The sequence below is a fragment of the Curtobacterium sp. NPDC088465 genome (genome assembly GCF_044753165.1).
Taxonomy (GTDB): Bacteria; Actinomycetota; Actinomycetes; order Actinomycetales; family Microbacteriaceae; genus Curtobacterium.
Genome location: NZ_JBIVMR010000001.1, coordinates 518,352 through 574,418, shown reverse-complemented (window position 1 = coordinate 574,418; position 56,067 = coordinate 518,352). Strand labels below are relative to the sequence as shown.

The 56,067-nt window shown below is 71.0% G+C and carries 57 protein-coding genes, 1 tRNA gene and 1 pseudogene (2 of these 59 running past the window's edge); 42 read left to right on the top strand and 17 right to left on the bottom strand.

The window, feature by feature from the left end; all coding sequences use genetic code 11:
- From ACIP6W_RS02595 to ACIP6W_RS02585, 3 genes are all read left to right on the top strand, one after another.
- Positions 1–758: the 3' portion of a biotin/lipoate A/B protein ligase family protein gene (locus ACIP6W_RS02595; RefSeq protein ID WP_066652234.1), read on the top strand. The gene continues 292 nt to the left of window position 1, outside the view; 758 of the gene's 1,050 nt are visible here — the last part of the coding sequence; the start codon falls outside the window, past its left edge; it ends in the stop codon at positions 756–758.
- A gap of 43 nt (positions 759–801) precedes the next feature.
- The gene (locus ACIP6W_RS02590) at positions 802–1,323 is read left to right on the top strand and encodes a hypothetical protein (protein ID WP_400428093.1); all 522 of its coding nucleotides are present in this window, start codon (positions 802–804) and stop codon (positions 1,321–1,323) included.
- A gap of 119 nt (positions 1,324–1,442) precedes the next feature.
- Positions 1,443–1,772 carry a hypothetical protein gene (locus ACIP6W_RS02585; RefSeq protein WP_066652239.1) on the top strand — a complete coding sequence of 110 codons (330 nt, stop codon included), beginning with the start codon at positions 1,443–1,445 and terminating at the stop codon, positions 1,770–1,772.
- 18 nt (positions 1,773–1,790) lie between these two features.
- Here the strand turns inward: ACIP6W_RS02585 and ACIP6W_RS02580 are convergent, their stop codons facing one another.
- Positions 1,791–2,075: a GNAT family N-acetyltransferase gene (locus ACIP6W_RS02580; protein WP_209679875.1), complete on the bottom strand. Its 285-nt coding sequence runs from the start codon at positions 2,073–2,075 to the stop codon at positions 1,791–1,793.
- An 88-nt stretch (positions 2,076–2,163) separates the two neighbouring features.
- Here ACIP6W_RS02580 and ACIP6W_RS02575 point away from each other — a divergent pair, with 88 nt between their 5' ends.
- The gene (locus tag ACIP6W_RS02575; protein ID WP_400428872.1) at positions 2,164–3,051 is read left to right on the top strand and encodes a DNA-methyltransferase; all 888 of its coding nucleotides are present in this window, start codon (positions 2,164–2,166) and stop codon (positions 3,049–3,051) included.
- A 67-nt stretch (positions 3,052–3,118) separates the two neighbouring features.
- Entirely contained in the window at positions 3,119–3,625 is a 507-nt protein-coding gene (locus tag ACIP6W_RS02570; RefSeq protein ID WP_251155343.1) for a hypothetical protein, read from the top strand.
- A gap of 89 nt (positions 3,626–3,714) precedes the next feature.
- Here the strand turns inward: ACIP6W_RS02570 and ACIP6W_RS02565 are convergent, their stop codons facing one another.
- From ACIP6W_RS02565 to ACIP6W_RS02530, 8 genes are all read right to left on the bottom strand, one after another.
- On the bottom strand, positions 3,715–6,138 hold the full coding sequence (locus ACIP6W_RS02565) for an MDR family MFS transporter (RefSeq protein ID WP_400428088.1): 2,424 nt from the start codon (positions 6,136–6,138) through the stop codon (positions 3,715–3,717).
- A 212-nt stretch (positions 6,139–6,350) separates the two neighbouring features.
- Entirely contained in the window at positions 6,351–7,970 is a 1,620-nt protein-coding gene (gene pgm, locus ACIP6W_RS02560) for a phosphoglucomutase (alpha-D-glucose-1,6-bisphosphate-dependent) (protein WP_400428085.1), read from the bottom strand.
- A gap of 163 nt (positions 7,971–8,133) precedes the next feature.
- Positions 8,134–8,379 carry a hypothetical protein gene (locus ACIP6W_RS02555; protein WP_209683951.1) on the bottom strand — a complete coding sequence of 82 codons (246 nt, stop codon included), beginning with the start codon at positions 8,377–8,379 and terminating at the stop codon, positions 8,134–8,136.
- 120 nt (positions 8,380–8,499) lie between these two features.
- Positions 8,500–9,162: a class I SAM-dependent methyltransferase gene (locus ACIP6W_RS02550; protein WP_066652249.1), complete on the bottom strand. Its 663-nt coding sequence runs from the start codon at positions 9,160–9,162 to the stop codon at positions 8,500–8,502.
- Positions 9,159–9,809, bottom strand: a complete 651-nt coding sequence (locus ACIP6W_RS02545) for a DUF2064 domain-containing protein (protein WP_400428082.1) — start codon at positions 9,807–9,809, stop codon at positions 9,159–9,161. The genes ACIP6W_RS02550 and ACIP6W_RS02545 overlap by 4 nt, the downstream gene beginning before the upstream one ends.
- A complete protein-coding gene (locus tag ACIP6W_RS02540) occupies positions 9,806–10,549 on the bottom strand; it encodes a glycosyltransferase family 2 protein (RefSeq protein ID WP_058728516.1) in 744 nt (247 codons plus the stop codon). Before ACIP6W_RS02540 ends, ACIP6W_RS02545 begins: the two co-directional genes overlap by 4 nt.
- A 435-nt stretch (positions 10,550–10,984) precedes the next feature.
- Positions 10,985–12,058 (bottom strand): NAD-dependent epimerase/dehydratase family protein, encoded by a 1,074-nt coding sequence (locus tag ACIP6W_RS02535; RefSeq protein ID WP_326496462.1) that lies wholly within the window; start codon positions 12,056–12,058, stop codon positions 10,985–10,987.
- Positions 12,055–12,915, bottom strand: a complete 861-nt coding sequence (locus ACIP6W_RS02530; protein WP_251160616.1) for an MTAP family purine nucleoside phosphorylase — start codon at positions 12,913–12,915, stop codon at positions 12,055–12,057. The genes ACIP6W_RS02535 and ACIP6W_RS02530 overlap by 4 nt, the downstream gene beginning before the upstream one ends.
- Before the next feature lie 117 nt (positions 12,916–13,032).
- On the opposite strand from ACIP6W_RS02530, the gene ACIP6W_RS02525 reads away from it, so the two are divergent.
- The 8 genes and pseudogenes from ACIP6W_RS02525 to ACIP6W_RS02490 all read left to right on the top strand — a co-directional run bounded on the left by ACIP6W_RS02525 (position 13,033) and on the right by ACIP6W_RS02490 (position 18,925).
- Positions 13,033–14,274 carry a molybdopterin molybdotransferase MoeA gene (locus ACIP6W_RS02525; RefSeq protein WP_251160615.1) on the top strand — a complete coding sequence of 414 codons (1,242 nt, stop codon included), beginning with the start codon at positions 13,033–13,035 and terminating at the stop codon, positions 14,272–14,274.
- Entirely contained in the window at positions 14,271–14,771 is a 501-nt protein-coding gene (moaC, locus tag ACIP6W_RS02520; protein WP_066652259.1) for a cyclic pyranopterin monophosphate synthase MoaC, read from the top strand. The genes ACIP6W_RS02525 and moaC overlap by 4 nt, the downstream gene beginning before the upstream one ends.
- Positions 14,768–15,280 (top strand): molybdenum cofactor biosynthesis protein B, encoded by a 513-nt coding sequence (locus ACIP6W_RS02515; protein WP_400428077.1) that lies wholly within the window; start codon positions 14,768–14,770, stop codon positions 15,278–15,280. The genes moaC and ACIP6W_RS02515 overlap by 4 nt, the downstream gene beginning before the upstream one ends.
- A 17-nt stretch (positions 15,281–15,297) precedes the next feature.
- Positions 15,298–15,705: a molybdenum cofactor biosynthesis protein MoaE gene (locus tag ACIP6W_RS02510; protein WP_209683943.1), complete on the top strand. Its 408-nt coding sequence runs from the start codon at positions 15,298–15,300 to the stop codon at positions 15,703–15,705.
- Positions 15,702–16,370: a hypothetical protein gene (locus tag ACIP6W_RS02505; RefSeq protein ID WP_400428074.1), complete on the top strand. Its 669-nt coding sequence runs from the start codon at positions 15,702–15,704 to the stop codon at positions 16,368–16,370. Before ACIP6W_RS02510 ends, ACIP6W_RS02505 begins: the two co-directional genes overlap by 4 nt.
- A 58-nt stretch (positions 16,371–16,428) precedes the next feature.
- Positions 16,429–16,827: a PLD nuclease N-terminal domain-containing protein gene (locus ACIP6W_RS02500; RefSeq protein WP_209683939.1), complete on the top strand. Its 399-nt coding sequence runs from the start codon at positions 16,429–16,431 to the stop codon at positions 16,825–16,827.
- A gap of 250 nt (positions 16,828–17,077) precedes the next feature.
- Positions 17,078–17,546: pseudogene (locus tag ACIP6W_RS02495) on the top strand (ATP-binding cassette domain-containing protein); the annotation flags it as partial.
- A 56-nt stretch (positions 17,547–17,602) separates the two neighbouring features.
- Positions 17,603–18,925: an ABC-F family ATP-binding cassette domain-containing protein gene (locus ACIP6W_RS02490; protein ID WP_400428870.1), complete on the top strand. Its 1,323-nt coding sequence runs from the start codon at positions 17,603–17,605 to the stop codon at positions 18,923–18,925.
- A gap of 60 nt (positions 18,926–18,985) precedes the next feature.
- Here the strand turns inward: ACIP6W_RS02490 and ACIP6W_RS02485 are convergent, their stop codons facing one another.
- The 3 genes from ACIP6W_RS02485 to ACIP6W_RS02475 are packed head-to-tail and all read right to left on the bottom strand — an operon-like array spanning position 18,986 to position 20,391.
- Positions 18,986–19,348, bottom strand: coding sequence for a hypothetical protein (locus ACIP6W_RS02485; RefSeq protein WP_400428071.1), 363 nt, complete (start codon positions 19,346–19,348; stop codon positions 18,986–18,988).
- 29 nt (positions 19,349–19,377) lie between these two features.
- The gene (locus tag ACIP6W_RS02480) at positions 19,378–19,866 is read right to left on the bottom strand and encodes a VOC family protein (RefSeq protein ID WP_400428068.1); all 489 of its coding nucleotides are present in this window, start codon (positions 19,864–19,866) and stop codon (positions 19,378–19,380) included.
- Between the two features lie 30 nt (positions 19,867–19,896).
- Entirely contained in the window at positions 19,897–20,391 is a 495-nt protein-coding gene (locus tag ACIP6W_RS02475) for a MarR family winged helix-turn-helix transcriptional regulator (RefSeq protein WP_066652288.1), read from the bottom strand.
- 94 nt (positions 20,392–20,485) lie between these two features.
- Between ACIP6W_RS02475 and ACIP6W_RS02470 the strand changes: the two genes are divergently transcribed.
- The 12 genes from ACIP6W_RS02470 (at position 20,486) to mpaP (ending at position 30,270) form a co-directional block, all read left to right on the top strand.
- Positions 20,486–20,557, top strand: a tRNA-Gln gene (locus ACIP6W_RS02470).
- Positions 20,558–21,574: 1,017 nt separating this feature from the next.
- Complete coding sequence (locus ACIP6W_RS02465) at positions 21,575–21,754, top strand: hypothetical protein (protein WP_400428065.1); 180 nt, start codon at positions 21,575–21,577, stop codon at positions 21,752–21,754.
- Positions 21,755–21,759: 5 nt separating this feature from the next.
- Positions 21,760–22,347, top strand: a complete 588-nt coding sequence (locus ACIP6W_RS02460; protein ID WP_400428062.1) for a hypothetical protein — start codon at positions 21,760–21,762, stop codon at positions 22,345–22,347.
- A 69-nt stretch (positions 22,348–22,416) separates the two neighbouring features.
- Complete coding sequence (locus tag ACIP6W_RS02455; RefSeq protein WP_400428059.1) at positions 22,417–23,409, top strand: hypothetical protein; 993 nt, start codon at positions 22,417–22,419, stop codon at positions 23,407–23,409.
- Entirely contained in the window at positions 23,406–24,212 is an 807-nt protein-coding gene (gene mpaM, locus ACIP6W_RS02450) for a daptide-type RiPP biosynthesis methyltransferase (protein ID WP_400428056.1), read from the top strand. The genes ACIP6W_RS02455 and mpaM overlap by 4 nt, the downstream gene beginning before the upstream one ends.
- On the top strand, positions 24,209–25,480 hold the full coding sequence (mpaD, locus tag ACIP6W_RS02445; RefSeq protein WP_400428053.1) for a daptide-type RiPP biosynthesis aminotransferase: 1,272 nt from the start codon (positions 24,209–24,211) through the stop codon (positions 25,478–25,480). Before mpaM ends, mpaD begins: the two co-directional genes overlap by 4 nt.
- Positions 25,464–26,642: a daptide-type RiPP biosynthesis dehydogenase gene (mpaC, locus tag ACIP6W_RS02440; RefSeq protein ID WP_400428050.1), complete on the top strand. Its 1,179-nt coding sequence runs from the start codon at positions 25,464–25,466 to the stop codon at positions 26,640–26,642. The genes mpaD and mpaC overlap by 17 nt, the downstream gene beginning before the upstream one ends.
- Before the next feature lie 29 nt (positions 26,643–26,671).
- On the top strand, positions 26,672–26,824 hold the full coding sequence (locus tag ACIP6W_RS02435; RefSeq protein WP_400428047.1) for a hypothetical protein: 153 nt from the start codon (positions 26,672–26,674) through the stop codon (positions 26,822–26,824).
- Positions 26,825–26,925: 101 nt separating this feature from the next.
- Positions 26,926–27,084: a daptide-type RiPP gene (locus ACIP6W_RS02430; RefSeq protein WP_400428044.1), complete on the top strand. Its 159-nt coding sequence runs from the start codon at positions 26,926–26,928 to the stop codon at positions 27,082–27,084.
- Positions 27,085–27,182: 98 nt separating this feature from the next.
- On the top strand, positions 27,183–27,905 hold the full coding sequence (locus ACIP6W_RS02425) for an ABC transporter ATP-binding protein (protein ID WP_400428041.1): 723 nt from the start codon (positions 27,183–27,185) through the stop codon (positions 27,903–27,905).
- A gap of 74 nt (positions 27,906–27,979) precedes the next feature.
- Positions 27,980–28,654, top strand: coding sequence for a hypothetical protein (locus ACIP6W_RS02420; RefSeq protein ID WP_400428039.1), 675 nt, complete (start codon positions 27,980–27,982; stop codon positions 28,652–28,654).
- Positions 28,651–30,270, top strand: coding sequence for a daptide biosynthesis intramembrane metalloprotease (mpaP, locus tag ACIP6W_RS02415; RefSeq protein WP_400428036.1), 1,620 nt, complete (start codon positions 28,651–28,653; stop codon positions 30,268–30,270). Before ACIP6W_RS02420 ends, mpaP begins: the two co-directional genes overlap by 4 nt.
- A gap of 197 nt (positions 30,271–30,467) precedes the next feature.
- Here the strand turns inward: mpaP and ACIP6W_RS02410 are convergent, their stop codons facing one another.
- Complete coding sequence (locus ACIP6W_RS02410; protein ID WP_400428033.1) at positions 30,468–30,725, bottom strand: hypothetical protein; 258 nt, start codon at positions 30,723–30,725, stop codon at positions 30,468–30,470.
- Between the two features lie 740 nt (positions 30,726–31,465).
- On the opposite strand from ACIP6W_RS02410, the gene ACIP6W_RS02405 reads away from it, so the two are divergent.
- The 4 genes from ACIP6W_RS02405 to dapA are packed head-to-tail and all read left to right on the top strand — an operon-like array spanning position 31,466 to position 35,471.
- A complete protein-coding gene (locus ACIP6W_RS02405) occupies positions 31,466–32,704 on the top strand; it encodes an exo-alpha-sialidase (protein ID WP_400428030.1) in 1,239 nt (412 codons plus the stop codon).
- Entirely contained in the window at positions 32,701–34,143 is a 1,443-nt protein-coding gene (locus tag ACIP6W_RS02400; protein ID WP_400428027.1) for an SLC13 family permease, read from the top strand. The genes ACIP6W_RS02405 and ACIP6W_RS02400 overlap by 4 nt, the downstream gene beginning before the upstream one ends.
- A gap of 27 nt (positions 34,144–34,170) precedes the next feature.
- Positions 34,171–34,527 (top strand): hypothetical protein, encoded by a 357-nt coding sequence (locus ACIP6W_RS02395; RefSeq protein WP_400339733.1) that lies wholly within the window; start codon positions 34,171–34,173, stop codon positions 34,525–34,527.
- Between the two features lie 47 nt (positions 34,528–34,574).
- Positions 34,575–35,471 carry a 4-hydroxy-tetrahydrodipicolinate synthase gene (dapA, locus tag ACIP6W_RS02390; protein ID WP_400428024.1) on the top strand — a complete coding sequence of 299 codons (897 nt, stop codon included), beginning with the start codon at positions 34,575–34,577 and terminating at the stop codon, positions 35,469–35,471.
- Between the two features lie 88 nt (positions 35,472–35,559).
- Here the strand turns inward: dapA and ACIP6W_RS02385 are convergent, their stop codons facing one another.
- On the bottom strand, positions 35,560–36,531 hold the full coding sequence (locus tag ACIP6W_RS02385; RefSeq protein WP_307810390.1) for an aldo/keto reductase: 972 nt from the start codon (positions 36,529–36,531) through the stop codon (positions 35,560–35,562).
- Positions 36,532–36,695: 164 nt separating this feature from the next.
- Here ACIP6W_RS02385 and ACIP6W_RS02380 point away from each other — a divergent pair, with 164 nt between their 5' ends.
- The 4 genes from ACIP6W_RS02380 to ACIP6W_RS02365 all read left to right on the top strand — a co-directional run bounded on the left by ACIP6W_RS02380 (position 36,696) and on the right by ACIP6W_RS02365 (position 40,286).
- Complete coding sequence (locus ACIP6W_RS02380; protein ID WP_400428021.1) at positions 36,696–37,997, top strand: four-carbon acid sugar kinase family protein; 1,302 nt, start codon at positions 36,696–36,698, stop codon at positions 37,995–37,997.
- Positions 37,994–39,016 carry a 4-hydroxythreonine-4-phosphate dehydrogenase PdxA gene (gene pdxA / locus ACIP6W_RS02375; protein ID WP_209683924.1) on the top strand — a complete coding sequence of 341 codons (1,023 nt, stop codon included), beginning with the start codon at positions 37,994–37,996 and terminating at the stop codon, positions 39,014–39,016. Before ACIP6W_RS02380 ends, pdxA begins: the two co-directional genes overlap by 4 nt.
- A gap of 28 nt (positions 39,017–39,044) precedes the next feature.
- Positions 39,045–39,815: a DeoR/GlpR family DNA-binding transcription regulator gene (locus tag ACIP6W_RS02370; protein WP_307810389.1), complete on the top strand. Its 771-nt coding sequence runs from the start codon at positions 39,045–39,047 to the stop codon at positions 39,813–39,815.
- Between the two features lie 87 nt (positions 39,816–39,902).
- On the top strand, positions 39,903–40,286 hold the full coding sequence (locus ACIP6W_RS02365) for a hypothetical protein (RefSeq protein ID WP_400428017.1): 384 nt from the start codon (positions 39,903–39,905) through the stop codon (positions 40,284–40,286).
- A 160-nt stretch (positions 40,287–40,446) separates the two neighbouring features.
- Here the strand turns inward: ACIP6W_RS02365 and ACIP6W_RS02360 are convergent, their stop codons facing one another.
- The gene (locus ACIP6W_RS02360) at positions 40,447–41,883 is read right to left on the bottom strand and encodes a cation:dicarboxylate symporter family transporter (protein WP_066652321.1); all 1,437 of its coding nucleotides are present in this window, start codon (positions 41,881–41,883) and stop codon (positions 40,447–40,449) included.
- A 190-nt stretch (positions 41,884–42,073) separates the two neighbouring features.
- On the opposite strand from ACIP6W_RS02360, the gene ACIP6W_RS02355 reads away from it, so the two are divergent.
- Positions 42,074–43,735 (top strand): ATP-binding protein, encoded by a 1,662-nt coding sequence (locus tag ACIP6W_RS02355; RefSeq protein WP_400428014.1) that lies wholly within the window; start codon positions 42,074–42,076, stop codon positions 43,733–43,735.
- Positions 43,732–44,412 (top strand): response regulator, encoded by a 681-nt coding sequence (locus ACIP6W_RS02350; protein ID WP_400428011.1) that lies wholly within the window; start codon positions 43,732–43,734, stop codon positions 44,410–44,412. The genes ACIP6W_RS02355 and ACIP6W_RS02350 overlap by 4 nt, the downstream gene beginning before the upstream one ends.
- Positions 44,413–44,569: 157 nt before the next feature.
- Here ACIP6W_RS02350 and ACIP6W_RS02345 read toward each other — a convergent pair whose 3' ends face one another.
- Positions 44,570–45,079, bottom strand: coding sequence for a BLUF domain-containing protein (locus ACIP6W_RS02345; RefSeq protein ID WP_066652328.1), 510 nt, complete (start codon positions 45,077–45,079; stop codon positions 44,570–44,572).
- A 103-nt stretch (positions 45,080–45,182) separates the two neighbouring features.
- Here ACIP6W_RS02345 and ACIP6W_RS02340 point away from each other — a divergent pair, with 103 nt between their 5' ends.
- The 6 genes from ACIP6W_RS02340 (at position 45,183) to ACIP6W_RS02315 (ending at position 51,660) form a co-directional block, all read left to right on the top strand.
- On the top strand, positions 45,183–45,485 hold the full coding sequence (locus tag ACIP6W_RS02340; RefSeq protein WP_400428008.1) for a hypothetical protein: 303 nt from the start codon (positions 45,183–45,185) through the stop codon (positions 45,483–45,485).
- A 111-nt stretch (positions 45,486–45,596) separates the two neighbouring features.
- Positions 45,597–46,658 (top strand): LacI family DNA-binding transcriptional regulator, encoded by a 1,062-nt coding sequence (locus ACIP6W_RS02335; protein ID WP_066652330.1) that lies wholly within the window; start codon positions 45,597–45,599, stop codon positions 46,656–46,658.
- An 89-nt stretch (positions 46,659–46,747) separates the two neighbouring features.
- Positions 46,748–48,067 carry an ABC transporter substrate-binding protein gene (locus ACIP6W_RS02330; RefSeq protein ID WP_066652332.1) on the top strand — a complete coding sequence of 440 codons (1,320 nt, stop codon included), beginning with the start codon at positions 46,748–46,750 and terminating at the stop codon, positions 48,065–48,067.
- A 103-nt stretch (positions 48,068–48,170) separates the two neighbouring features.
- On the top strand, positions 48,171–49,163 hold the full coding sequence (locus tag ACIP6W_RS02325; protein ID WP_066652333.1) for a carbohydrate ABC transporter permease: 993 nt from the start codon (positions 48,171–48,173) through the stop codon (positions 49,161–49,163).
- Entirely contained in the window at positions 49,160–50,104 is a 945-nt protein-coding gene (locus ACIP6W_RS02320) for a carbohydrate ABC transporter permease (RefSeq protein ID WP_209683910.1), read from the top strand. Before ACIP6W_RS02325 ends, ACIP6W_RS02320 begins: the two co-directional genes overlap by 4 nt.
- On the top strand, positions 50,101–51,660 hold the full coding sequence (locus ACIP6W_RS02315) for a glycoside hydrolase family 32 protein (protein ID WP_400428004.1): 1,560 nt from the start codon (positions 50,101–50,103) through the stop codon (positions 51,658–51,660). The genes ACIP6W_RS02320 and ACIP6W_RS02315 overlap by 4 nt, the downstream gene beginning before the upstream one ends.
- Positions 51,661–51,730: 70 nt before the next feature.
- Here ACIP6W_RS02315 and ACIP6W_RS02310 read toward each other — a convergent pair whose 3' ends face one another.
- On the bottom strand, positions 51,731–52,588 hold the full coding sequence (locus ACIP6W_RS02310) for a formate/nitrite transporter family protein (RefSeq protein ID WP_400428000.1): 858 nt from the start codon (positions 52,586–52,588) through the stop codon (positions 51,731–51,733).
- 203 nt (positions 52,589–52,791) lie between these two features.
- Between ACIP6W_RS02310 and ACIP6W_RS02305 the strand changes: the two genes are divergently transcribed.
- On the top strand, positions 52,792–56,067 hold the 5' portion of the coding sequence (locus ACIP6W_RS02305; protein ID WP_400427997.1) for a discoidin domain-containing protein. It continues 2,181 nt past the right edge of the window; the window shows 3,276 of its 5,457 coding nt (coding positions 1–3,276); its start codon is at positions 52,792–52,794; its stop codon lies beyond the right edge, outside the window.

Genomic DNA, 56,067 nt, shown 5'->3' with positions numbered 1-56,067 from the left:
AGTACGACTGGGAGATCGTGCACGAGGGGCCGATCAGCCCGAACGAGCACCTCGCACTCGACCAGGTCCTGACCGAGGAGGTCGGTGCCGGCCGTCGCGGTCCGACCCTGCGCATCTGGGAGTGGGACCAGCCCGCGGTCGTGATCGGGTCGTTCCAGTCCTTGAAGAACGAGGTCGACCCGACCGGTGCCGCGAAGTACGGCGTCGAGGTCGTCCGCCGCATCTCCGGCGGTGGCGCCATGTTCATGGACGCCGGCGCGATCATCTCGTACTCGTTGTACGTGCCGACCGACCTCGTGCAGGGCATGACCTTCGCCGACTCGTACGCCTACCTGGACGAGTGGGTGATCGAGGCGCTGAAGTCCCTCGGGATCGACGCGTACTACCAGCCGCTCAACGACATCTCCTCGACCAAGGGCAAGATCGGCGGCGCGGCGCAGAAGCGGCTCGGCACCGGTGCCCTGCTGCACCACGCCACGATGAGCTACGACATGGACGGCCAGAAGATGGTCGAGGTGCTCCGCATCGGTCGCGAGAAGATGAGCGACAAGGGGACGACCTCGGCCGCCAAGCGTGTCGACCCGCTGCGTTCGCAGACCGGCCTGACCCGAGCCGAGATCATCGACCGGCTGATCGGCACCTTCACGAAGCTCTACGGCGCGCACGAGGGCCACGTGACCGAGGCGGAGCGGGCCCGCGCGCGGGAGCTGGTCGAGACGAAGTTCGCGACGCGGGAGTGGCTCGAGCGGGTGCCCTGACCGGGCAGTGACGCCCGTACGGAGCGCCCTCTATGCTCTGCGCATGCGTCGTCCGAGCCGTCTCCTGTCCGCCACGGTCGCAGGACTCGTGGTCCTCGGTGTCGCGACGGCCTGCTCGTCCGCACCTGTCTCCGGACTGCTGTCCGACGATGCCGACGCGACACGGGCGGCAGGACTCGACCGGTGGGGCGACGCGATGAACGCAGCGCTGCTCGACGGGGACCGCGGCTTCGGTTCGTCGAACGGACTCGACCGTGGCGCGGCCGGGACGGAGACGCCCGCCGGCGACTGGGACCTCCTCGTCGCCTGCAACGGCGTCGACGGCAAGCGCCTGCTGGTGTCCGTGGGACCCGGCGGCCGTGACGAGGTCCTGCGCACCGACGTACCGTGCGGCCTGGTCACGAGGGTGCCGGTCACGGTGCCGCGCGGCGGCGGGCTGACGGTCGAGGTGGAGCCGCAGTCGGACGCGAGCGATGCCGTCCGGCACGGCGACGTCGTCTCGTACTGGTACGTCTCCATCGTGCACCGCGGCTTCGAGCCGGAGGCGACGGTCGTCGTCGACTGATCCGCACGACGGACACCGGCGCGGGAGCTCGCGAGCAGTCCGCCGTCGCGGCGGACCGATCGCCAGGATCATCCGCGCGGCGGAGGCCCTGGCCGGTCGACTGACGTAGCGTCGGGACCGTGAACTGGTTGATCCTCCTGGGGGCGGTGGCCGTGGCGGCCGTCGTGATGTGGGTCGCCGATCGCGTGGGGTGGATCGACCTGTCGAACAAGGCCACACGCAGCGGCGGATCCGGCGGTGTCGGCGCGATGATGGACGAGGTGTTCGCCCCGACCCGTCACGAGACGCAGGCCGAGTACGAGCGGCAGTCGCGCCTCCCGGAGGAGGCCCCGACGCCCGCCGACGACGACCACGACCTGCTCAGCGGCACCGTCCTCATCCGTGTGCCTGCGGTCGGACACCGCGGGCGGCACGAGGCGCGACCCGGCACGCTCGACCGCACCTACTGAGCGCGAGCACCTGCCGCGCTAGCGCGTGGTGAGCTCCTGGTAGTCCGGGTGCCGCTCGATCCACGCCTTGACGTAGGTGCAGAGCGGGACGACCCGGAGGGACCCCTCGCGGACGTCGTCGAGCGCGTGCTGGACGAGGATCGACGCGTGGCCACCACCGCGGTGCGCGGGGTCGACCTCGGTGTGGGTGAAGCGGATCTCGTCGCCGTCGACCTCGTACGCCGCGAAGCCGATGACCTCGCCGTCCTCGACCAGGGAGTACTGCTGCGCGTCGGTGTCGTTGCGGACCTCGGGTGATGCCATGCAGGGGACCGTACGCCGTCGGACGGGGTGGGGGCTGGGTGCGGTCGGGCGTCGGTCCGCTCTGCGGGAGGATGGTCCGGTGCGCAGCATCGACGACTCGAGCCCCGACCTCGTCGTGCTCGGCGACAACCTCGACGTCCTGCCGACACTGCCCGACGCGTCGTTCACGGTCGTCTACCTCGATCCGCCCTTCAACACCGGACGGAAGCAGCGGCGCCACGCGGTGACCGCCGAGCGCCGGACCGTCGGCGACGCCGGGACGATCACGGGCTTCCGTGGTCGGACCTACGAGCGGATCCGCGGTGACCTGATGCGCTTCGACGACCGCTTCGAGGACTACTGGGCGTTCCTCGAGCCACGCCTGCTCGAGGCCTGGCGGCTGCTCACCGACGACGGCACGCTGTACCTGCACCTCGACTACCGCGAGGCCCACTACGCCAAGGTGCTGCTCGACGCGCTCTTCGGCCGCGACGCGTTCCTCAACGAGATCATCTGGGCGTACGACTTCGGCGCGAAGTCCCGCACGCGCTGGCCGACCAAGCACGACACGATCCTGGTCTACGTGAAGGACCCGGAGCGCTACTGGTTCGACTCCGAGACGGTCGACCGCGAGCCGTACATGGCGCCGGGACTCGTCACGCCGGAGAAGCGCGAGCGTGGGAAGCTGCCGACGGACGTGTGGTGGCACACCATCGTGTCGCCGACCGGCAGCGAGAAGACCGGCTACCCGACGCAGAAGCCCGAGGGGGTCCTGCGCCGCATGGTGCAGGCGTCGTCGCGCGAGGGGGACTGGGTGCTCGACTTCTTCGCGGGGAGCGGCACGCTCGGTGCGGTCGCTCGTGACCTGGGCCGGCGGTTCGTGCTCGTGGACGACAACCCGGTCGCCGTCGACGTGATGCGGCGTCGGTTGCCGCACGCAGCGGTCGAGTCGGCGGTCGGTTCGGTGGTCGTGTCTCCCGTCGCGCAGGAGGACTGAGCGCCTGCCGCCCGGAGCGGCCAGGATGGATCGGGGCGGACGCGTTGCGCCCGGGGAGACGGGGGCGATGGCGGCGAAGAGTGTCCGCACGGCTGCGGTCGGACTGATGGTCAGTGCACTCGCCCTCACGGCCGGGTGCACGGGCGGGACGGGTTCCCCGTCGTCGCGGCCCGAGGACGCGGAGCGAGCGGTGCAGCAGATCGTGGACGACTCCGCCAGTGCGCTCGGAGGGGACTGGACCGTGGAGGAGGGCCCACGACTCGGGACGTGCACGGACGAACGCGGCAACGGCGAGGGCGTGCACTACACGATCCTGTCCTCGCGAGCCGAGCGCGGCGACATCGAGACCGATGTCAGCACCCTCACCACGCTGTGGAAGCGTGCCGGGCTCGTGACGGAGCGCTTCACCAACGGGGACGGCAGCTACTCCGGACTCAACGGCAGGGGCGCCGGGATCGCGAACATCGCGTTCAACTCGTCCGACCTGGGCGGCGGCGACACGATCAGTGCGACCTCGGAGTGCGCGGCTGGCGACTACGTCGAGCTCCGGGAGCAGGAGCGCGGGCAGCGCTGACGAGCGCGGCGCCCGTCCGGTAGGGACGACGGAGGCGACACCCTCGACGTCGTACGACGTCGACGATGTCGCCTCCCAGCGGCGGCGGGCTACTCCGCCGTGTGTCGCCCGTGGTGCTCGGCCGTGGTACCCGGCGGCGTGGCCCCGTCCGACGAGGCGTGCGCCGGGTGCGTCCGGATGGTCGCGGTCGTGGCCGGAGGCTCGTCCACCGGTGCCGCCGCGGCGTGCGCGCCGTGCGTGGTCGCGTCGGTGAGCGGTGCCCGGGTGCCGCCCTCGGGGTGGTGACCGGCGCGGTCAGCTGCACCCGTGTCGGAGGCGGGCCGGTCGGCGGGGGAGGTGGTGCCTCCGGACCGGTCCTGCGGCTGCTGCACCGTGACGTCGGGCGAGGTCGGGACCGCCCGGACCGACACCGTGTCCGGGGTGACCAGCGAGCCGGTGTCCGCCGCCGCCTGCTGCGCGTCCGCTGCCAGGCGGTCGGAGTCGCCCTTCGCCGCGTTCGCCTGTTCCTGCAGTGCAGACACCTTGCGGAGCGGCGGGACCCGGAAGAACCAGGTCAGGACGAAGGCGAGCAGGATGACACCCAGCCCGACGAAGTAGACGACGACGGCCGACTGGCTGAACCCGACCAGGAACGGACGGGTGAGCCGCTGGTCCGCACCGTTGAGGAACGATGTGTCGCTCGTGGCCGAGCCGGCGGACGAGCTGGCCGCCGTGTCGCCGTTCTTCAGCTGGTCGACCAGCTTCGGCGCGACCTCGTCGACCACGGCCTTCCGCTGGTCGGCGTTGCTGTAGTCGATCTGCAGCGTGCCGTCGACGACCTCGGCGTTCGCCTTGGACGCGGCGGTCTCGAGCGCCTGCTGCTCGGCGGCCGACTTGTTCGCGGCGACCTGCTCGGCGATGACCGAGTCGGCGGAGGCGGCGGGGATCCGGCCGGCGGCGACCTGCTGCTGCACCTGCGCGGTGACCTGCTTCGTCACGGCCTGGTCCGCGGCCTGCTTCGCCGCTGCGGCACCCTGGTCGAGACCCTGCTGCACGTTCTGCTGCACCGGGTCGACGATCTTCGACCAGATCTGGTCCATCACGCCCTTGTTCTCGGACGCGCTGGCGACCGAGGGGGTGAGCGCGGCGGTGAGGGCCGGCTTGAGCGTCGACTCGTTCTGCATCGCGCCGGTGATGTTCGTCGGCATGAGCGTGAACAGGACGGACAGGAGCACCGCGGTGCCCATCGTGCCGCCGATCTGGCGGAAGAACGTCGCTGCACTCGTGGCAACGCCGATGTCCCGCGGGGAGACCGAGTTCTGCGCGGCGAGGGTCAGTGTCTGCATGAGCTGCCCGAGCCCGAGACCGATGCCGAACATGCCGAGCATGAGGAACCAGAGGGGGCTGTCGGCGGTCAGGAAGGTGAGGAGCGTGAAGCCGATCGCCGTGAACGCGGTGCCCGTGATCGGGAAGGCGCCGTAGCGGCCGGTGCGCGAGATGATCTGACCCGAGGCGATCGAGGAGATCATCAGACCGAGCACCATCGGCAGCATGGCGAAGCCGGACTCGGTCGGGGTGACGCCCTTGACGATCTGCAGGTAGAGCGGGATCGTCAGCATCGCGCCGAACATCCCGAAGCCGACGAGCACGGACAGGACCGCGGCCATCGAGAACACCCGCGAGCCGAAGAGCTTGAGCGGGAGGATCGCGTCGTCGCCCATGGAGCGCTCGACGATCACGAAGGCGACGAGACCCAGCGCGCCGATCGCGTAGCAGGCGATCGCGCCGGGGGAGTCCCAACCCCACTCGCGACCCTGCTCGGCGATGAGGAGCAGCGGGACGAGGGTGACGATGACCAGCGAGGCGCCCCACCAGTCGATGCGGGGCTTCCCGCGGTCGCCGAACTTCGGCAGGTGCAGGAACGTCGTCACCATGAAGAGCGCGATGATGCCGACGGGCACGTTGACCAGGAAGACCCAGCGCCACCCGCTGACGAACAGGATCTCGGACGCGCCGGCGAACAGGCCGCCGACGAGCGGCCCGATGACCGAGGAGATGCCGAACACGGCGAGGAAGTAGCCCTGGTACTTGGCGCGCTCGCGCGGGGCGAGCATGTCGCCCATGATCGCGAGCGGCAGCGACATCAGGCCGCCGGCGCCGAGGCCCTGCAGCGCGCGGAACCCGGCGAGCATGAGCATCGAGGTCGAGAACGACGCGGCGAGCGACCCGAGGATGAAGATGCCGATCGCGGTGAGGAACAGCGGGCGGCGGCCGAAGATGTCGGAGAGCTTGCCGTAGATCGGCGTCGTGATCGTGGACGCGATCAGGTAGGCCGTGGTCACCCACGCCTGCTGGTCGAGCCCGTGCAGGTCGTCGCCGATCGTGCGGATGGCGGTGCCGACGATGGTCTGGTCGAGCGCGCCGAGGAACATGCCGGCCATCAGTCCGTAGATGACGAGCAGGATCTGTCGGTGGTTCATCACCGCGTTCGAGGACGTGGTGGGGGCCGCGGGTGCGGTCGCCGTCTGGGTCATTCGGTCTCCCGTGCGTACTGGTGCTCGCGCGTCGCTCTCGCCCGGGCGCGGGGGAGCGTTGTTGCGCGCACTGCAAAAATACAACCAGCGCAAACGGATTGTTCCCATCCGCCTCGTTCCTGTGGACATCGGCAGGGTCCTCCGGCGGATGCGGAGGAGCGACAGGGGCGCCACCGGACGGATCCGGTGACGCCCCTGTCGGTCGTCGGGGACTACGCGCCCAGGGCGGCGTCCACGATCTCCTTCGCTTCGCGCTGCACCTGCTCGAGGTGCTCCTGCCCGACGAAGCTCTCCGCGTAGATCTTGTAGACGTCCTCGGTGCCGGAGGGCCGTGCGGCGAACCACGCGTTGTCCGTGACCACCTTGACGCCGCCGACGGCGGCGTCGTTCCCCGGCGCCTTCGAGAGCTTCGCGGTGATCGGGTCGCCGGCCAGGGTGTCGGCGGTGATCGCGTCGCCGTCGAGCTTCGAGAGCCGGGCCTTCTGCTCCTTGCTCGCAGCGGCGTCGACCCGCTGGTAGACCGGCGCACCGAAGCGCTCCGTGAGCTCGGTGTAGAGCTGCGAGGGGGTCTTGCCGGTCACCGCGGTGATCTCGGACGCCAGGAGCGCCAGGATGATGCCGTCCTTGTCGGTCGTCCACGCCGTGCCGTCCTTGCGGAGGAACGAGGCGCCCGCGGACTCCTCGCCGCCGAACGCCACGGAGCCGTCGATGAGACCGGGGACGAACCACTTGAAGCCGACGGGGACCTCCCACAGCCGGCGGCCGAGCGACTCCGCGACGCGGTCGATGATGCTCGACGACACGAGCGTCTTGCCGATCGCCGCGTCGTCGCGCCACTCGGGGCGGTGCGCGTAGAGGTACTCGATCGCCACGGCGAGGTAGTGGTTCGGGTTCATCAGACCGCCGTCGGGCGTGACGATGCCGTGGCGGTCCGAGTCGGCGTCGTTGCCGGTCAGGACGTCGAAGTCGTCCTTGTGGGTGAGCACCGACGCCATCGCGGACGGGCTCGACGGGTCCATGCGGATCTTGCCGTCCCAGTCGAGGGTCATGAACGCCCACGTCGGGTCGACCTCGGGGTTCACGACGGTCAGGTCGAGGCCGTAGTGGTCGCGGATGCGCTCCCAGTACGGCAGCGACGCCCCACCCAGGGGGTCGGCGCCGATCTTCACCCCGGCGCGCTTGATCGCGTCGATGTCGATGATGTGCTCGAGGTCCGCGACGTACGTGCCGAGGTAGTCGTAGCCCTCGGCTGCGGTCTCGTCCTGGCGGCGGACGTCGGCGTTCCCGCCGGCGATGATCGCGTTCGCCCGGTCGGCGATCCACGACGTGGCGTCGCTGTCGGCCGGGCCACCGTGCGGCGGGTTGTACTTGAAGCCGCCGTCACGAGGGGGGTTGTGGCTCGGCGTGATGACGATGCCGTCGGCGGTGTCGCCGTGCTCTGCGCGGTTGTACCGGATGATCGCGTGGCTCAGTGCGGGCGTCGGGACGAAGCCGTCCTCGGCGTCGGCGAGCACGCGGACGCCGTTGGCGGCCAGGACCTGGAGCGCGGTCTGCTCCGCCGGCGCGGAGAGCGCGTGCGTGTCCCGGCCGATGAACAGCGGACCGGTGGTGCCCTGCTCGGTGCGGTACTCGACGATCGCCTGCGTGATCGCGGCGATGTGCGTGTCGTTGAAGGCGGTGTCGAGCGACGAGCCGCGGTGGCCGGAGGTGCCGAACACCACCTTCTGCTCGGGGATCGACACGTCGGGGACACGCTCGTGGTACGCGGCCAGGAGGGCGTCGAGGTCGACGAGGTCGTCTGCGGTCGCGGGGGTGCCGGCGCGGTCGTTCATGCGCCCATCCTGGCACCAGGACCCTCCGCGCGTCGCCGGGTGTCACGCAGCCGCACGGGTCCGGCAGGAGACCGCCCCGGTACGGCACGAGCGGCCGCCCTGCCGGGGACGTGGGGGGACGTCCCGGGTCGGGCGACCGCTCGCGGTCTGGGGGAGCCGGGGCTCAGGCGGTCCGGAACGACCCGGTCGTCGTCCGCAGCGAGCCGGTCACGGTCCGCGTCGAGGACGTCGCGGTGCCGGGACGGCGGAACTGGGTGTCCACGAAGCGGCCGAGCGCACGGCCCGCCCCGGTGCCGGTGTAGCTGCCGACCGGGCGCCATGCGGCCTCGACCGTGTACGCGCCGAGCTCGTCGCGCTGCTCGAGACCGGAGACGTAGGCGCCGCCGAGGGGGTTCTGTCGGTTCTGCACGGGTGCTCCTCGTCGTCGTGCCGAGGGTCCCGGGTCGTCGGACCGACGACCAGGACGCCGTCGGCTGTTGCCCACGACGCTACCGCGTTGTCTTGAATCATGCAAGACAACGCGACGCGGTCACGCGACGAGTTCGCAGAACGTCCGTCCGTCGGCGGTCCAGCTCTGCCGGGCTCGCAGCCCCGCCGTGGCCGCGTGACGGAGGAGTGCGTCGACGCCGACCTCGGCCCACGGGAAGCCCTCGCTCCGGTTGCCGTCCACGTCGACCACGTGCGCGGTGAACGCACGGTCCGCCGCGCGGTCCACGTGGGTCTCGACGACCACGCGGCCGCCGTCGCGGACGATCTCGCCGCACCGGGCCAGGAGCGCGACCGGGTCGCCGCCGATGCCGATGTTGCCGTCGATCACGAGGGCGGTGTCCCAGCGGCCCTCGTCGGGGATCGGGTCGAACACCGAGCCCTGCACGGCCGTGCCGCCGGAGCGTCGGGCGATCGCGACGGCCTCGGCGGAGACGTCCACGCCGAGCGAGGGGATGCCGAGCGCCCGGGCGGCGACGAGCATGCGACCGGGGCCGCACCCGATGTCGATCACGGGGCCGTCCGCGCCCTCGAGGAGGGAACGGTCGATCCGGTCGGCTGCGGCGCTCCACCGGCCGACGTCCATCGTGACCTCGACGTCGGGACGCTCCGGGTCGGTCAGGCGCAGGTGGCCGTCGGTCTGCAGGGCACGGGCGTACGGCTCGCCGCCGCCGGCGCCGAACGTGACGGTGTCGTGCATCGTCATCGGGCACCTCCGGTCGTCGTGGTCAGGGTCGTGTCGTGCTCGGCGGCGAACGCCGTGGCGAAGCGCGAGGTCGGCGCGAGGGCGGCGACCTGCTCGGCGTCCGCGACGGTGTCGACGTCGAGCAGCGCGGGCAGGGTGCCGACCGACAGGCCGGCGTCGGTCAGGCGCGCGAGCTGCACGGCGCCGGTGTCGTCCTGCGACATCGGGACGCCGCGGAGCAGGGCGCCGTCGGGCTCGCGAAGGTACAGCGACCAGAAGCCACCGTCGTCCGCCGGACCGAACCACGCGTCGCGGTCCGGGTCGTCGAACACGGGTGCGAGGTGCTCGGGGGTGGCCTGCGGGGTGTCCATGCCGACGAGCAGCGTCGGACCGGTCATCGCGTCGAACATCGCCCCGAGGCGTTCGTCGAGCCCGCCACCGACCTGGTGCAGGACCTCGAAGTCGTCGGTGCCCTCGGGCAGGACGACGCCGTCGTAGAGCAGCACGCGACGCGAGGCGGGCAGGGCACGCACCGTCGCGATCGTGTCGGCCAGCGCGGCCGAGGCGACGCGGGCAGCACCCTCCGGGGTCAGGGCCGGCGTCAGCCGGGTCTTGACCTTGCCGGGCAGGCACTCCTTGGCCACGACGACCACCGTGACGTCCGTCATGAGCGTGCTCCTTCCGTGGTGGACCCGGCCACGTCGCGGGCCGGACCGGGCGCGACCACGCGGGGGCGTGCCTCCCGGCCGTACTCGCGCAGCAGACGGGACATGTCGCGGACGGCGTTGACCGTCCCGCGGAGCGTGCCGGTGACCTTGCTGTCACCGACGCGCTGGGCGTACCCGATGTCGGACTCGTCGACCCGCCACCCGGCCGCGTGTGCCGCCAGGACCATCTCGAGCGGGTAGCCGCTGCGTCGGTCCTGCAGGTCGAGGGCGACCAGGTCGGCGCGGCGCATGACGCGCATCGGACCGAGGTCGCGGAGGCGGTAGCCGGTCGCGCGGCGCATCAGGACCGCGAGCACGCGGTTCGCGAAGCGGGCGTGCGGCGCCCACGCGCCACGGGTGGTCGGCACGCGCCGACCGAGGGCGAGGTCGGTCCGCCCGTCGGCCACGCGGGCGACGAGGTCGGGCAGCTCTGCGGGGTCCATCGAGGCATCGGCGTCGCAGAACGCGACGTACTCCGCGGTCGCGGCGGCGACGCCGGCGGCACACGCCGAGCCGAAGCCCTTGACCGGTTCGGTGACGACCGTCGCGCCGTGGGCGCGGGCGACGTCGGCGGATCCGTCGGTCGAGCCGTTGTCGACGACGATGGCGCGGTACCCCTCGGGCAGGCGGCCGATGACGCGCGGGAGCGCGTCCGCCTCGTCCAGGCAGGGGAGGATCACGTCGACGGTCATGTGGTCCATTCGGTGCGGGTCGCCCTGGCGACGGGGCCGATCTCCGGTCGCGCGCGTCGCGTCCTCGTCGGGCTGGTCGCCGGCGGGTGGGGTTCGGTCCATGCTCACGACGTAACACGATGACACGTCGCGGGGTACAGGATCCTGTCCCCCGGGGCGTGTCGAGCGCGGTGATCGGACCGTCTGGCCCGCGATCGGGGGACGGCCGGGAGGCCCGGGTGCGGTCCCGGGTCCGCGTGCGCGGGCGGGTGGTGCGTGCTCGCCCCGCGCTGGTGCGGTGGCGTCTCGCGCTGGTGCGGTGGCGTCCCGCGCTGGTGCGGTGGCGTCCCGCGCTGGTGCGGTGGCGGACGCGAGACTCGCCTGGGCGGACACGGCTCGCGCCTCGAGGCGCGAGCCGTGTCCGCTGAGACGAGTCTCAGGCGGCGTCGTCCGCTGGACGCTGCGTCACCGCTGCACGGCGGCGCGGAGCGGTGCGGTCGCGAAGTCACGCATGCCCTGCTCGAAGTCGACCTGCGCGTGCCAGCCGAGCTCCGAACGGATCCGCTCGGACGACGCCGTGACGTGCCGGACGTCTCCGAGTCGGTACTCCCCGGTGACGACCGGCTGCGGGCCGTCCGGCCCGGCGATGGCCGCGGCCATGTCACCGATGGTGTGCACGACGCCCGAGCCCACGTTGTACGCGCGGAAGGTCTCGGCGGGCAGCTCCGCGGTCGCGGCGATCGACGCGGCGTTGGCACCCGCGACGTCGTCCACGTGCACGAAGTCGCGACGCTGGCGGCCGTCCTCGAAGACGCGGGGTGCCTCGCCGCGGGCCAGGGCCGAGCGGAAGAGCGACGCGACGCCGGCGTACGGGGTGTTCGACGGCATGCCCGGCCCGTAGACGTTGTGGTAGCGCAGGGCGATCGCGGTACCGCCGGTCGCGCGGGCCCACGACGAGGCCAGGTGCTCCTGCGCGACCTTCGTCTGCGCGTAGACGTTGCGGGGGTCCAGGGCGGCCGACTCGTCGATCAGCCCGGGCACGAGCGCGCGACCGTCGGGCCCGATCGGGTCGAAGCGTCCGGCGTCGAGGTCCTCGCGTCGTCGTGCCGGCGGCCGCATCGGTTGACCGTCGGCGGTCTCGTACGCGCCCTCGCCGTAGACCACCATCGAGCTCGCGACGACCAGGCGGCCGATGCCGTGCCGGTCCATACCGGCGAGCACGTGCGCGGTCCCGGCGTCGTTGGACGACACGTAGTCCGGGGCGTCCTGGAAGTCGACGCCGAGGCCGACCTTGGCCGCCTGGTGGCAGACGACGTCGACGCCGTCGAGCGCCGCCTCGAGGGCGACACGGTCACGGACGTCACCGTGCACGAACGACAGGCCCTGCTGCTCGTGGGCGCGGACGACCTCGGACGGGTCGCCGTGCACGTCGTCACGCAGGGAGTCGAGCACGCGGACCTCGTGCCCCTCGGCGAGGGCGCGACGGACGATCGCGGACCCGATGAAGCCCGCGCCGCCGGTGACGAGCAGGCGGCTCACGCCGTCGCCCCGAGGACACTGGCGCTGGCGGCAGCGGGGACGAGCTCGCGCGGGGTGTAGTCGTCGGGCAACGCGGCGACGACGCCGCCGATGGCGCGGACGATGACCTCGTTCGCGCGGGCCAGGCGCTCCATGACGGCGCCGTGGGTGACCGGGGCGTCGGTGGACCGTGCCGCCTCGTCCTCGGTGGGGGCCAGGCCGGCGTCCGCGTCGGTCACGAAGGACAGGTTGACCGTGCCGATGCCGAGCTCGGCAGCGAGCGGCACCTCGGGCGTCATCGTCATGTTGATCGTGTGGCCGCCGGCCTCGCGCATCCAGGTCGACTCCGCGCGGGTCGAGAAGCGCGGGCCCTGGATGACGACGCACGTGCCCGTCGGCCGGAAGGGCACGTCGAGCGCGGCGACGGCGTCGATCGCGGCGCGGCGGAGCACCGGGTCGAAGGGGTCGGCGAAGGACAGGTGCTGCACCTGGTCCTCGAAGAACGTGTCCTTCCGGCCCCAGGTGCGGTCGATCAGCTGGTCGGTCACGACGAAGGTGCCGGGGGCGTAGTCCGGGTGCAGGCCACCGACCGCGCTCGACGAGACGATCGCACGCACGCCGAGGGACCGGAGGGCCCAGACGTTCGCGCGGTGGTTGATCAGGTGCGGGGCGACCGAGTGCTCGCGACCGTGGCGGGTGAGGAACGCGACGCGCTTGCCGGCCATCGTGCCGACCGTGATCGGACTCGACGTCGGGCCGTAGGGCGTGTCCACGGTGATCTCGTCGGCGGTGCCCTCCTCGAAGAGGCGGTAGAGGCCGGAGCCCCCGATCACCCCGATGCGAGCCGTCGTTCCGTCCACAGGTTCGGTCGTGGTCACGTGGTCCTCCACAGGTCCTCCGGATGTCCTCGGCGCGTGGTGCGCCCTGGATACGCTACTGACGCCCCTCCGGCATCGACCGGGAACGGGGCGTCCCCACGAGGTTCGGAGGCATCCGTGCGCACGATCGGTCAGCACCGCGACGAGGTCGCCGCGCTCCTCGCGCCCGTGCTCGCTGCGCGGGCGGAGGAGACCCTGCCGCTCGACGCGCTGGCGGACGGCGCCGGTGCCGGCCGTGGGTACCGGGTGCTCACCCGGGCCGTCTCCGCGCCGGTCCCGCTGCCGGTGTTCGACAACAGCCAGATGGACGGGTTCGCCGTCCGGTCGACCGATGCCGGCAACGACGTCCGCGTGGTCGACCCGATCCCCGCCGGGGCCGTGCCGGCACCGCTCGGCCCGGGCACCGCTGCGCCGATCATGACCGGGGCGCGGATCCCCGAGGGCGCGGACGCCGTCGTGCCGGTGGAGGCGACACCGCCGGGGGCGTTCCCCGCGGCGCTGGGGCTCGACGTGCTGACCGTGCCCGCCGGGACGACCACCGGGACGTTCGTCCGCCGGGTCGGCAGCGACGTCGCCGTCGGCGCCGAGCTCGCCCCGGCCGGGTCCCCGGTGACGCCGGCGCTCCTGGGGGCCCTGGCCTCGGCGGGTGTCCGCGAGGTGTCCGTGGTCCGCCCGGTCCACGTGCTCGTCGTGTCCACCGGCAGCGAACTCGCCGGTGACGCCGCGCCTGACGGGCTGGACGGAACGGGCGCGGTGATCCGCGACGCGAACGGTGTCGCGCTCCGTGCTGCCCTGGCCGAGGTCGGTGCGATCGCCGGTGGCGTCCGGCTCAGCGACGCCCCGGACGCCTTCCTGCCGGGGCTCGAGTCGGCCGTCGGTGACTGGGCCGACGTCGTCCTGACCACCGGTGGGATCAGTGCGGGGGCGTACGAGGTCGTGCGTCAGGTGCTCGAGCCGCGCGGACTCGCCGTGACCCCGGTCGCGATGCAGCCCGGCGGACCCCAGGCCCTCGGACTCGTCGACCTCGCCGGTCGACGAGTGCCGGTCGTGGCGTTCCCGGGCAACCCCGTGTCCGCCCTCGTGTCGTTCGAGGTGTTCCTGCGGCCGGAGCTCGCGGCCCTCGTCGGTGCACCGGACCGCCCGACCGCCGAGCTGCCGGCCGCCGAGTCGGCGAGCTCACCCGTCGGCAAGCACCAGGTCCGCCGCGGCCGGGTCGCCGACGGGCGTGTGCACTTCGTGGGCGGGCCGAGCTCGCACCTGCTCGGGCACCTCGCCGCTGCCACCCACCTCGTCCACGTCCCCCTCGGCACCGACTCCGTCGAACCGGGGGACCCGCTGACCGTCTGGAGCCTCCGATGACCGACGACCACCCGAACGGCGTGCGCGACGCCGAGCTCTCGCACGTCCGCGCCGACGGCACCGCGCACATGGTCGACGTGTCCGACAAGGACGTCACTGCCCGCTCGGCCACGGCCACGGCCACGCTGGTGACCCGCACCGACGTCGTCGAGCGGATCCTCGACGGGTCGCTGCCCAAGGGAGAGGTGATCGGCACCGCCCGGATCGCGGCGATCATGGCCGTCAAGAAGACGTCGGACCTGGTGCCGCTCTGCCACCCGCTGCCCATCGCCGGGGTCGAGGTGGACATCACCGGCGACGGCGACCGCGTGCGGATCGAGGTCTCCGTGCGCACGACCTCCCGCACCGGTGTCGAGATGGAGGCCCTGACCGGCGCGAGCGTCGCGGCACTGACCGTGTACGACATGGTGAAGGCCGTCGACCGCACGGCCGTGATCACGGACGTCCGGGTGCTCGAGAAGCACGGCGGACGCTCGGGCGACTGGAGCAACCGATGAACCCCGAACCGACCAGGGGCCGCGCGGGCGTCGTCGTGGTCTCCACGCAGGCCTCGACCAACCCCGCGCTCGACCGCACCGGACCCGTCATCGCCGCATGGCTGCGCGAGCGCGGCTTCGCCGTCGCCGAGCCGACGATCGTGCCCGACGGCGGCCTGATCGCCGAGACGGTGTCCGCCGAGCTCCTCGCGGACGCGAAGGTCGTCGTCACCACGGGCGGTACGGGCGTGACCCCGACCGACCGCACGCCCGAGGCCGTCGCACCCCTGATCGACCTCGAGCTGCCGGGCATCACCGAGGAGATCCGCCGGCGCGGACTCGCCGGTGCCGGTCCGACCGCGCTGCTGACCCGCGGGGTCGCGGGCATCGCCGGTGGCCGCACCGTCGTCGTGACCCTGCCCGGGTCGCGCGGGGGCGTCGCCGACGGGCTCGCGGTGCTGGACGGGGTGCTCGACCACGTGCTGGCCCAGCTGCACGGCGAGGGCCACGCACCCCGGAGCGCGTCGTGAGCGGCGACCGTGTCGTCGTGGCCGACGTCGTGGACCGGGTGATCACGGTGGACGAGGTCTCCGCTGCCGTCACGACCGACCGCGACGGCGCCGTCGTGACCTTCGCCGGGGTCGTCCGCGACCACGACGAGGGCAAGGGCGTCACGGCACTCGACTACGAACGGCACCCGAGCGCGGGAGACGTCATCGCCGAGGTCGCCCGGACGATCGCCGTCGACCACCCCGAGGTCCGCATCGCCGTGCTGCACCGCGTCGGCGCGCTCGGCATCGGGGACGTGGCGCTCGCCGCAGCAGTGGCGTCGCCGCACCGTGCCGAGGCCTTCGCAGCCTGCGCCGCGCTCGTCGACCTGGTGAAGGAGCGGACGCCGATCTGGAAGCGCCAGGAGTTCACCGACGGCACGGACGAGTGGGTCGCTGCGCTGTGACGGACGAGGAGACCGCGGCCGGTCACCGGTGGGCACTCGCGCAGGAGCGCGCGGAGGCCGTGCTCGCGGTTGCTGCCCCGGCCGACCGTCAGCGATCGGCGGGTGGCGTTGCATGGGTCCTCGGCGGGTCTGCGGGGATCGTCGCCGTCCTGGTCGCGCTGGCGCTCGCGGTGCCACCCGAGGCACCCGCGAGGACGGTGGTGTCGATCGGCGTCGCCCTCGGCGCGCTCGTCCTCCTGCTCACGCAGATCATCCGAGCGGCCGTGGCACGTCGACGCGCCGGACCGGCGCCAGCACCGGTGGTGGCGATCCTGCAGACGCGCGAGCGGCACGCGGTCCGGCAGGCGTTCCACGGCCGCCGCTTCGTGCCGGACGACCGTCACGACGTCGTGACCGCCGCGGCCGTGCAGGCAGCGTCGGGAACAGAGCTGGTGTGGTTCTGTGCCACAGCGGTGCTCTGGGTGAGCAGCGCTGCCGTCGGTGGCACGCTCTGGCCGATGTACGCCGCGCTCGCCGTGGTGAACATCGCAGCCGTCGTCGTTCCCGCTCGGGACACCCTCGCCGCGCGACGGTGGCTGACGCAGCACCCGCTGGCCGGGGGCGCTCTCGACGTCACCGCGGCCGAGACCTGTGGAACCGCGCAGGAGACCGACGCCCGATCGTGATCCCGGCACTCGTTCAGGGCACGGTCCCGCACTCGGCGGATCCATAGACTCCGGAGCCATGAGCGTTCTGCTGTACGGCGCGGGGATCGTGCTGCTCGTCTTCGCCCTGATCGACATCGTCACCCGGGGCGAGGACCAGGTCCGCGGACTCCCGAAGTTCGCCTGGGTCCTGATCTGCATCTTCGTGCCCGTGGTCGGCAGCATCGTGTGGTTCGCCGTCGGGCACGACTGGAGCGCGAACGACCGGAACCACGGCCGCTACCTCGAGCCGAACCGTCACGAGGACCGGTACGCCAGCATCGGTCACGCCCGTGCCGCCCACGGTGACAAGCGCGTGAACGGCACCGAGCAGGAGCTCGCCGAGCTCGAACGCGAGATCGAGTACTGGGAGGCGCAGGCGCGCCTCCGGCGTGCCAAGGAGGCCGCGGGCGAGGGCGAGCCGACCCCGGGAAGCTGAGCCGCGCCTCCAGGCCGGCAGCCGCTGCCCCGCTCGCTCGCCGCAGCCGCTGCCCCGCTCGCCGCAGCACAACCCAAAGCACGTCGCGCCGCGGAATCTCGTGGCGCGACGTGCTTTCGGTTGTTCGGGAGCACCCAACGCCACCCCGCGGCGCCCGCACCCCGCGGCGCCCGCACCCCGCGGCGCCCGCACCCCGCGGCGCCCGCACCCCGCGGCGCCCGCACCCCGCCGCGCCGCCTACCCTTGACGGGTGGCTCATCTCCTCGGCGCCGAGAACGTGCATCTCGAGTTCCCCACCCGTGTCGTCTTCGACAGCGTCACCCTCGGCCTCGACGAGGGCGACCGCATCGGCGTCGTCGGCCGCAACGGTGACGGCAAGTCGACCCTGCTCGCCCTGCTCGCGCAGCGCCTCGAGCCGGACGCCGGCCGCGTCACCCATCGGCGCGGCCTGACCGTCGGGTACCTCGACCAGCGCGACGTCCTGCCTGCGGGGGCGACCGTCGGCAGCATCGTCGTCGGCGAGCTCGAGGAACACGAGTGGGCCGGGGACCCGAAGATCCGCGACATCATCGGTGGCCTCGTGTCCGACATCCCGTGGGAGGCCACGGTCGACGACCTGTCCGGTGGGCAGCGGCGACGGATCGCGCTCGCGAAGCTGCTCGTGGGTGACTGGGACGTGCTGTTCCTCGACGAGCCGACGAACCACCTCGACGTCGAGGGCATCCAGTGGCTCGCCGACCACATCAACCGCCGGTGGTCGTCGAACCAGGGCGGCATGGTCGTCGTGACGCACGACCGGTGGTTCCTCGACGCGGTGTCGACCGACACGTGGGAGGTCCACGACGGTGTCGTCGAGCCGTTCGAGGGCGGCTACGCGGCGTACATCCTGCAGCGCGTCGAGCGTGACCGGCAGGCAGCCGCGAGCGAGCAGCGGCGGCAGAACCTGGCCCGCAAGGAGCTCGCCTGGCTCCGCCGCGGTGCCCCCGCGCGGACCAGCAAGCCGAAGTTCCGCATCGACGCGGCGAACGCCCTGATCGACGACGTGCCGCCGATCCGTGACACCGTCGGCCTGTCGCAGATGGCGACCGCCCGGCTGGGCAAGGACGTCGTCGACCTGCTCGACATCGGTGTCTCGTTCGGCGACGACGTGATCCTGCGTGACGTCGAGTGGCGGATCGCACCGGGGGAGCGGACCGGCATCCTCGGACCGAACGGTGCGGGCAAGTCCACGCTCCTCAACCTGGTGTCCGGCAAGCTGCAGCCGACCACCGGCCGCGTGAAGACCGGCAAGACCGTGCAGGTCGCGGTGCTCGACCAGCAGCTCGCCGACCTGCAGCAGTTCGCGGACGACCGTGTCCGCGAGGTCGTCGCCCGCAAGAAGACGAGTTACATCGCAGACGGCAAGGAGATGACGCCGTCGCAGCTGCTCGAGCGGCTCGGCTTCACCTCGGAGCAGCTGTCCACGCCGGTCAAGGACCTCTCCGGCGGGCAGAAGCGCCGCCTGCAGCTCATGCTCATCCTGCTCGACGAGCCGAACGTGCTGATCCTCGACGAGCCGACGAACGACCTCGACACCGACATGCTCGCCGCGATGGAGGACCTGCTCGACACCTGGCCGGGCACCCTGCTCGTCGTGTCGCACGACCGGTACCTGCTCGAGCGGGTCACCGACCAGCAGTACGCGGTCCTCGGCGGGCACCTCCGTCACCTGCCCGGCGGCGTCGACGAGTACATGCGGCTGCGCGCGTCCGGCTCCGTCCCGCAGACGGCTGCTGCGGCCGCCGCGGCCTCGGCCGGGAGGCCCGACACGGCTCCGGCAAGCGGCTCCGGCGGTGCCGCGGCCGGGTCCACCACCCCTGCCGCGCCCGGCCTGTCGGGTGCGGACCGTCGCGTCGCGGAGAAGGAGATGTCGGCCCTCGACCGGAAGATCGCGAAGGCGGGGCAGGACCGGCAGAAGCTGCTCGACGCGTTCGCCGCGCACGACCAGTCGGACTACGCGGGGCTCGGGGCGCTGCAGACGAAGCTCGGGGCGCTCGACGCCGAGGTCGAGCAGCTCGAGGAGCGGTGGCTCGAGGTGGCCGAGCAGCTCGGGGTGTAGCGGGGGCCGCGGGTCGGAGACCCGTAGCTCGACCGACGTAGCGTTACCGGGTGGCCCGGGTCAGGGGCCCTCGCAGCCGAGTTCGGTCGGCTCGAGGTCCTCGCCCCGGCCCACGCCGTAGGCGGACGGATCCGTGACCGTGCGCAGTCGGCCGAGCCGGTCCTGCTCGGTGACGACGACGGCGCGGACGAACCCGGCGCGCTGGTCCGGGTCGAGCACGAACCGACCGACGACGTCGAGGTGCCCGTGCGGCGGGACGACGAGCCCACTGTCGACCGGCACCGTCCGGCCGTACTCCGACGGGCGCGCGGCGTCCTCGGTGACGGTGAGCCCGGCAGCGTCCGCGGTCGGGTGCGGCGCGAGCGCGAGGTGTTCGAGCCGCACGCCCTGCACGGTGTCGACCCGGACCGTGCGGACGTGCACGTCGTGGGCGGTGTCGTTGGCGAACGCCGTCAGGAACCAGGCGGCTGCGTCGCTGTCGTCGACTCCGGGTCGATGCTGTCCTGCTCGGGGACCGCTCCGGCTGCATCACCGCCACCGGGGTTCGCCACGACCTCCCAGAGGTGGCCGTCCGGGTCCTGGAAGAAGCCGGACCACATTCCCCACGGGCGCGTGTACGGCGCCGCGAGCATCGTCGCTCCGGCGGCTGCCGCACGGTCGAGGAACGCCTGTGCGGCCTCCTGCGACGGCTCGAAGTGCCCGATGGTGGTGCTCGGTGCCTCGGCGAGTGCGACGCCGGAGTCCTTCCGCATGTCCTCGCGCCCGTAGACACTGACGATCGACCCGTCGTCGAGGGTGAACATCGCCGTGGTGCCGCCGGCCTCCGTGTCGCTCGACGGGTACTCGGTGCCGATGACGCCGCTGCCGTCGATGCCGAGCAGCGCGCGGTAGAACGATGCCGAGCGTCCGACGTCGGCAACGGCGAGGGTGATGGCGTGCATGCCGCGCACGCTACGCCGGACCGGCTGCCGTCAGTCGCCGAGCCCGAGGATGAGTCGTCGGAGCAGCCCGGACAGCTGCGCCTGCTCGTCCTCGGATACCCCGGACAGGATCGCGCGTTCGGCCTGGAGCAGGTCCGCGATCGCGGCGTCCACGGCCGCGCGACCGCTCGCCGTGAGGGACACGAGGATGCCCCGACCGTCCCGCGGGTCCGTCCGCCGGTTCACGAGTCCTCGTGCCGCGAGCCGGTCGACCCGGTTCGTCATCGTGCCGCTCGACACCAGGGTCTGCTGCAGCAGCGCCTTCGGGCTGAGCTCGTACGGTTCGCCCGCACGCCGCAGCGCCGACAGCACGTCGAACTCCCACGGCTCGACGTCGCTCGCGTCGAACGCGGCCCGTCGTGCGCGGTCGAGGTGCCGGGCGAGCCGGTCGACGCGGGACAGGACCTCGAGCGGCCCGAAGTCCAGGTCGCCCCGCTCCCGACCCCACGCCGCGACGATCCGGTCGACCTCGTCCTGCTGCGGCATCCCTCCATCTTGGCCGAACCGGTCGCGCGCGGCCAGCGCCCGGGCCGTGGGAGGATGGACGGGCACCGGACGGGCTCCACCCCGTCCGGTGTGTTCCGCCTTGGTGTAACGGCAGCACGACGGCCTTTGGTGCCGTTAGGTCCGGGTTCGAATCCTGGAGGCGGAGCGCGGGGGTGATCCGAGTTTTCGGTGTTCGGGTTGAGACTTTTCGCTGCTGGGGGGGGGGGGGGCTTGGCGGCCCGGAAAGCCGGATTGGGCGCACCGCGGACGAACTGCGAGACGTCGAAGGCGATTGCACCCATAGGCCAAAGGTGCTCTGCGCCAACGACGGTACCCCCTGCCCGAAAAACGGGCAGGGGTACCGCGGCTGGGGCGGCCGTTAGGAGGATCGATGTTCAGTTCGGAGCGAGCAGTGCGCTGTGCGATGAGTCTGAGTTGCTCTATCTCCGCAAGTCGGTTGAACGGGTTGCGACGATCGTGCTCTTCGACCGTGAGGCTGTCGAGGCCCTGCTCGAAGAGCGCCGCGCTCGAGCGGTTCATGCGGTTCATACCCCGGAGAGCGAGGCGGGCCTTGAGCCAGTCGATGATGCGGGAGATGTTGGCGCTGTGTCCGCCGAACCGTTGGACAGCGTCGCCCGGCGCGTCATCACCGCCCTGAACTGGGCGTAACCCCGCTCGGGCAACCGCTCAACGGCGTCGCATCGGCTGTGAGCGGGTCGCGCGATCGGCGGCCGGCCACGAGTGACGGTCCTGATGCTGTAAGGCTCGACGCGGTCATTGAGTTCACGCATTGACCGAGTCGGAGACTCTCACGGTCATCGACCAGCAGATCGAACGCGGGATAGGAGGAATCGCAGTTGGTTCCGTAGTTCTTGTAGCAATGTCGCGTCGTGGTCGTTGCGGTAGTCGGCGCGGAGGAGTGTGTTTGCGGTGATGATGTGGTCTGGGTGGTCTGGGTGGTCTGGGTGGTCTGTGTAGCCGGCGGCTGCGGTGAGGAAGATCCTGGGATCGGCTGGGCAGACGAGTTCGGTGCTGGAGAAGCCGACCGTGTCGGATTCGGGGTAGAGGTGAGCTCGCGCTGTGTCTCGCAGGCGGTGGTCGCTCGCATTGTGATTGAGGGCGCGACGGAGCAAGCGTCAACCACGGGTTGACGTCACCCTGAAGGCGCGGCAGCATGTCACCCATGCGGAACACCATGATTCTCGGACTCATCGCCCTTGCTTTCGGACTCCTCGCGATCGGAACCGGTTACGCCTGGAGCGTCGGGCGTGACGGCATGCTTCTCGCTGTCGCAATTGGGGCCATCGTCTTCGGTCTCGTCTTCGCGGTGTTCGCCGTGAATGCAGCACGGGGCCAGCGCTGAGCCGCATGACCGACTCTGACGCCATCACCGCACAGCTGCGGGAGCTGATCGCCCGCGCCCTCCCCGAGCTGGACGACGACGATCCCGGTCTCGGTCCGGAGGCGCTCCGCGAGCAGTCACTGAGAGCGGTTGAGCTGTGCCTGACGATGCGCTCGTCGCTCCGTGAGGTCACCCAGGCGGCCGTCGACGGGGCAAGGCGGAACGGGGCCTCCTGGGCAGCGATCGGGCAGATCCTCGGTTCGTCTCGGCAGGCCGCGCAACAGATGTACGGGTCGGCGGGGGTCGACGCTGCTCCGTCCGCGGTCGACGCCGCGCCAGTGGTTCGGACGCTCTACCCGGTGACCGCGTTCGACGAGATGGGCAAGCTCGCGAAGCTGGGCGCCGATGGCTGGCACGCGATCCGTGTCGGGCTGCAGTCCCACGAGCTCGTGCAGGACACCCGCCCGTGGGAGCACGTGCGGGTGCTCCAGGGGGGCCGGAAATCCACTCGCCTGCCGATCGAGGGCTGGACGGAGGTTCCCGGCGGGACGTTCCCATGGGTGTACTTCACGCGACCGGTTCCGTCTGGACCGAGGGATTCGACTCGCCGATGACATGCGGGAAGATCCGGGCCCCGTTCGAGGGGTAGAACGTACCGCCGCAAAACCTGTTATGGTCGCCGCGTGAGTTTTCTTGGGGGAGACATCCACGGCTTCGTGATGAGCTGGATGCAGGGGGCACAGGCCACTCGGAGGCGTCAGCGCGTGGCGTTCGCGGCGACGATCGAAGGCGCAGAAGCATTCGCGACGTCGTGGTTCGGTAGCGACTTCGACGCCGTGTTCGTGCCGAACGTCGAAGGGCGCACGACCGACGGCGCCCCGCTCGTCGGTTTTGACGGAGAGCTCGCCGAGGACGGCGAGGTACGGCTCGACGATGACCTCATCATCCAGTTCCAGAACTACGCGGTCGCCGAGTTCCTGAGCTTCCCTGGCCCGACGGTGCTGGTGCCGCAGACGAGCCACGACCGTGACGCCTTCGCGGCGCACCTGGCCGCGGCCCGTTCGACCGGCGTGTTCCCGGCCGTCCTCACCGATCCGCAGGTCGTCGTCGGCGATCGTCAGGCCTGGGTGGGCGGACCGGTCCCTGCCGAACCCGATTTCGTGTTCGTCGGCGAGGACGGGACCGTGTCATCGTCGCCGTGGGGGCCGGGGTACGGCCGGATAACGGACGGCCAGTTCGCTGCTGACACGGGCGTGCAGGACGGTCCTGTAGACGAGGCGGCGCTGCATTTCCTGCAGACGCTGGAAGCGTTGCGGTACGCCGCCGCGCGTGGCCTCGGCAGCCTGTCGGCCTCCGGCTACGGATCGTTCCTCGACAGCGATTCGTCCCCCGAATCCGTGCGTACCCAGACGACGAGCGGCGCGGTGCTCCTGTTCGACGCCGAACACCACCTGCTCCACATCTCCGACCAGCACAAGACGTACTCACTCACCCGCGACTTGGCCTCCCTCGTCGAGCTGCAACTCCGGTTCGGCGACCAGGCGCTCGAGCACGCGGATGAGTCGACCACTCTTCGCCGGCTTCCGGAGGACGAACGAGCCTCCGCCCTGGAGCAGGTGCGGAAGTTCATCGGGTCGCGGCTCTCCGCCGGCGAGGCCGAGCGGGTCAGCGCGTGAGCGGCGTCAGCTCGCCAGTCCTTCCCGCCGCGCTGACCGAAGCCCTCGGCGACCACGCCGGTGACGTCGTAATTGCTGACCTCTACGGCGATCAGGGCTCGAACGTGTACGAGGCGGCTGCGGTCCACGACACGCATGAGATCCGCGAGCTCATACGGGCGACACGAGGGGCCGGTTCCGAGGTACTCGAATTCGCAGCGGGCTCGGGCCGTCTCTCGCTGCCCCTCGCCGCTGCCGGAAGGCGGATCGTCGGCGTCGACTCGTCGCCGTCGATGATCGCGCTCCTCGACGACAAACTCGCCGGGCGCCATGCGGCACTCCGCTCGTCGATCCGCACGGTCGTCGCCGACATGACCACGTACGACGACGGAACCCGGTACTCCACCACGGTGCTCGGGTGCATCTCCATCTCGCTCCTCGACGAGGACCAGCGCAGGCGCTTTTTCCGTGGCGCGTCCGCCTGGCTCGCCCCAGACGGCGTCCTGCTCATGTCCACGACGGACACGACTGTGCTCGGCGACACCACCGGCAGGTACCAGGACTTCCCGGGACTCTCTGGCCAGCGGTACCGATTGTTCGAGGAAATCGACCTGCTCGAGTCGGTCCGTCACGTCGGGGTCATCGACGTCGACGACCTACGCAGCGACCCGGTGACGGTCTTCTTGACACATGTGCGCGCCATCGCCCCCGCCGTGCTCGAGGCGGAACTCGCCGATGTCGGTCTGCGCGTCCGTGCCGTGCGCCCGGTCGCGACGCCGGACGGAGCACACCCGATCGTCATCCTCGAAGCGGTGTGGGCATGACCGAGCCGCGTGCGAACAGCGTCTGGCCCGCACTCGTTCCCCTTGCCACGCACAACGACCCCGGCACGCAGATCGTCGCGGCCTCAGGGACGCGCTTGACGTTCGGTGATGGGACCGAGTCGCTCTGCGGGACGAGCGGATTGTGGAACGTGAACCTCGGCTACGGCAACGAGCACATCGCGGAAGCGGTGCACGAGGCCATGCTGCGTGCGTCCTACGTGTCGCTGTTCCGCTACTGGAGCGAGGACATCGAGGCCGCAGCCGCTCAGCTTCGCGATGCAGCCGGACCCGGGCGCTACGCACGGGTCCTGTTCACGACGTCCGGGGGTTCCGCGAACGACGCTGTCATGAAGCTAGCCCGGCACTTCGCAATCCTGGACGGTCAGCCGGCCCGGAAGACCATCGTCGGACTGACGGGGAGCTACCACGGTCTCACCTACGGTGCGCACGCGCTCAGCGGTGACGACCTCGGTCAGCCGCTCTACGGAGTCGATTCACGGCAGATCCGTCACGTGACTCCAAACGACCTCCACGAGCTGGAACGGTTGCTCTCCGCGACCGGGGACCGGGTCGCCGCCGTCATCGTCGAGCCGGTCCTGGGGTCCGGCGCCTTCCCACTCAACGATGAGTACGTCGAACGCCTGTGCGCGCTCCGTGATCACCACGGCTTCCTCCTCGTCGCTGACGAGGTCGCCACCGGTTTCGGACGGACCGGGCAGATGTTCGCCTCGGAGTCCTGGCCGGGCTCGCCCGACCTCCTCATCGCGTCCAAGGGGCTGACGAACGGCACGCAGGCTGCCGCGGCGATCCTCGTCGCTGAGCGGGTCACGGAGCGGTTCCGCGGGAACGAGAGTGTCTTCGTGCACGCCGAGACGCAAGCAGGGACCCCGGTCGTCGGAGCGGCGATCAGTGCGACGATCGACGAATTCGAGCGGTCGAGCGTGGTCGACCAAGCCCGTCACCTGGGCCGCACTCTGGACGCGGAACTCGACGCGATCCGCGCCGAGTACCCGTCGGTGCTCGAGACTCGGGGTCTCGGGAACTTCCGAGCCGTCGCGCTGGCCGATCGGGAGGGCGAACCGCAGCGCGAGCCAACGGTTCTGGCCGGCGTCCGGCACTCGATCCGGCGAGCAGGCGCCATCGTCCACCCTGGGCCCGACGGGTTCCAGCTCGTGCCCGCACTGACCTACACCGACGACGACGTTCAGACGTTGTTCGCTGCTGTCCGCTCCGGACTCGATGAGTACGACGATGCGCTCCGCGGCTGACGGCCTGGGCTGGGTCGTTCAGCCCGGTCCGCTGAGCATCGACTCGTTCGGCGAGTTCGTGCGCCAGGTCGCCGGCGCGACCGCGGTGAGCCGCGTCTGCATCGTCGCAGACCGCCACCGTGCTGCGCTCCCGACCATCAGTGGCCTCGTCGGCGAGCTCGTTGAACGCTTCGACGCCGAGGTCCACGCTGCGGAGGACGACAGCGATGAGCTCGTCGCGAGCATCGCCGGAGCCGGGCCGTGGGACGTCGTGATCGGAGTGGGCGGCGGTGTCACGCTCGACGTCGCGAAGCTGGTCGCGCTGCGGTCCGACGACCTCCGCAGAGCCACCGCCCCGGGCCGGTCGAGCCGTGTCGTCCTGCCGGACAGTGCGCGGACGGCGCGGCTCGCCCTGGTCCCGACGACGTTCGGTACCGGTTCGGAGCAGTCGTTGTCGGCATGCCTAACCACGCGAGGGCGGAAGCGCCTGGTGTCCGGCACAGCCCTGGGTGCGGACGTCGTCCTGGCACGGCCGGATCTGCTCGCCAGCCTCGACAACGAGCAGGTGACGGAAGGGCTAGTCGAAGTGGCCCTCCGCTTGACCACCGTCTACGCATCGGGCGAAACGGCGCCGCTGGCGGACACGCTCACGCAGGCCGCGCTCAGACAGGTCGTCGAGCTGGCGCCGCGACTCGGGTGTGGTGAGCGTGCGACGTCCGACCTCCGCACCCTCGCCTCGATCAGTGCATTCAGCCACTCCGGCTGGCTGAGCCGGGACCGACCTCCGATGACGACCCTGCCGTGGATCATCACGACGGAGGCATCGCTGGCCTGGTCATGCACGAAGGCGGTCGCCGCCTCGCTCGTCATGCCCGCCTACTGGTCCGTCATGCCGGAGCGCGACGGCAGGCTCGGGTCGCACGAGCGGCTCTGCGAACTCTGGGCGGCGTCGCTCCCATCGGCAGCGACGCCGGCCGAGGCGCTGAGCACCGTCACCGGCGAACGGCTGGCTCAGCCGTCCGGCGAGAAATTCACCCTGTTCAGCGACGACGCGCTCGCGGCGCGGATCACTGAACGCTGGGGTGCCGGACTTCCCTTTACGGGGGAGGCGAGTCGAGACGACGTCCGAGAGGTCGTCGCCGCAGCACTCGCTCTAGGGAAAACGGTCGCACAGACCCTGTGACCGATGACTGTTTGAAGGGAGGGACAAACATGCAGGAACTCAAGACGAACACCATGCTCGACCTCGGCGCGACCGAGCTGGAGGACATGGAAGCACCGGACTTCTGGGGTGGCTTCGCAGTCGGCGTTGGTTCGGCCATCGCCGCTGCCGGCGCAGCCGCCGCGATCGTGGCGCTGACCTGATCCGTCGCTACTCGGTGCGCGGACAGACGTGCGCGCACCGAGGAGCGAGGCGGGGGCGCGTCTTCGCACCCGCAAGAACCTGATAACGAAAGGAGTGTGACATGACCGAGACAATCACTTCGGTGGGCACCCTCGACTTCGCCGTGAGCGAGCTCGAGGACCTCGAGGCGCCTGGCTTCTGGGACACGGCCGCGGGCTTCGCGACCGGCGTCATCGTCGGCGGCGGCATGGTCGCCGGTGGGGTCCTGATCCTCACGTGACGACCGTCGAGGGGTGGTCTCGAAAACGGGACCGCCCCTCGATCCACGGCGTCAACACGCGACCAGCACTCCTGCTCGATCATCGAGAGGTACGAATCATGAACCTGGCCGAGTTCAACGGCTTCAGCAAGACCTACGGCAGCAAACAGGTCGTCGAGGACCTGACTTTCGCCGTGCCCGAGGGACGTGTTGTCGGATTGCTCGGCAAGAACGGAGCAGGTAAGTCCACCGCGCTGCGTGGCCTGCTCGGATTGGTCCGTCCCACGTCCGGACACGCGCTCGTACAGGGACAGCCGTTCTCGTCGCTGTCGAACCCCGCCCGGGTCGTCGGGTACAGCGTGGACGGGGTCCAGTCACTGCAGCACGCCCGCGTCGCCGACGACCTTTCGACGTGGGCGAACCTCGTCGGCGCGTCGAGAGCCCGCGTCGAGGAACTCCTCGACCTGGTCGGGATGACCGAGCACCGACGCACACGGGTGCAGAAGCTGTCGACGGGCCAGAAGCAACGCCACGCACTCGCCATCGCCCTCCTCGCGCAGCCGCGCCTGCTCATCCTCGACGAGCCGACGAACGGGCTGGACCCGCAGGGCATCCGGTGGCTCCGTGAACTGATCCGTCACTACGCAGGACTGGGGAACAGCGTGTTGATCTCGAGCCACATGCTCGCCGAGGTGGAGCACACCGTCGACGACGTGGTCATCCTCGACCGGACGGTTCGGTACTCCGGCTCCCTCGCCGACCTCACGGGCAACGGCGCCTCGCTCGAGGAGCGGTTCTTCGACCTCGTGCCCACCCCCGTCGCGGCTGGGGCCGGACGATGAGCGCCGTGGCCACGCTCGCGCTGCGTTCCGAGGTCCGTCGTGCCTGGCTCGGTCGGGCAGTGCCCTACTTCCTGGTGTTCGGCGTGGTCCTCACCGCGGTGTCGGCGGGTGGCACCTTCTCCGGACTGACCGCGCAGTTGCGTACTCCGAACGGCGACGTCGAGACGACCGTCACGATGGTCCGAACGTGGTTCGCGCTCTCCCTGTTCATCGGGATGGCGACCGCATTCGACTCGGCTCGGGAGGTCAGCTCCGGCGTCGCGAGTCGCGTCATCACCGCAGTCGGCAGCAGGACCTCCTACTTCATCGGCAAGGCGACTAACGGGATCCTGGTCGGCTTCGTCGGCGCGCTGCTCGGAGCGGCCGCGTCGATCGGCTTCGCGTCGATCCTGCTGTCGATGAACGACTCGGGCCTCCACATGTCGAAGGAAGCCTGGCTGATCGTCCTCGGCTGCGCCGCTGTGAACACGGTCGCTGGGCTTTGGGGCACCTTCATTGGCCTGCTAACCCGCAATGCGATCGTGGCGATCGTCATCGTGTTCGCGTTGTGCATGTTGGTCGAGCCGGCGCTCCAGGCGTTCCTCCCCGATGTCGGAAAGTTCTTCATGACCAACGCGATGGCGTCGGTCTACCTCGACAAGCAGGACCACCTACTGCCCGTGCCCGGAGCGAGCGCCGTCATCGCCGGCTGGCTGGCGGTGCTCGGGCTCGGTGCGTTCCTGCTCACCCGCGCGAAGGACCTTCGTTGACCGAGGTACTCCAAACCCGACCGACCCTCTCGCCGGCGTCGTCAATCACGCAGACGGCCGAGGGGTGGGTCGGGGTCAACCCCGACGGCAAGGCCTACACGTTGGGCGAGGCAATCGCGCTCTACGCGCTCGCGCTGGAGACCGCGAGAACCAACGACGAGCTGCGGGACCGACTGCGCAGCGACACCGGTCAGGAGTGGACCGACGCAGACCTCGGCGCTGCACGGGGCCAGCTCGCGAAGCTCGGATTCCTCGAGCACGACGCTGGATCCGCGGCATCGCGGAAGCGGCGGGTCCGGTACGTCCCGCCCCTGACGGTGCAGGTCACGCTCGCGAACCCCGAGCGGCTCTTCTCGCTCCTGCAGCGGTCGTTGCAGCGGGTCAGCGGTCGGACGGTGTCCACCGTGGTCGCCACGGTGGTCGCTGCTGGACTGCTCGCAGCGGTCATCAACAGGGACGTCGTACTCAGTAGCGTCACGCATCCGCTCGGACTCTCCGAGTACGCGGTGCTCGTGGTGATGCTTACCGCTGCGACGGCGCTGCATGAGGCCGGGCACGCCGGAGCACTCGCTCGGCTGGGCGGCCGCCCACGACGCGTCGGCGTCATGCTTTTCTACCTGATGCCCGCGTTCTTCTGCGACGTGTCGGATGCCTGGCGAGTCGGTGATCGACGACAGCGGGCGCTCGTGGCCGCGAGCGGTGTCCTCGTGCAGGTCACCCTCGCAGGCCTGGCAGAGACGGCCGCGCTGCTCCCGTTCGGCGAGGCGTGGACCGAGGTGCTAGCTGCTTTTGGAGTCGTGTCCTTCCTCGCAGCGCTGGTGAACGCTATCCCGTTCGTGAAATTCGACGGGTACATCGCGCTCATGGCCCTCACCAATCACAACTTCCTACGACGGGATGCCATCGCCGAGGGACGTCGATTGCTCGCGCGGTCCTTCCTCTCCCGCAGGGTGACGTACGCCTTCCCGGAGCAGCGCTGGATGCGCTGGTACGGCGTCGGCTGCATCCTGTTCCCGGGCTACCTGGTCGCATCGGCGATGTGGTTGTGGTTGGGCGACCTCCGCGCGTTCGGCGTCGTCGGTGGGGTAATTGCGCTGGTGGCTGTCCTCGCCTTCGTCGTTGCGGTCGCCCGTGAGGTCGGGCGGGTGCTTCGGACCGCCGTGGACGCCGGCATGCCCGTCGTCGGCGCTGGGACGGCTGCCGTCGTGCTCCTCGGGCTGGCAGTCGCGGCGGGAACCCTCGTCTCGGTTCCGTCGGTCACCGTGGGCGGGTACGTTCGAGACGGCCACGACGTCCGACTCGTACTCCCCGTCGGCGCTGACGCTGACTCCATTGCCCGTCCGGCCCGCGTGGTCCTGCGGAGCAACGGTCTGTTCCTGCACGACGGCGACGTTGAGGCGGCCCTCATGAGTTCAACACGGTTCGGCTCGGAGGTCGTGCCGTTCGCCGCCGTGGCACCGGTGCGAACCTCGATGGTCGAGTTCCGTGCGTTCTCCGCGCCGCTTGAGCTCAGCGGTCAGGACGCGGCCATCCGCGATCTTGACCCCGCTGGCCAAGCAGTGGTCTCCGGACCCTCCGCGCCGTTATGGCGAGTGCTCTGGGACGGGATGTTCTGAGCTCGGCGGCGGCGCGCTCGACGAACCGGCCGCGTTCCGGGCGGGAGGCGCAGAGACCGCCCATGCCGCGTCTCACGCCAGAGATCGGCCGCGCCGCCCGAAGTCGAGCGTGCGCGGCGCGGGGATGTCCGCCCACCGCGTCCCTCCAAGCAACAATGGCGCGGCGGTGTGACGCCAAGCTGATCAGCCGGCCTTCGTCAGCTGGGCAGGTTGTGGCGGAGGTCGTAGCCGGTATCGGCGCGGAACAGCAGCCGGTCTCGAATCTCTTGCAGTGATGCTGCGTCGTCGGCGTTGCGGTAGTCGGCGCGGAGGAGCGTGTTCGCGGTGATGATGTCGTCGGTGCGGTCCGTGTAGCCGGCGGCGGCTGCGGTGAGGAAGATGGTGGGGTCGGCTGGGCGGATGAGTTCGGTGCCGGAGAAGTCGATCGTGTCGGGTTCGAAGCCGAGCGCGGCCATGTCGACCTCTTGTTCGGTGAACGCGAGTCAGGCGCGATCACTGAAATACCACTTCTCTCGTTCGTGCGGGGCGCGGAGCTGCCGTGCAGCCGAGCTGGGAGACAGCTGAGGCTCGGACCGACCTGCGAACGCAGCTCGGTGCGGCGTTCTCCGCATTACACGCGAGATGCTCGGGCTGACAGCTGTCTCGACCATTAAGGGCCCGATCGACGCTCGTGCTGACCGACCGGACGGCCGGCGCGATGGCGGTTATCGGGGCCGGAGCGGTGCGGTCGCGGTTCCAGGCGGGTGTGCGCCATGGATCACCGCGTGGTGCCATGGAACGCAAACCCAATGCCCCTGGAACGCTCACAATCAGTGGGGGCAGCGATCCGCGCGCCTGCTGGCATCCGCGAATAAGCCGAACACCTCGCGCGGCGTCGGTCCGGTCGACGCCGGTCAGCCTCCCTTCGCGACGGGTGTCGCGACGTGCCCAGTCGCCTCCCCGAGAGCCCCGGCGACGACCTGTGGTGCGCCGGTCCGCCTCTCCGCGGCTCGCAGCCGCGACGGGGCGGTGCTGACCCGTGAGCGTGGCGACGATCGCGTACTTCGAGCGACAACGGCGCATGCGCCTCGATACAACGGCACGAGCGTGCGCATGTCGCGCATGGTCATTGCGCACTTCGAGCAGGTCTGTCAGGATGAGCGCGCAGCACCGATCCACCGGTGCCCACCGTCAACGTCGACTGGAGGATCCCCGCATGAGTGACTTCGACGGGCTGTTGCGAGCCCGGTCCGACGGGGGCGCAGAAGCGCTCCTCCCGACTCCCACGGTCCAGTGCCACGCGGCCAACCTCGCGTTCCTGCCCGGGGGAGACCTCGCCTGCGTGTGGTTCGGCGGCACGCAGGAGGGCGTCTCCGACATCTCGATCCACCTGTCGCGCCTCCCTGCCGGGACGGAGCGCTGGCTCGAGCCCGTCCAGCTGAGCTTCGACAGTGCGCGTTCCGAGCAGAACCCGATCCTCTTCACCGCGCCGGACGGCACCGTCTGGTTGCTGTACACCGCGCAGCTCGCCGGGAACCAGGACACCTCCGAGGTACGACGACGGGTCTCCCGCGACGGCGGCGAGACCTGGGGAGAGCCGGCACCGCTGCTCGGACGCGATGCGCCGGTCGGCGTGTTCGTGCGCCAGGCACCCGTCGTGCTCGAGAGCGGTCGGATCCTGCTCCCGGTGTTCAACTGCCGGACGGTCCCCGGTGAGAAGTGGGTGGGCAACGACGACACCGCCTCGGTCTGGTACTCCGACGACGGCGGCGAGACCTGGTCCGAGGTCGCCGTGCCCGAGTCGACCGGGTGCGTGCACATGAACATCGTGCCGCGCGATGACGGCGTGCTCTGGGCGTGCTTCCGATCCCGCTGGGCTGACCACGTCTACGAGTCGACGTCGTCGGACGGCGGGATGACCTGGGAGCCGTGCCGGCCGCTCGACCTGCCGAACAACAACTCGTCGATCCAGGCGCGCTCCCTCGACGACGGCCGCATCGCGATGGTGATGAACCACTCGAGCAAGGACGACGCGACGAGCCGCCGTGTCTCCCTGTACGACGAGATCGACGACGCGGGCCTCGCAGCCGACAGCGGCCCGCGGGTCGCTGAGCCCGCGTTCGACGCCGACGGCCCGAGTGCGTTCTGGGGCGCCCCGCGCGCGCCGATGACGCTCGTGGTCTCGAGCCCCGACGGGCGATCCTGGCCGACCGCCTACGACATCGAGAACGGCGACGGGTACTGCCTCTCGAACAACAGCCGTGAGTCACGCAACCGGGAGCTGTCCTACCCCTCGGTGCTCCCCGATCCGGCCGGGGGGCTGCACGTCGCCTACACGTGGCACCGAAAGTCGATCAAGCACGTGTACCTGCCTGCTGACGTCCTCGCTGCGATCGTGTCGACGCCGTCCGTCTCCGCCGGCCCGGACCTCCCTGCGAAGGAGCAGCGAGCATGACCCTCCCCATGGTCTTCGCACTCGCGATCACCGTCTTCATGATCGTGCTGATCATGATCGACCGCCTGCCGTTCGGCGTCCCGCCGTTGATCGCCTGCCTCCTGATGGTGGTGTTCGGCGTCGTGCCGATCAACGTGGCCTTCAGCGGCTTCGCCAACGCGACCATCATCATGCTCGCCTCGTTCATGGCGGTGATCGCCGCCTTGCAGAAGACCGACCTCGTCTCGGGCTTCAAGCGGATGATCACGAGACTCGGGACGAAGGGCGGGTTCCGTGCCTACGTCCTCATCGTCGTGTTCGTCATGGTGGGGTGCAGCATCTTCGGCACGGGGTCGACCGCTTACTACGTGCTGGTCATCGGCTTGCTGTCGACGCTCGCGTACAACAAGAAGCTGCCGCCGTCGAAGGTCCTCATGCCCGCCGGGTTCGCCGCGAACCACCCGATGCTGCCGTTCAACGTGGCGCTGCAGTACGGCATCGTCGTCGCGGTGCTCGAGGCAGCAGGGGTCCGGGAGAACATCGACCTCGTCCGGTTCTCGATCGTCAACCTCGTGCTCAGTCTCGGATTCCTCGTCTGGTGTCTCATCGCCTACCGTCTGCTGCCGGATCACCCCATCGTCGACGGCGAGTCCGCCCCGGAGAGCACGAGCGCGGCGAAGGAACCGGCCACGGTCGGTGCCGGCAGCACCCCGACCGGCGACGCGTCCACGCCGGGCACACGTGCCGCTTCGTCCGCAGCGGACCCGGCCACGCCCGGCCCCCACGCCGCCGACGCGAACGCGACCGCGATCGCCTCGTCGAGCGCGACCGCGACGGTCACCGCGCCGACGCTGGACCGTCGGAAGCAACTGGCGACGTACGCCTGCTTCGTCCTGGCGATCGCCGGCATGATCTCCTACAGCTACATCGGCGACGCGGGGTACGCGATCACGGGCCTCTCCGTGGCACTCCTCCTGGTGATGAAGGTCCTGGACTTCACGGAGATCCGCGACGCCATCAGCCAGCCGATCATCATCATGTCCGCCGGTGTCATCGGCATCGCTGAGGCGCTCGGCGCGACCGGGCTCACGAAGCTCGTCGGCGAGTCCGTCGCCGGACTGCTCGGCGGCAACGTCAGCCCCTTCCTGCTGGTGTTCGCGTTCTGTGTCCTGACGAGTGTCCTCGCGACCCTCACGGGGTCGACGATCGGCACGGTGTACGTCTTCGCACCGCTGGCGATCGCGACCTGCGTCAGCCTGGGGCTCAACCCCGCGGCTGCGGCCGTCGCCATCGTCATCTCCGGGTGGAACGGACACTTCCTCCCCATCGACGGGCTCCCCGCGATGGTGATGGGGGTCGGGAAGTACTCGCTCCTCCAGTTCTGGAAGTTCACCATCCCGATGTACTTCATCCGCCTGCTGGCGCTGACGGCCGGCGCCCTCCTGCTCTTCCCGATGTGACGGACCTGACGTGACGGAGAACCTGTCGTGACGACCACCTTCGAGCTCGCCCACGTGGGCATCAACAACCCCGACGCCGCAGCCGCGCAGGAACTGTGCGACCTCTTCTGCCTCATGTTCAACCTCGACCCCCGCCAGGGGAAGAAGTCCGAGTTCGCCGGCACGTTCTTCGAGTGCGTGCGATCCCAGTACCTGGGTACGCACGGCCACATCGGGATGTCGACCGACGACCTGGAGGCAGCGGTCGAGGAACTCACCGCGAAGGGCTTCGGCTTCGACCAGGACACGGCTGCACACTTCGAGGACGGCCGTCTGCAGAACATCTACCTGGCGGGGGAGTACGGCGGCTTCGCGGTCCACGTGATGCAGCAACCCCGTCCCTGACCCACCACCCGACCGCCTGGCCCCCCAGCCGACAAGGAGTACCTGCAGTGACCACCACGATCAGCGGCAGCATCCACGCGCTCGTCACCCCGTTCCACGACGACGAGTCGCTCGACCTCGACCAGATGCGGCTGCACACCGACCGCGCCGTCCGGGCGGGCGCCGACGGCGTCTTCTGCCTCGGTACCAACGGCGAGTTCTTCCAGCAGACCGAGGACGAACGGCTCGCCGTGCTCGAGGCGGTCGTCGACGCCACCGGTGGCCGCGTCCCCGTCTACGGCGGCGCCGGTGCCGTCGGGACGAAGGAGACGGTGCGCATCGCCCAGCGCATGCAGGCGTCGGGTGCCGACGTGCTGTCGGTGATCACGCCCTACTTCGCTGCGGCGTCGCAGGACGAGCTGTACCGCCACTTCGCGGCGGTCGCCGGAGCCGTCGACATCCCGGTGCTCATCTACAACATCCCCGCGCGGACCGGGAACACCATCACGCCGGCGACGGTCGCCCGACTCGCGGAGATCGACAACATCGCGGGTGTCAAGGACTCGTCGGGGAACTTCGACGCGATCCTGCAGCTGATCGAGCTGACCGATCCCGAGCACTTCGCGGTGCTCGCGGGGACCGACTCGCTGGTCCTGCCGACGCTGCAGGCCGGCGGCGCGGGCGGCATCACCGCCGTCGCGAACGTCTACCCGCGGACCATGGTCGAGATCACCCGGAAGTGGGCGGCGGGCGACCTCGAGGGGGCCCGCGCGGCGCAGGCGTCGATCCGCCCGCTGCGCAACCTGTTCGCGCTCGGCAACCCGAACACGATCGTCAAGGCGGCCACCAACGCCGCCGGCGAGCCCGTGGGGCCGTGCCGCGCGCCGTTCAACCTGCTGAGCGAGGCGGCGCTCGAGAAGATCGCGGACACGGTGCGCGCCGATCAGGCGGCAGGACTGGGCTGAGCCTGCGCGACCCCGGACCGACGGGAGGCGCGGTGCCAGCCGGCACCGCGCCTCCTGTCCGTCACGTGGTCGGGCCGCCACCTGTGCGTCAGCGGTTGTAGGCCGGCATCGGTCCGCGGAGCGCAGCGGCCACGTCGTCGACAGCCCGCTGCACGTCCTCCGGCAGCGCACCGGCGGCCAGCGCGGTGAGGTTCGCCTCGATGTTCGTGAGCCGCGACCCACCGATCAGGACGGCGTCCACGACGGCACGGCCGATCGTCCAGCGCAGCGCGAGCTCGGCCATCGGCATCCCCGCACCCTCGGCGATCGCACGGAGCTGTCCGACCGCGGCGAAGACCTCGTCGTTCCAGTACCGGTCGCGGTACATGCCGGCGAGCGGCGAGGACCCGAAGCGTCCCGCGGTCGGGTGCTCGTCCGGTCGGTGCCTGCCGGTCAGGAGCCCGCCGCCGAGCGGGTTGTAGACGATCGTCGCGAGTCCGGTGCTCCTGGCGTACTCGGCGTACTCGTCGTCGATGCGGGTCGCGATCACGCTGTAGACCTGCTGCCCGAGGACGGGCGCGTCGAGACCGAGTCGCGCGGCGGTGTGCCGCAGCTCCGCGATCTGCCAGGCCGCGAAGTTCGAGACACCCCACGTGCGCACCACGCCCGCCTCGACGAGCGCCCGGACGGCGGTCAGCGTCTCCTCCGCCGTGGTCGAGCGGTCGGGCTGGTGCAGGTAGAGGACGTCGACGTGGTCCGTCCGGAGCCGTCGGAGGCTCGCGCGCACGCACCGTTCGACCGCCACGGCGGACAGCGGCGCGGCCCCTCCGGCGTCCGGGTTCGGGATGCCGACCTTCGTCGCGAGCACGACCCCGTCGCGGCGTCCGGCGAGCACGGAGCCGAGGATCTCCTCGCTGCGGCCGCCGGCGTACCCGTTGGCCGTGTCGATGCCGGTCCCGCCGGATGCCAGGAAGCGGTCGACCATCTCGGCCGCCGTGGGCTCGTCGACGCTGTCGCCGAAGGTCATGGTGCCGAGGACGGCGGGGGCGAGCCGCCGGCCTCGGATGTCGGTGTCACGCACTGGGTTCCTCTCGTTCGGGCGCCGTCGGAGCGACTCGTCGTCGAGTCGCCGAGGGGCAGCCGTGCGCGCCCACTATTGCGTGTTTCACGCAGTTCGTCTAGCGTGTTTCGTGCACGCCGTCGATGCTTCGACGGGACCGTCCACCGAGCCCGAGGAGGGGTCCGATGTCGAACCGCCTCGCCGCGATCGCCGACGACCTGTCCGGAGCCGCCGAGGTCGCTGCGGTCCTCGGCACCGGGTCGGTCACCGTCGCCCTGACGCTCCCCGCCGCGCTCGAGCACGTCGCTCGATCGCGGTCCGACGTCGTTCTGGACTGCGACACGCGGTCGCTCGACCCGGCCGCGCGTCGTGCGGCCGTCGCGCAGGCATCACAACGGATGCGCGCAGCCGGAGCGCCGGTGCGGCTGGTGAAGACCGACTCGCTGCTGCGCGGCGGCGTGGGAGACGTCATCGACGGGCTCCTCGACGCCGGCGCACGCGTCGTGGTCGCCACGGCGCTCCCGGCACTCGGGAGGACGGTCGTCCACGGTCAGCTCCTCGTGCACGGCCGCCCGGTGGCGGATGCAGGGCTGCACGGCCTGGAGGCCCGGGTCGTCCCCGGCCCACTGGCCGCGGTCGGACCGCGAGCCCGGTCCGTCCCGCTCGCGGTCGTCCGCGCCGGGAGCGCGGCCGTCCTCGACGCGGTCGAGCGAGCGATCGGCGCCGGCGAGGTCCCCGTCGTCGACGCCGCCTCGGACCACGACCTCGACCGGATCGCAGCGGCGCTCGACGGTGCGGACTGCACGATCGTCGGGTCCGGCGGGATCGCTGCGGCAGTCGGTCGCCTCCGCGGAGCGCAGCCCCCGGGCCCCGTCGTGACGAACGATCGGGAGCGGGTGGCGCTCGCCGGGGGACTCCAGCCCGTCCTCCTCGTCGTGGGCACGGCCAGCACCGAGGCGACCGGGCAGCTCGCGGCCCTCGCAGCGAACGGTGTCCCCGTCGTGCCCGTGCCCCGTGACGTCCTGCTCCGCGCCGTCGACCGCCGTGAGGTCGACGACGTCGACCACCCGGCGATCCAGGAAGCGCGCGCAGCCCTGCGCAGTGGGAGCGCGGCGATCTGCGTCGAGGACCGGAACGACCCGGTCCCGCACCTCGCCCGACGGCTCGCCGACGGTCTCGGCATCGTGGCCGCCACCATCAGCGGTCGGTCCGCCCTGGTGCTGACCGGTGGCGAGACCGCCCGCTCCGTGCTCAGTCGCCTCGGCATCGCGACCATCGTGCCCGAGGGCGCCGTCGAACCCGGATGCGTCGTGTCCCGCGCGGACGACGGCCGGCTCGTCGTCACACGACCCGGCAGCTTCGGGACCGTCACGAACCTGCTCGACGCGGCCACGTTCCTCCAGTCCGCTCGCGACGACCCGTCCGCGACGCAGGCCGCGTCGAAGCGGCCGCAGGCCGCACGAACCGAAAGGCAGTACCGCAGATGAACGCAACTCCGATCGTCGCTGTCACGATGGGTGACGGGGCCGGTGTCGGCCCAGAGATCGTCGTCGAGGCCGTCGTGTCGCCGGACGTCCTGGCCGTCTGCCGCCCCGTCGTCATCGGCGACCTCGGTCGTCTCCGCCAGGCCGCCGCCATCCGGAACGTCGACGTCACCTTCAACGTCGTCGAGGACGTCGCTGACGCCGGGCACCGGGACGGCGTCATCGACGTGGTCGACCTCGGACTCCTGCCCGAGGACCTGCCGTGGGGGCAGCTCTCGCCGGTCGCCGGCGATGCAGCCTTCCAGTACATCCGTGTCGCGTGCGAAGCGGCGATGGCCGGGAAGGTCCAGGCGATCTGCACGGCTCCGCTCAACAAGGAGGCGCTGCACGCCGGTGGCCACGTCTTCCCCGGGCACACCGAGCTCCTCGCCGAGCTCATGGGCGTCGACGAGGTCTCGATGATGCTCTCGACCGCCAAGCTGAAGGTCGTCCACGTGACCACCCACCTCGGTCTCATCGACGCCGTCGCGAAGATCGAACCCGGACTCGTCGAGCGGACCATCCGGCGCGGGAACGAAGCCCTCGTCCGGTCGGGCAACCCGCACCCGAAGATCGGTGTCGCGGCGATCAACCCGCACGCCGGCGAGAACGGCCTCTTCGGGTACGGCGAGGAGGCCGAGAAGATCGCTCCGGGCGTCGAAGCGGCGCGCGCCGACGGCATCGACGCCGTCGGACCGCTCCCGGCCGACACCCTCTTCTTCCTCGCCGGCCGCGGGGACTACGACCTGGTGGTCGCGATGTACCACGACCAGGGGCACGGCCCCGTGAAGGTGCTCGGGATCGAGGCCGGGGTGAACATCACGGTGGGTCTGCCGGTCATCCGCACGTCGGTGGACCACGGGACGGCGTTCGACATCGCGGGCTCGGGCAAGGCCGATGTCGCTAGCATGATCGAGGCGCTCCGCCAGGCCGCCGAGCTCGCCCCGACGTCGGGCGCGCTGCGACCGGCCTCGGGCGCCTGACAGGTCCTGAGTCCCCACTGTCCGGAAGGTGCCCGTGTCGATCTCGGCCAGAGCTCGGCGTGACGCGATCGTCACGCTCGCGACGACGGTCGGACTCGCGAGCGTCGACGAACTCTCGGAGCGGTTCGGGGTCACGGCATCCACCATCCGCCGGGACCTCGCGACCCTGCAGGAGCAGCGGAAGCTCACCCGGACGTTCGGTGGCGCGATGGCTGTGGCCGCGCACCCCGAGGCGTCGCTGCGGCAGCGGCTCGGTGAGCACTTCGACGCGAAGCGCGACATCGCGCGGCGCGCAGCCGAGGCCGTGCAGCCCGGGACGTCGCTCTTCCTCGACAACGGCTCGACCGTCGCGGCGTTCGCCCATGCGCTCCCGGTGGACGCCGACCTCACCGTCACCACCACCAGCGTCGGGGTCGTCACCGACATGGCGGACCGCGACGACGTCCGACTCGTCATGCTCGGCGGCGAGTACCGGTCGTTGAGCAACGGCTTCGTCGGACCCCTGACGGAGGCGGCGCTCGAGTACCTGACGTTCGATGCGGCGTACCTCGGCGCCGACGCGGTGTCCCCGGAGCGTGGGATCTGCGAGGCGGACCTCGGTCAGATCCGCCTGAAGGAACTCATCGCTCGTCGTGCGGCAGCGGTGTACGTCCTCGCTGACTCCTCGAAGCTCGCGCAGTCGGAGTTCCACGCATGGACCCGGCTCGGTGGCGGATGGACCCTCGTCACCGACGACGGCATCGCACCGGACCTCGTCGAGCGCTTCGACACCGCGGACGTCACCGTCGTCACGGCCTGACCGCCCGCACGTCCGAGGACGGGACGCGCCACCACCAGGCGGGCCGTGCTCGCGGAGGTCCGGCGCCCGGCGCGCTAGGGTCGGCGCGTGGGGCTTCGGGAGCGGGACCGATCACGGCAGATCAACGTCCGGGCACTCGTCGCGATCGCCCTGATCGTCCTGTGGGGCATCGTGCTCGTGGCGACCGGAGTCTTCGACCCCGCACACCAGACCCCGCCGTCCCAGTTCGACCACGACGACGGGATGCTCCCGCCCACAGCAGACGACCGTCGGACCTCTGCCGTCCAGGCTGCCGCGTTGATCGGGTCCTTGCCCGTCGCCGTCCTCGCCCTCTGCATCGCGGCGAGCTCGCTCCGCGTCTGGCGCGAACAGGTGTCGGCGGTCATCGCGACCGGTCTCGCCAGCCTCGCCGCGCTGGCCGCGATCGGCCTCGCCTGGATCGGCGTCGGCACCGTCGTCTTCTTCACCTAGCCGCTGCGCTCGGACCTCGTCCGCTCGTCCCACCAGCCGATCGGCTCCGTTCCGGTCTCGACCGCCGAGCCGTCGCACCGGACGAGCCGGGCACGGTGTGCGGTGCGGGACTCGTGTGGTTGGGGTTCGTGATCATCGTCGATCTCCTCGTGACGAGGGACTACCGGCGGGTGGCGGTCGAGCCCTCGGGCTCGACGATGGTGCGGACGGCCTCGGTCGAGATCCGCTCGTCGGTGGCGGGAGCGGAGCCGGGACCGTCTGCGCGAGCCGACGCGCCGTGGTCGTCGGCGGACATCGTCCGCTCGTCGAACGGCGCCGCACCGGACAGCACCCGCTCGACCTGCTGCTTGTCGATCTGCTTCGTCCACGTCCCGACCAGCACCGTGGCCACGGCGTTCCCGGTGAAGTTCGTCAGCGCGCGGGCCTCGGACATGAACCGGTCGATGCCGACGATCAGGCCGACGCCGTCGACCAGGTCCGGGCGGTGCGCCTGCAGGCCGCCGGCGAGGGTGGCGAGTCCGGCACCGGTCACCCCGGCAGCACCCTTCGAGGCGATGATCATGAAGACCAGGAGCGAGATCTGCTCGGGGATGTTCAGCGGCGTGCCGAGGGCGTTCGCGATGAACAGCGAGGACATCGTCAGGTAGATCGCGGTGCCGTCGAGGTTGAACGAGTACCCGGTCGGCACCGTGACGCCGACGACGGGCTTCGAGACGCCGAGGTGCTCCATCTTCGCGATGAGCCGCGGGAGGCTGACCTCGCTGGAGGACGTCGACACGATGAGCAGGTACTCGCGGCCGAGGTACTTCATGAGCCGGAAGATGTTGACGCCGGTCACGACGCGGAGCAGGACACCGAGGACGCCGACGACGAACACGATGCAGGTGATGTAGAACGCGACCATGAGGGTCCCGAGCGCGACGAGCGCCGCGACGCCGGTGGCACCGACCACCGCTGCGATGGCCCCGAAGGCGCCGATCGGGGCGGCCCACATCACCATCGCGAGGATGCGGAACACCAGGGCCTGCAGGTGTCGGATGCCGGTGAGGATCGGCGCACCCTTCTCGCCCATCGCCTGCAGCGCGAAGCCGACGAGCAGCGCGACGAACAGGGTCTGCAGGATGCTGCCGCTCGTCAGGGACGACACGAGCGTCGCGGGGATGATCCCGAGCAGGAACCCGGACGTCGAGGACGCGCTCTCCTCGGTGCCGGCGGGCAGCTCGTACGTCGCCTTCGACATGTCGAGCTGGTCGCCGGGGTGGATGAGGTTGCCGACGACGAGGCCGATCGCCAGGGCGAACGTCGACATCGCGACGAAGTAGCCGAGCGCCAACCCGCCGACCTTGCCGACCGTTGCCGCCTTCGCGATGGAGCCGACGCCGAGCACGATCGTGCAGAAGATGACCGGCGCGATCATCATCTTGATCAGCGCGATGAAGCCGTCGCCGATCGGCTTGAGTCCGACGGCGAAGTCGGGGGCCGTCAGGCCGACCACGATGCCGGCGAGCACGGCCACGATGACCGCGATGTAGAGCCAGTGCGAGCGATCCAGACCGCGTCGCCGTGGGCGGGCGGTGGTCGAATGCGTCGATGCCATGCGACTTCCTTGTCGTCAGGACCGGGAGCGGCGTCGCTCCGGTCGGTTCGTCCTCGGGGGAACGGACACACCCTCGCGCGGAGCGACCCGCGGCGGCGACTTGTGTTCACAACGTTCACGGGGAGGCTGCGCGGACGGGCCCCCGTGCGCGAGGATGGGTCGTCCCGCAACGGAGCGAGGAGGCAGCTCAGTGGTACCCCGTCGGTGGAGCATCGCCGCGCGACTCTTCGCGCTGCAGCTGCTGTTCGTCGTGGTCGGGGTGGCGGTCGGTGGCGTCTGGAGCTGGACCTCGGCGCGAGCCGACCTCGAGGCGGACGCGGCCGAGAAGTCCACCGCCGTCGCGGTGTCGATCGCCCGGAACCCGTTCGTGGTCCAGCAGGCGACCACCGCGGACCCGTCCGAGCGCCTCGAGCCGTACGCGCTCGACCTGATGCGCCGCACCCACACGGACTTCATCACGATCATGGCGCCCGACCGGACCCGGTGGACGCACCCCGACCGGTCGGAGCTCGGCCGGCCGTTCCGCGGTACGGTCCAGCCGGCGCTCGACGGCCGGACCTTCACCGAGACCTCCACCGGGACGCTCGGCCCCTCGGTGCGGGCCGTCACGCCGATCACCGACGACGACGGCCGGATCGTCGGGCTGGTCGCCGCCGGTGTCACCGTGGCGAACATCTCGAGTGCCCTCGTGCCGCGACTCACGTCGGTCGTCCTGCTCGGCCTGGCGGTGGTCGCGGTGTCCGCGTTGTTCTCGTGGTTGCTCAGCCGGTACCTCGGTCGGGTCACCGCGGGACGGGGCCCGGAGGAGCTCGCGCGGGTCTTCGCGTCCTACGAGGGCGTGCTCCACTCGGTGCACGAGGGGCTCGTGGTCGTCGACCGGTCGGGCGCGGTCGTCCTGCACAACGACCGTGCGGCGGAGCTGCTGCACCTGCCGGCGCCGGCCGAACGCCAGGATCCGGTGCCGCTGGCGGCGCTCGACGTGCCGGACGCCCTCCGGACCCTGCTCGCATCGGGTGACCGTGCTGTGGACGAGACGTACGCCACGAGCGACCGGGTGCTCGTGGTGAACCAGGAGATGGCGTTCCCGCGGGGGGCGACCCGGCCGGTCGGCACCGTCGCGACCATCCGCGACCAGACCGACCTGCTGCACCTGTCCGGCGAGCTCGCCGCCACCAGGACGCTCACCGATGCGCTGCGGTCGCAGACGCACGAGTTCGCCAACCGCCTGCACACCGTCGTCGCGCTGCTGGAGCTCGGTCGGGTCGACGAGGCGATCCGGTTCGCCGCACACGAGATCGACCGCCACAGCGAGGTCGAGCGGCACGGCGAGACCGACCGGCGCAGCGGGACCGACGCGTCCGGCGAGAGCGACCCGTGCGCCGACCTGGCGCACACCGAGCCCGAGGTGCTCGACGCCCTCCTCGCCGCCAAGCGGGCACAGGCGGGCGAGCGCGGCGTCGACCTGGTCGCCGACACGAGCGGACTGCTCGACCCCGTCCCGGCCGCACCCGCCGACGTGGTCACCGTGCTCGGCAACCTCGTGGACAACGCCGTCGACGCCGTCGCCGGCTCCCCGCAGGGCCCGGACCGCGGCCGCGTCGAGGTCGTCGTCGCCGCAGCCGGCGGGACCGTCCGGCTCGTCGTCCGCGACGACGGACCGGGCATCGCCGACGCCGACGCCGTCTACGAGCGCGGGTGGTCGACGAAGCAGTCCGGTCCCGAGGGACGCGGCATCGGCCTCGACCTCGTCCGCGCCACCCTGGCCCGCATCGGCGGTGACGTCGCCGTGACCACGGGACCGGACGGCAGCACCTTCACCGTCGAGATCACCACCGGGCGGGTGCCCTCGTGACCGCGCCCATCCGGGTCCTCATCGTCGAGGACGAGCCGCTGACCGCCGAGGCGCACACGGCCTACGTGTCGCGCCTCGAGGGCTTCGCCGTGGTCGGCACCGTGGGGACCGGTCGGGCGATGCTCGCCGCGGTCGCTGCGGAGCGACCGGACCTCGTGCTGCTCGACCTGAACCTGCCGGACGCCCACGGCCTGCAGCTCGTCCGCACGCTGCGGGCCGCCGGTTCCGCCGTCGACGTCGTCGCGGTGACCGCGGCACACGACGTCCAGGCGGTGCGGAACGCGATCGCCCTCGGGGTCGTGCAGTACCTCGTCAAGCCCTTCAGCTTCCGGTCGTTCGCCGACCGGATGACGTCGTACCGCGAGTTCCGGCGAGGGTTCGAGGACCGTCGTGCCCTCACGCAGGCCGACATCGACCAGCGGCTCGGGACGCTCCGTCCGGTCGCGCCCGCCGACCACGAGAAGGGCATCGCCCCGGAGACGCTCGAGGTGGTGCGCGACGCACTGCTGCAGCGGTCCGACGGTGGTTCGGCATCCGAGGTCGCCGAGGCGACCGGGCTGTCGCGGGTCACCGCCCGGCGGTACCTCGAGCACCTGGCCGCCGCCGGGCAGGTCGCCAAGGACGTCCGCCACCGCGGGCAGGGACGGCCGGAGTACGAGTACCGCTGGTTGCGCTGATCGGCGCGCTGCGGGCGTGCGACGTGCGGCGTACCGGACGGGAGGCACGACGCGTGCCGGCGCGGCACGCTGCGGCCGTGCGCGGTGCCGGACGGGAGGCACGGTGCGGGCCGGCACCGCGCCCTCCGTCCGTGGCCGGGTCACCCCGGCGACGGGGTCAGCGTGCGCGGGCCGTGCCCGCGTCCGCACCTGCTCCGGTCCGGTCCTGCCGGAACCACTGCAGGAGCTCCCGCACCGCGGCGAGGTCCGGTGCCCCGCCGTGGTCGTCGGGCAGGAAGTCGAGGTCGTCGAAGGTGGTGCGGTGACCGGGCACCGCGGCGCGCTGCAGGGTGGTCTCGGCCGCGTAGCCCATCGACCAGTCCGGGAACTGCCGTGCGGGCACCTGTTCCTCGAGCAGCACGGTGACCTGGTCGTGGCGCGGGTCCTCGGCGATGTACGCCATCTTCTCGCGGACCGCCGTGGCAGGCCCCTCGAGCAGCTGCAGGAACCGGTGGTCGCGGAACAGCAGCAGACCGGTCACGCCGGCGCGGGCGTTCGCGCTGCGGGCGTGCGCCAGCAGGTCGTCGAGGTCGTCGAGTCCGAAGCCGACGACCGCGCGGCTGGCGTAGACGAGCGACAGCAGCGCGCCGTCACCCGGGGTCTGCGTCGGTTCCGATGAGGGCTGCACGGGTCCACTCAACCCGCGCGAGCCGAGAGCCGACCCGGTGACCGGGCGGTGACGTCCCCCGGTTCCCTGTGACCGACGTCGTGCCGCTCTCTACGGTGGAGCGATGCGAGAAGAGCTCGAGGCGGTCCTGCAGGCACACCGCGTCACGCCACTGCCCGACGGCGTGGACCGTGCCAGTGCCTGCGACCCGGAGCTGCCGAGCGCGGAGATCGTCGGGTGGGCGACCCTCGTCGTGGCCGGGGTGCCGCTGTCGGCGTCCGAGCAGGACCGGCTCGCGGACACCGCAGCGAACGCGTTCGCCCTCATCGCGGTGCTCCCCGTGGGCGGCCGACCGTACTTCGCCCGGCTCGGGCTGATCGCGACCCTGGCGTCGGCGCTCGCCGTGGGAGCGCCCGCTCCGCGCTAGTCCCTCGCCGCGCCCACGTCCGCCGAGTGCGTGACTAGGCTCAGCACGTGCGGTCCGCGGGTGGTTCCCGGAAGGGCCGTCGGGCCGGACGGGCAGAGAGCAGGAGACCACGTGGCGCGAGCGACGAGCATCCGCGACGTGGCGGCCGAGGCCGGGGTGTCGATCACGACGGTGTCGCACGCGCTGAGCGGCAAGGGCACCGTGAGTGCCCGGACGCGCCTCCGGGTCGAGGAAGCGGTCGAACGGCTCGGGTACGCGCCGAACCCGATCGCCCGTGCCATGCGGACCGACCGACGGGCGGTCCTGGGGTTCGTGTCCGAGGAGATCGCGTCGACCCCGTACGCGGGCAAGATCATCGTCGGGGCGCAGGCCGAGGCCGCCGCGCACGACCACGTCCTGATGATCGTCGACATCGCAGCCGGGGAGTTCGACGACCCGCGCATCGACGCCCTGATCCAGCGGCAGGTCGACGCGGTGGTGTTCGCCTCGGCGTCGAACCGGGTCATCCGGCTGCCGCGGTCGCTCGACCCGGCCCGGACGGTGCTGCTCGACGCGTTCGACCCCGCTGCTCCGGTGCCGTCGGTGGTGCCCGACGAGCAGGACATCGCCGCGACGGCGGTCCGCGCGTTGCTCGCGGCGGGGCACCGGCGCATCGCGCACCTGACGGTCGAGGGCGCCGGTCCCGCCGTGACCGGCCGGGTCGAGGGGTACGAGCGGACCCTGGTGGAGGCCGGCGGCACCCCCGTGGTGGTCCGCGCGGTCGGCGAGGTCGCGGATGCCGCAGCGGGCTTCCGGGCGGCGACGGAGCTGTTCGGACCGGTACCGGAGGCAGCCGGCGACCGCGCCGCCGAGCGCCCGACCGCGGTGTTCGCCTTCAACGACCAGATGGCGATGGGGGTCTACCAGGTCGCGGAGGAGCGGGGCATGCGGATCGGCCGTGACCTGTCGGTCGTCGGCATCGACGACCTGCAGCTCGTGGCCGCCGCCCTGCGTCCGGGCCTGACGACCGTCGCGCTCCCGCACGAGCAGATGGGTCGTGCGGCGGTCCGCCGTGCGCTCGAGCAGACGGGAGCGCTGACCGCACCGCCGACGCCGCGTGCCGGGGTCGAGCGGCTCCGCGGAGAGCTCGTCGTCCGCGACTCGATCGGACCGGTAACCGTTACTCGTTCGTGACCCGCGCCCGTGGCGAGCGGACGGCCCCTGTGTGATGCTCTTCCTCAACACAAAACGATTTGGGTTTGTGCGAGTGAAAGGTCGAAGTAATGAGGCTTCGTAAGGGCATCGCCGTCGCCGCCGCGCTCGCGGTCGGGACCGGCTTGACGCTGACCGGCTGCAGCGCCGGAGGATCCGCATCGTCCGACGGCACGGTCACGATCTCCGGTGGCTTCACCGGTGCGCAGGCCACGGCGTTCCAGAAGGACCTGGACACGTGGGCCGAGGGCCAGGGCATCACGGTCAAGTACTCGGGCAGCGACAGCTTCCAGACGTCGATCGTCACGCAGGTGAAGGGCGGCCAGGCCCCCGACGTCGCGATCTTCCCCCAGCCCGGCGTGCTCAAGTCCCTCATCAGCCAGGGCATCCAGCCGCTCGACGACCTCGTGGACGTCAAGAGCGTCACCGCGGACGAGGCGAACGGCCTCGCCGACATCGCGAAGGTCAACGGCAAGACGTACGGCCTGCCCTACAACATCAACGTGAAGTCGCTCGTCTGGTACGACCCGGCCGCGTTCGAGGCCAAGGGGTACGAGGTCCCGAAGACCGACGCCGAGCTCACCGCGCTGCAGGAGAAGATCATCAAGGACGGCTCCGGCTACCCGTGGTGCGTCGGCATCGCGTCGCAGGGCTCGAACGGCTGGCCGATGACGGACTGGCTCGAGGAGTACGTGCTCCGCTACGGCGGCCTCGAGAAGTACGACGACTGGATCACCCACGAGGTGAAGTTCGACTCGCCCCTGGTCAAGCAGGCCGCGGGCAAGGTCGAGTCGATGATCTTCGCCGACGGCGCGGTCAACGGCGGCGGCAAGGCCATGGCGTCCACCGACTTCGGCGCGGCGGGCAACAACCTGTTCGTCGACGGCGGCAAGTCGGCGGGGCAGTGCTACATGATGCGCCAGGGCACCTTCATCACGGGCAACTTCCCGGCCGCGATCCAGGAGCAGATCGCGAAGGGCGACACGACGAACGTGAACGCCTTCCCGCTCCCGACGCCCGAGGGTGCCGCGACCTCCGGCACGCTCGGCGGTGGTGACCTGGTCGCCGCGTTCAAGACGGACGACGACACGAAGAAGGTCGTCGACTACCTGGTCGGCAAGGAGTTCGGCACGAACGGCTACGCCAAGAACTGGTCGGCCGCGCTCTCGCCGCACAACGACTTCCCGGCGTCCGAGTACACCAGCCCGTTCCAGAAGGTCGCGCAGCAGGCCGTGAAGGACTCGAAGGTGTTCGGCTTCGACGCCTCCGACCAGATGCCCGGAGCCGTCGGTGCCGGTACCGAGTGGACGAACCTGACGGCCTGGACCGCGGGTCAGCAGTCACTCGACCAGACACTCAAGGCCATCGACGACTCCTGGCCGTCGCAGTAACACCCTCCACCTGCGCCGTGGCGGTGCCGACCGGCGCCGCCACGGCCGTCGGCGCCTGCACGCCGCGACGACACACCCCGACAACGAAGTGAGGTGACCCCTCGTGCAGCAAGTCCTCAGCGTCCTCGTCTCCGTCATCGGCGGACTGGCCGTCTCGTTCCTGATCTACCTCGGGCTGAACTTCCTGGTCTCGAAGACGCACGGCAAGTGGCACGGTCGACTGCTGCCCTACGTCTTCATCGGGCCGGTCCTGCTCCTCCTGCTCGTCTTCCTGGTCGTCCCGACGGTGCAGACGGTCATCCAGAGCCTGCAGAAGACGGACCAGTACGGGCTGACGTCCTTCGGCGGCCTCGACAACTACGTCTCGCTCTTCTCGACGCCGTCGTTCCTGTCGACCCTGTTCAACAACCTGCTCTGGATCATCGTCGTCCCGGCGGTGGTGGTCGTGATCGGGCTGCTCGTGGCGACCCTGGCGGACCGCCTCGGGCCGAAGCGCGAGAAGACGTTCAAGTCCCTGATCTTCCTGCCGATGTCGGTGAGCTTCATCGCGGCCGCGTCGATGTGGTCGTTCGTGTACGCGTACAACGCACCGGGACAGCCCCAGGTCGGACTGCTCAACGGCATCTGGACCGCGATCACGCACCAGAACCCGATCCCGTGGCTGCAGAACGACTTCCTGCGCATGAACAGCTTCCTGCTCATGGCGGTCGTGATCTGGCTGAACGCCGGCTACGCGATGGTCCTGCTCTCCGCGGCGATCAAGGCCGTGCCCGAGGAGACGATCGAGGCGGCACGCATCGACGGTGCCAGCGAGCGGCAGGCGTTCTTCCGCGTCATCGCTCCCCAGATCCGCACCACCATCATCGCCGTCGGCATCACGGTCCTCATCACGGTGATGAAGATCTTCGACATCGTCTTCGCGATGACCAACGGGCAGTTCGACACGAACGTGCTCGGCGTCGAGTTCTACTCGCAGTTCTTCGCGTTCAACAACCCCGGGAAGGCGTCCGCCGTGGTCGTCATCCTCATCCTCGCCGTGGTGCCCGTCATCGTGTACCAGGTGCGGACCTACCGCGAACAGGAGGCCCTCCGATGACCGAGATCGTCCCGGTGGCCGGAGCCCCGGAGATCGTCGCGACGAAGCGCGAACGGGTCACGAAGACCAGCGCCGAGCAGCGTCCCCGCGTCCTGCTGAGCATCGTCATGGGCGTCATCGCCGTGCTCTGGATGGTGCCGGCGATCGGCCTGCTCGTCACGAGCTTCCGCACGACGACCGCCGCCCAGAGCACCGGGTGGTGGACCGTCTTCGGGAACCTGTTCGGTACGGAGTGGACCCTCGACAACTACTCGAACGCGCTGACGGGGGCGACCTCGGGGACCGGGCAGAGCCTGGCGGCCGAGTTCCTCAACAGCGTCGCCGTCGCGGTCCCGGCCACGATCCTGCCGCTCATGATCTCCGCGTTCGCGGCCTACGCGTTCACGTTCCTGCAGTTCCGGTTCAAGGAGTTCTACTTCGCGGTCATCGTCGGGCTGCTCGTGGTGCCCGTGCAGATCTCGCTGATCCCGGTCCTGCAGCTGTACAAGACGATCACGCAGGCGACCGGGCTGCAGATCACCGGCACCTTCCCGGCGGCGTGGATCGTGCACTCGGCGTTCGCGCTCCCGCTCTGCATCTACATCCTGCGGAACTACATGTCGACGCTCCCCGTCGCGCTCATCGAGGCCGCCCGCGTCGACGGCGCGTCGCACTTCCAGATCTTCTGGCGGCTCGCGGTCCCGATGTCGGTGCCGGCGCTGGCGTCGTTCGCGATCTTCCAGTTCCTCTGGGTCTGGAACGACTACCTCGTCGCGTACATCTTCATCGGCAACACGAACCCCGTGCTGCAGCAGGGCCTGCTCGGGCTGCTCGGACAGTACGGGTCGGGCTGGAACCTGGTCGCGGCCGGCTCGTTCATCGTGCTGATCGTGCCCCTCGTGGTGTTCCTGTCGCTCCAGCGCTTCTTCGTCCGTGGCCTCACCGCAGGGTCGGTCAAGTGAGCACGGAGACGGCCACGCAGTCCGACGCGCCGGAGACGGAGCGCAGCCGGACCGAGCCAGCGACGGACGGCGCCACGATCCGGCGCCCGCGGCGGCACTTCACGCCCGCCCGCAACTGGATGAACGACCCGAACGGCCTGGTCGTCCACGACGGCCGGTACCACCTCTACTTCCAGCACAACCCGGACGGGATCGACCACGGCACGGTCGGCTGGGGGCACGCGTCGAGCACCGACCTGCTCACGTGGACCGAGCACGAGGTGGCGCTCGAGGCCGACGCGGACGGGCAGGTCTTCTCGGGCTCCGTGGTGTTCGACGCGGAGAACACGAGCGGGCTCGGATCGGCCGAGCAGCCGCCGCTGGTCGCGATCTGGACGCAGGCCGCCGAGACCGAGCAGTCGCAGGCCCTCGCCTCCAGCACCGACGGCGGGTACCGGTGGTTGAAGTACCCGGGGAACCCGGTGCTGCGCCGCGGCTCCGCCGACTTCCGCGACCCGAAGGTGTTCCGGTACGAGGGCACGGACGGCCCCTGCTGGATCATGGTCGCCGTCGAGGCCCAGGACCGCCAGGTGCTCGTGCACCGGTCGACCGACCTGCGCACCTGGACCCTCGTGTCGACCTACGGTCCCGCCGGTCCGGTCGGTGGCGTCTGGGAGTGCCCGGACCTCTTCCCCCTGACCGTCGACGGCGACCCCGACCGCGTGGTCTGGGTGCTGCTGGTCAGCCTCAACCCCGGCGGGGTCGCGGGCGGATCCGGTACGCACGTCGTGCTCGGGCAGTTCGACGGGGAGCGGTTCGTCCCGGACGAGCCGCTCCCCGCCGAGACCCGGTCGCCGGACGGGTCCTGGCGGCAGCAGTCCACCGAGGAGCTCGCGACGTACCGCTGGCTCGACCACGGTCCCGACTCGTACGCCGGCGTGACCTTCTCCGGTACGGGCCTCCGAGACCGGACGCTCGTCGCGTGGATGGACAACTGGGACTACGCGAAGGACCTGCCGACCACGCCGTGGCGCGGCGCGATGACCGCTGCTCGGGCCCTCGGCCTGACCGAGCGGGACGGACGCCTCGAGCTGGTGCAGCGGATCGTCGGCCCGACCGGTGCCGTGGACACGGTACTCCGTCACGACGACGACGCGGCGAGCACCCACGAGCTCCCGGGACTCGTCCGCGTCGAGGTCGTGATCACGCTGCGCGGACCCGACGGTGTGGTCCGGTTGGAGCTCGACGACGCCGACGGCCGACGTCGGCTCGGCCTGCGCTACGACGCCGCCGACGCCTCGCTCCGGCTCGACCGTCCCGCCGTGCCGGGGCTCCCGGCGTCGTTCGGACGGCACGTGGCGTCGACGGTGCGACCGGAGGGCGACCGCGTCGCGCTCACCCTGTGGTTCGACGAGTCGTCGGTCGAGGTCTCGTCGGGTGCCGGCACCGGCTCGATGACGGCGCTGCTCGCCGGGTCGGCGACCGACGCACGCCGTCGCCTGCTGGTGGACCCCGGGCCGCACGCGGTCACCGTGACGGCATCCGCCGACGCGGACGAGACGACCCCGGTCGGCTGACCCGACGCCGTGCCGGACGGGAGGCCCGTGGCGACGCCGCCACGGGCCTCCCGTCCGGCACCCGGTCCGGTCAGCGCGCGGTGCCCCGCTCCTGCTCGCCCGTCGCACGGTCCGGTGCGTCCGGCGAGTCGCGCCGTCGACCGCGCAGCAGGTCCGCCGACCGGATGAGGCGCAGCGACGTCACCAGCACGACACCGCCGAGCACGTTGAACACGAGCACGTAGCCGAACCAGGCGGCCCACTGGCCGTACGTGATCGACGCCCCCGCCTGGATGGCGCCGAAGACCAGCAGCGAGTCCAGGATCGAGTGGAAGAGCTGCAGACCGGCCAGCAGGAAGCCACCGGCGACCGCCGCGACGAGCTTCGCCGGGTCGGAGTCGGTGCCCTGCTGCATGCGGGTCACGAGGGTGATCGTGCTCCCACCGAGCACGGCGAGCACCGCGGTCTGCAGTCCGAAGGGGGCGTCGACGTAGTGCCGGGCGGACTCCTCGAGCACCGTGTGCCACTGCGGGAACGCCTGGACGACGAGCCACATCACGACCCAACCGCCGGCGAGGTTGCTGACCAGCGTCCCCGCCCAGAGCCGGACGAGCTGCCACACCGTGCCCTCCCGGGCGACGAGCGCCACGATCGGCACGAGGAAGTTCTCGGTGAAGAGCTCGCTGTGCGCCAGGTACAGCGCGACGAGCCCGAAGCTGAAGGCGAGGCCCGCGAGCAGGTGGCTGTCGGTCTCGTGCAGGACGGCCAGGTACCCCATCACGCCGAGCCCGATCTCCAGGCCGCCGGCGAACCCGGTCGCGAGCACCACCCGCAGGGTCCGCTGCAGGCGTTCGGCCCCCTCGTCGACCACCGCGTCGAAGGACTCCTCGATCTCGTCCTCGACCGGGGCGTCGTTGTCGCCGACCTCGCGGCGTCGTTCGTCCGTCACCGGTCCGACGGTAGCCCCGGGCCCGCTGGGAGCCGACGACGGTGCGGATCGGGGCCCGGCGGACGCGCAGCGGGGTCGTGCCGCCACCGCATCTCTAGAACGGATCCTCACTTCTCCTGACGTCCAGCGCGGGCCTGCCGACAGGGGTCCCTGCGACCCGACGCACGCCCCGCCGAACCTCCGCCCCCGGAAGGGACCCCTCCGTGCACCTGGTCCGCACCGTCGTCGTCACGCTCCTGCTCGGCGGGCTCTCGCTCGCGCCCGTCGCCGCCGCGGACCTCGCGTCGGCGAGCACCCTCCCGACGGTCCTGCCGGACCCTGCCGAAGGGACCGGAGCCGCCGACCCGGCAGACCCGCCGGTCGACCGGGCCGCCGCATCCGCTCCCGGTGCTGCCGGCCCGCAGGTCGACGGCGTGCGCGTCGGGGCCGGCTCGTACGCGCCGACGCCGCCGGCGGAGATCGCGTCCGTCGCCGACGTGCGGAAGACCGTCGACCAGCACCTGTACGTCGACCCGTCGCAGGCGGGGAAGCCCGTCCCCACGAACCAGTGGTGGACCGACCTGCTCGTCAGCAGGTACTCGGGCGACATGTGGGCGTACCCGTTCGTGTCGTCGAACAGTGCGCAGGGGACGAAGGTGACCCTCCCGACGTCCTGGAACGCGGACGGCACCGCGATGCGACTCGACGCGCCGGTCACCGTGGGCGGCACGGTCGACCCGGCGCCGGACGCCTCCGACCGGGTGCTCGCCGACTTCGAGGACGGTCTGCCCGACGGGTGGACCACGACCGGTGACGCCTTCGCCGGGACCGCATCCGGGACGGCGACCGGTCAGAGCGCCGTGTCCGGCTGGCTCGGTGGTGGGTTCGTCGACTCGTTCACCGACCGCGACGGCGACGGCGCGACCGGCACGCTCACCTCGCCGGGGTTCACGGTCGACCGGTCGACCCTCGCCTTCCTGGTCGGCGGGGGCCGACACCCCGGGGCCGAGGCGGTGCAGCTGCTCGTCGACGGCGAGGTGGTCGAGGAGGCGACCGGCGCGGACAGCGAGGAGCTGCGCTGGACGACGTGGGACGTCAGCGCGTACCGCGGACGGACGGCGCAGGTCCGGGTCGTCGACTCGCTCCGTGCCGGGTGGGCGCACGTCCTGGTCGACCAGGTGCTGCTCACGGACGCCCCGGACGGCATCGCGGAGCGCTTCACCACGGCGTTCTCCGCCGATCGGGCCGACGCCCTGCGCTGGGGCGACTGGAACGTGAGCTGGCGGATGCCGCAGGCCGGACCGGGCGGTCAGTACATGGACGTGACGAGCGTGCAGGGGTCGCCGTACGAGTGGTTCGAGTTCCACGGCATGACCCCGCGCATCACCCTGCAGGACGGCGCCGCGCTCACCGACGCCGACGGCCGCGGACTCACCGGGACGATCACGACCGACCGCTTCGAGATCCGGCAGGACGGGCACGTGTTCGGGGTGCACGCACCCACGGGCACCACCTTCACCCGCTCCGGGAACGTGCTCGAGGCATCCGCGGGCACCCCCTTCCTCGTGCTCAGCGCGGTGCCCGAGCAGGGGCTGACGCTCGACGACCTGCACCGCACGGCCTTCGCCGTCCCGCGGGACACCCGGATGGACTACTCGTACGACCCCGCGGCGGGACAGGTCGAGCAGCGGTGGACACTGCAGACCGACGTGCTGCAGGGCTCGGACCACGACACCGTCCAGGGCTGGCTGCAGCACCAGTACGCCGAGGCGACGCACGACCTGTCGTTCACCGGAGCCACGTACGCGACGCCGCGCGGCACGATGAGGACGACCGTCGGGCACGACGGCTGGACGCTGCGGTACGCCTTCAGCGGGCTGACCCCGATCGGCGCCGAGCCGACGAGCACGGGCGACGACCCGTACCGCGAGGAGGTCATGCGGCAGTACCTGTCGGACTACGCCGCGAAGGAGACCTACGGCGGCGACACCTACTGGGGCGGCAAGGACCTGCAGCAGCTCGGCGCGTACATGAGCGTCGCGGACCAGGTCGGCGACACCGAGGACGCCGACCGGATGCGGGCGACCCTCGAGCGCGCACTCACGGACTGGTACACGTACAGCGAGGGCGAGCGGGAGCACTTCTTCGCGATGTACCCGACGTGGAAGGCCCTCATCGGGTTCGGCGACTCGTACGGGTCCGCCCAGTTCAACGACAACCACTTCCACTACGGCTACTTCACACTCGCGACCGCGCTGCTCGGACGGGCCGACCCCGAGTGGGCACAGCGGTACGGCGAGATGGCGACCCTCGTCGCGAAGCAGTACGCGAACTGGGACCGGGACGACGAGCGCTTCCCGCACTTCCGCACCTTCGGCGTGTGGACCGGTCACTCGAACGCCGGCGGTGTGTCCTCGCCGGGCGGCAACAACCAGGAGTCGTCGTCCGAGGCGATCCAGTCCGAGGCCGGGCTGTTCCTGCTCGGGTCGGTGCTCGGTGACGAGGACATGCAGGCAGCCGGTGCGGTGCAGTACGTCACCGAGCGTGCCGCCGTCCGCGACTACTACCAGAACGCCCACGGCAACCCGGCGTCGGCGGCGTACGACGGCGACGGCGCGTTCCCCGAGGCGTACGACGCCGGACAGGCCGGCATCCTCTTCGACTCCGGGCAGGCCGAGGCCACGTACTTCTCCGGCGACCCCGCGTGGATCTACGGGATCCAGTGGATGCCGACCGCGCCGTGGTTCACGTACTTCGGGTGGGACCCGGACTTCTCGAAGGCGATCATGCGGCAGATGATGGCAGCCCGGGGCGAGGTCGTCGGGCAGGACGGCGTCGTGGACGGCAACGCCGGGCACGTGCAGATGCTCACCAAGAAGTGGTGGGGCGTCGGTACCTACGGGGACGTCGCGATCACGCGGGACCGGCCGGCGGCGATCGGTGAGCTGCAGGACGCGATCCGGGCCGTGGAACGGAACCACCCGGGCTACGTGACCGCGAAGACCGCGACGAACCCCCTGTACGACCGGTCGACGGACACGCTGTACGTCTCGGTCGACGACGACGGCTCCGTCGTGTTCCCGTCCCGGTGGTGGACACCCGAGGCCCTGCCGGCGGCACTCGTGCCCGCGCAGCTCGACGGCCCGACGGCGGACCGGCAGCCGGGGGACTGGCCGGAGCCGTCGCCGCTCCTGCCGTTCCTCGTCACCGACTACCGGGCGGACCCCGACACCATCGGCCGGCTGTACGGCGTCGACCTGACCCACCACCGCCCGGGCGCCGACACCGCCCGCGCGGCCGCCGTCTTCAGCGAGATGGGCGATGCACTCGGCAACGTCGTCCTCGGGTTCCTCGCCCAGTACGACCCGGACACCTACGCCGACGTCCACGCGGCGCTCTGGGAGGCGCAGGACCCGACCGTGACCGGACAGTCGATGGCCGGGATGGTCTACCACCAGGCGATGTCGAACCGCACCGTCGGGCACGAGGTCACCGACCGC

What these genes read in the sequence shown, in the direction of transcription:
- moaC (WP_066652259.1), top strand. Translation starts at nt 14,271, where the DNA reads ATGACCGACGACCACCCGAACGGCGTGCGCGACGCCGAGCTCTCGCAC.
- pgm (WP_400428085.1), bottom strand. Translation starts at nt 7,970, where the DNA reads ATGAACGACCGCGCCGGCACCCCCGCGACCGCAGACGACCTCGTCGAC.
- ACIP6W_RS02570 (WP_251155343.1), top strand. Translation starts at nt 3,119, where the DNA reads ATGGCGGCGAAGAGTGTCCGCACGGCTGCGGTCGGACTGATGGTCAGT.
- ACIP6W_RS02590 (WP_400428093.1), top strand. Translation starts at nt 802, where the DNA reads ATGCGTCGTCCGAGCCGTCTCCTGTCCGCCACGGTCGCAGGACTCGTG.
- mpaD (WP_400428053.1), top strand. Translation starts at nt 24,209, where the DNA reads ATGACCGAGCCGCGTGCGAACAGCGTCTGGCCCGCACTCGTTCCCCTT.
- ACIP6W_RS02380 (WP_400428021.1), top strand. Translation starts at nt 36,696, where the DNA reads ATGTCGAACCGCCTCGCCGCGATCGCCGACGACCTGTCCGGAGCCGCC.
- ACIP6W_RS02330 (WP_066652332.1), top strand. Translation starts at nt 46,748, where the DNA reads ATGAGGCTTCGTAAGGGCATCGCCGTCGCCGCCGCGCTCGCGGTCGGG.
- ACIP6W_RS02565 (WP_400428088.1), bottom strand. Translation starts at nt 6,138, where the DNA reads ATGACCCAGACGGCGACCGCACCCGCGGCCCCCACCACGTCCTCGAAC.
- ACIP6W_RS02490 (WP_400428870.1), top strand. Translation starts at nt 17,603, where the DNA reads ATGGTCGTCGTGACGCACGACCGGTGGTTCCTCGACGCGGTGTCGACC.
- ACIP6W_RS02545 (WP_400428082.1), bottom strand. Translation starts at nt 9,809, where the DNA reads ATGACGGACGTCACGGTGGTCGTCGTGGCCAAGGAGTGCCTGCCCGGC.
- ACIP6W_RS02540 (WP_058728516.1), bottom strand. Translation starts at nt 10,549, where the DNA reads ATGGACCACATGACCGTCGACGTGATCCTCCCCTGCCTGGACGAGGCG.
- ACIP6W_RS02430 (WP_400428044.1), top strand. Translation starts at nt 26,926, where the DNA reads ATGACCGAGACAATCACTTCGGTGGGCACCCTCGACTTCGCCGTGAGC.
- ACIP6W_RS02405 (WP_400428030.1), top strand. Translation starts at nt 31,466, where the DNA reads ATGAGTGACTTCGACGGGCTGTTGCGAGCCCGGTCCGACGGGGGCGCA.
- ACIP6W_RS02460 (WP_400428062.1), top strand. Translation starts at nt 21,760, where the DNA reads ATGACCGACTCTGACGCCATCACCGCACAGCTGCGGGAGCTGATCGCC.
- ACIP6W_RS02340 (WP_400428008.1), top strand. Translation starts at nt 45,183, where the DNA reads ATGCGAGAAGAGCTCGAGGCGGTCCTGCAGGCACACCGCGTCACGCCA.
- ACIP6W_RS02515 (WP_400428077.1), top strand. Translation starts at nt 14,768, where the DNA reads ATGAACCCCGAACCGACCAGGGGCCGCGCGGGCGTCGTCGTGGTCTCC.
- ACIP6W_RS02465 (WP_400428065.1), top strand. Translation starts at nt 21,575, where the DNA reads ATGCGGAACACCATGATTCTCGGACTCATCGCCCTTGCTTTCGGACTC.
- ACIP6W_RS02400 (WP_400428027.1), top strand. Translation starts at nt 32,701, where the DNA reads ATGACCCTCCCCATGGTCTTCGCACTCGCGATCACCGTCTTCATGATC.
- ACIP6W_RS02500 (WP_209683939.1), top strand. Translation starts at nt 16,429, where the DNA reads ATGAGCGTTCTGCTGTACGGCGCGGGGATCGTGCTGCTCGTCTTCGCC.
- ACIP6W_RS02360 (WP_066652321.1), bottom strand. Translation starts at nt 41,883, where the DNA reads ATGGCATCGACGCATTCGACCACCGCCCGCCCACGGCGACGCGGTCTG.
- ACIP6W_RS02320 (WP_209683910.1), top strand. Translation starts at nt 49,160, where the DNA reads ATGACCGAGATCGTCCCGGTGGCCGGAGCCCCGGAGATCGTCGCGACG.
- ACIP6W_RS02435 (WP_400428047.1), top strand. Translation starts at nt 26,672, where the DNA reads ATGCAGGAACTCAAGACGAACACCATGCTCGACCTCGGCGCGACCGAG.
- ACIP6W_RS02480 (WP_400428068.1), bottom strand. Translation starts at nt 19,866, where the DNA reads ATGCACGCCATCACCCTCGCCGTTGCCGACGTCGGACGCTCGGCATCG.
- ACIP6W_RS02580 (WP_209679875.1), bottom strand. Translation starts at nt 2,075, where the DNA reads ATGGCATCACCCGAGGTCCGCAACGACACCGACGCGCAGCAGTACTCC.
- ACIP6W_RS02410 (WP_400428033.1), bottom strand. Translation starts at nt 30,725, where the DNA reads ATGGCCGCGCTCGGCTTCGAACCCGACACGATCGACTTCTCCGGCACC.
- pdxA (WP_209683924.1), top strand. Translation starts at nt 37,994, where the DNA reads ATGAACGCAACTCCGATCGTCGCTGTCACGATGGGTGACGGGGCCGGT.
- ACIP6W_RS02475 (WP_066652288.1), bottom strand. Translation starts at nt 20,391, where the DNA reads ATGCCGCAGCAGGACGAGGTCGACCGGATCGTCGCGGCGTGGGGTCGG.
- mpaC (WP_400428050.1), top strand. Translation starts at nt 25,464, where the DNA reads ATGCGCTCCGCGGCTGACGGCCTGGGCTGGGTCGTTCAGCCCGGTCCG.
- ACIP6W_RS02425 (WP_400428041.1), top strand. Translation starts at nt 27,183, where the DNA reads ATGAACCTGGCCGAGTTCAACGGCTTCAGCAAGACCTACGGCAGCAAA.
- ACIP6W_RS02550 (WP_066652249.1), bottom strand. Translation starts at nt 9,162, where the DNA reads ATGACGATGCACGACACCGTCACGTTCGGCGCCGGCGGCGGCGAGCCG.